Annotated in this window: 52 protein-coding genes, 4 tRNA genes, 1 pseudogene and 1 riboswitch (1 of these 58 cut by a window edge); of the genes and pseudogenes, 26 read left to right on the top strand and 31 right to left on the bottom strand. The window is 74.3% G+C overall.

Features of this window, described 5'->3' with window-relative positions; genetic code table 11:
- Positions 1-8 precede the first annotated feature (8 nt).
- A complete protein-coding gene (locus ACZ6EM_RS13120; RefSeq protein ID WP_465772374.1) occupies positions 9-1,223 on the top strand; it encodes a hypothetical protein in 1,215 nt (404 codons plus the stop codon).
- On the opposite strand, the gene ACZ6EM_RS13115 is transcribed toward ACZ6EM_RS13120, so the two are convergent.
- The 4 genes from ACZ6EM_RS13115 to ACZ6EM_RS13100 form a co-directional block, all read right to left on the bottom strand.
- Positions 1,213-1,674: a GNAT family N-acetyltransferase gene (locus ACZ6EM_RS13115; RefSeq protein ID WP_465772373.1), complete on the bottom strand. Its 462-nt coding sequence runs from the start codon at positions 1,672-1,674 to the stop codon at positions 1,213-1,215. The genes ACZ6EM_RS13120 and ACZ6EM_RS13115 overlap by 11 nt on opposite strands.
- A gap of 36 nt (positions 1,675-1,710) precedes the next feature.
- The gene (locus ACZ6EM_RS13110; RefSeq protein ID WP_465772372.1) at positions 1,711-2,457 is read right to left on the bottom strand and encodes a hypothetical protein; all 747 of its coding nucleotides are present in this window, start codon (positions 2,455-2,457) and stop codon (positions 1,711-1,713) included.
- A 94-nt stretch (positions 2,458-2,551) separates the two neighbouring features.
- Positions 2,552-3,292, bottom strand: coding sequence for a sensor domain-containing protein (locus tag ACZ6EM_RS13105; protein WP_465772371.1), 741 nt, complete (start codon positions 3,290-3,292; stop codon positions 2,552-2,554).
- Positions 3,293-3,483: 191 nt separating this feature from the next.
- The gene (locus ACZ6EM_RS13100; RefSeq protein WP_465772370.1) at positions 3,484-4,074 is read right to left on the bottom strand and encodes a GNAT family N-acetyltransferase; all 591 of its coding nucleotides are present in this window, start codon (positions 4,072-4,074) and stop codon (positions 3,484-3,486) included.
- Between the two features lie 42 nt (positions 4,075-4,116).
- Here ACZ6EM_RS13100 and ACZ6EM_RS13095 point away from each other — a divergent pair, with 42 nt between their 5' ends.
- Complete coding sequence (locus ACZ6EM_RS13095; protein WP_465772369.1) at positions 4,117-4,992, top strand: hypothetical protein; 876 nt, start codon at positions 4,117-4,119, stop codon at positions 4,990-4,992.
- 122 nt (positions 4,993-5,114) lie between these two features.
- Here the strand turns inward: ACZ6EM_RS13095 and ACZ6EM_RS13090 are convergent, their stop codons facing one another.
- Positions 5,115-5,963: a M23 family metallopeptidase gene (locus ACZ6EM_RS13090; RefSeq protein WP_359897907.1), complete on the bottom strand. Its 849-nt coding sequence runs from the start codon at positions 5,961-5,963 to the stop codon at positions 5,115-5,117.
- 12 nt (positions 5,964-5,975) lie between these two features.
- A riboswitch (cyclic di-AMP (ydaO/yuaA leader) is annotated at positions 5,976-6,134 on the bottom strand.
- 209 nt (positions 6,135-6,343) lie between these two features.
- On the opposite strand from ACZ6EM_RS13090, the gene ACZ6EM_RS13085 reads away from it, so the two are divergent.
- The 10 genes from ACZ6EM_RS13085 to ACZ6EM_RS13040 all read left to right on the top strand — a co-directional run bounded on the left by ACZ6EM_RS13085 (position 6,344) and on the right by ACZ6EM_RS13040 (position 16,375).
- The gene (locus tag ACZ6EM_RS13085) at positions 6,344-6,634 is read left to right on the top strand and encodes a YiaA/YiaB family inner membrane protein (RefSeq protein WP_359897908.1); all 291 of its coding nucleotides are present in this window, start codon (positions 6,344-6,346) and stop codon (positions 6,632-6,634) included.
- Between the two features lie 130 nt (positions 6,635-6,764).
- Positions 6,765-7,592 (top strand): alpha/beta fold hydrolase, encoded by an 828-nt coding sequence (locus ACZ6EM_RS13080; protein ID WP_401048834.1) that lies wholly within the window; start codon positions 6,765-6,767, stop codon positions 7,590-7,592.
- Between the two features lie 80 nt (positions 7,593-7,672).
- Positions 7,673-8,239 carry a TetR/AcrR family transcriptional regulator gene (locus tag ACZ6EM_RS13075; protein WP_380547341.1) on the top strand — a complete coding sequence of 189 codons (567 nt, stop codon included), beginning with the start codon at positions 7,673-7,675 and terminating at the stop codon, positions 8,237-8,239.
- A gap of 197 nt (positions 8,240-8,436) precedes the next feature.
- The gene (locus ACZ6EM_RS13070; RefSeq protein WP_465772368.1) at positions 8,437-10,656 is read left to right on the top strand and encodes a SpoIIE family protein phosphatase; all 2,220 of its coding nucleotides are present in this window, start codon (positions 8,437-8,439) and stop codon (positions 10,654-10,656) included.
- A gap of 232 nt (positions 10,657-10,888) precedes the next feature.
- The gene (locus tag ACZ6EM_RS13065; RefSeq protein WP_359898088.1) at positions 10,889-12,154 is read left to right on the top strand and encodes an ATP-binding protein; all 1,266 of its coding nucleotides are present in this window, start codon (positions 10,889-10,891) and stop codon (positions 12,152-12,154) included.
- Positions 12,138-12,551: a roadblock/LC7 domain-containing protein gene (locus tag ACZ6EM_RS13060; RefSeq protein WP_359897914.1), complete on the top strand. Its 414-nt coding sequence runs from the start codon at positions 12,138-12,140 to the stop codon at positions 12,549-12,551. Before ACZ6EM_RS13065 ends, ACZ6EM_RS13060 begins: the two co-directional genes overlap by 17 nt.
- Positions 12,548-12,895 (top strand): DUF742 domain-containing protein, encoded by a 348-nt coding sequence (locus ACZ6EM_RS13055; RefSeq protein WP_359897915.1) that lies wholly within the window; start codon positions 12,548-12,550, stop codon positions 12,893-12,895. The genes ACZ6EM_RS13060 and ACZ6EM_RS13055 overlap by 4 nt, the downstream gene beginning before the upstream one ends.
- Complete coding sequence (locus tag ACZ6EM_RS13050; protein ID WP_380354874.1) at positions 12,873-13,526, top strand: GTP-binding protein; 654 nt, start codon at positions 12,873-12,875, stop codon at positions 13,524-13,526. The genes ACZ6EM_RS13055 and ACZ6EM_RS13050 overlap by 23 nt, the downstream gene beginning before the upstream one ends.
- 1,309 nt (positions 13,527-14,835) lie before the next feature.
- Positions 14,836-16,083 (top strand): cytochrome P450 family protein, encoded by a 1,248-nt coding sequence (locus ACZ6EM_RS13045; protein WP_452179226.1) that lies wholly within the window; start codon positions 14,836-14,838, stop codon positions 16,081-16,083.
- A gap of 31 nt (positions 16,084-16,114) precedes the next feature.
- Positions 16,115-16,375, top strand: coding sequence for a hypothetical protein (locus tag ACZ6EM_RS13040; RefSeq protein ID WP_465772367.1), 261 nt, complete (start codon positions 16,115-16,117; stop codon positions 16,373-16,375).
- Between the two features lie 165 nt (positions 16,376-16,540).
- Here the strand turns inward: ACZ6EM_RS13040 and ACZ6EM_RS13035 are convergent, their stop codons facing one another.
- A complete protein-coding gene (locus ACZ6EM_RS13035) occupies positions 16,541-17,365 on the bottom strand; it encodes an isocitrate lyase/PEP mutase family protein (protein ID WP_380547330.1) in 825 nt (274 codons plus the stop codon).
- Positions 17,362-17,862, bottom strand: a complete 501-nt coding sequence (locus ACZ6EM_RS13030) for a carboxymuconolactone decarboxylase family protein (protein ID WP_401048502.1) — start codon at positions 17,860-17,862, stop codon at positions 17,362-17,364. Before ACZ6EM_RS13030 ends, ACZ6EM_RS13035 begins: the two co-directional genes overlap by 4 nt.
- 176 nt (positions 17,863-18,038) lie before the next feature.
- Between ACZ6EM_RS13030 and ACZ6EM_RS13025 the strand changes: the two genes are divergently transcribed.
- The 4 genes from ACZ6EM_RS13025 to ACZ6EM_RS13010 all read left to right on the top strand — a co-directional run bounded on the left by ACZ6EM_RS13025 (position 18,039) and on the right by ACZ6EM_RS13010 (position 21,156).
- Complete coding sequence (locus ACZ6EM_RS13025; RefSeq protein ID WP_401048504.1) at positions 18,039-18,821, top strand: NRDE family protein; 783 nt, start codon at positions 18,039-18,041, stop codon at positions 18,819-18,821.
- Positions 18,822-18,929: 108 nt separating this feature from the next.
- Positions 18,930-19,148 (top strand): hypothetical protein, encoded by a 219-nt coding sequence (locus ACZ6EM_RS13020; RefSeq protein ID WP_380547324.1) that lies wholly within the window; start codon positions 18,930-18,932, stop codon positions 19,146-19,148.
- Positions 19,149-19,246: 98 nt separating this feature from the next.
- Complete coding sequence (locus ACZ6EM_RS13015; protein ID WP_465772366.1) at positions 19,247-20,167, top strand: undecaprenyl-diphosphate phosphatase; 921 nt, start codon at positions 19,247-19,249, stop codon at positions 20,165-20,167.
- A 224-nt stretch (positions 20,168-20,391) separates the two neighbouring features.
- Positions 20,392-21,156: a glucose 1-dehydrogenase gene (locus ACZ6EM_RS13010; protein ID WP_401048508.1), complete on the top strand. Its 765-nt coding sequence runs from the start codon at positions 20,392-20,394 to the stop codon at positions 21,154-21,156.
- A gap of 45 nt (positions 21,157-21,201) precedes the next feature.
- Here ACZ6EM_RS13010 and ACZ6EM_RS13005 read toward each other — a convergent pair whose 3' ends face one another.
- Entirely contained in the window at positions 21,202-22,077 is an 876-nt protein-coding gene (locus ACZ6EM_RS13005) for a sigma-70 family RNA polymerase sigma factor (protein ID WP_401048510.1), read from the bottom strand.
- A gap of 247 nt (positions 22,078-22,324) precedes the next feature.
- Here ACZ6EM_RS13005 and pdxR point away from each other — a divergent pair, with 247 nt between their 5' ends.
- On the top strand, positions 22,325-23,767 hold the full coding sequence (gene pdxR, locus ACZ6EM_RS13000; protein WP_465772365.1) for a MocR-like pyridoxine biosynthesis transcription factor PdxR: 1,443 nt from the start codon (positions 22,325-22,327) through the stop codon (positions 23,765-23,767).
- A 145-nt stretch (positions 23,768-23,912) separates the two neighbouring features.
- Here the strand turns inward: pdxR and ACZ6EM_RS12995 are convergent, their stop codons facing one another.
- The 8 genes from ACZ6EM_RS12995 to ACZ6EM_RS12960 all read right to left on the bottom strand — a co-directional run bounded on the left by ACZ6EM_RS12995 (position 23,913) and on the right by ACZ6EM_RS12960 (position 33,470).
- Entirely contained in the window at positions 23,913-24,101 is a 189-nt protein-coding gene (locus tag ACZ6EM_RS12995) for a DUF6126 family protein (protein ID WP_401049889.1), read from the bottom strand.
- 32 nt (positions 24,102-24,133) lie between these two features.
- Positions 24,134-24,769: a helix-turn-helix domain-containing protein gene (locus ACZ6EM_RS12990; RefSeq protein WP_359897928.1), complete on the bottom strand. Its 636-nt coding sequence runs from the start codon at positions 24,767-24,769 to the stop codon at positions 24,134-24,136.
- Between the two features lie 84 nt (positions 24,770-24,853).
- Entirely contained in the window at positions 24,854-26,566 is a 1,713-nt protein-coding gene (locus tag ACZ6EM_RS12985) for a pyruvate dehydrogenase (RefSeq protein ID WP_465772379.1), read from the bottom strand.
- A gap of 117 nt (positions 26,567-26,683) precedes the next feature.
- Positions 26,684-29,089 (bottom strand): glycoside hydrolase family 65 protein, encoded by a 2,406-nt coding sequence (locus ACZ6EM_RS12980; protein ID WP_401049886.1) that lies wholly within the window; start codon positions 29,087-29,089, stop codon positions 26,684-26,686.
- 73 nt (positions 29,090-29,162) lie between these two features.
- On the bottom strand, positions 29,163-29,912 hold the full coding sequence (locus ACZ6EM_RS12975) for an HAD family hydrolase (RefSeq protein ID WP_465772364.1): 750 nt from the start codon (positions 29,910-29,912) through the stop codon (positions 29,163-29,165).
- A 137-nt stretch (positions 29,913-30,049) separates the two neighbouring features.
- Complete coding sequence (locus tag ACZ6EM_RS12970) at positions 30,050-30,850, bottom strand: VOC family protein (protein WP_401049881.1); 801 nt, start codon at positions 30,848-30,850, stop codon at positions 30,050-30,052.
- Positions 30,851-31,066: 216 nt separating this feature from the next.
- A complete protein-coding gene (locus ACZ6EM_RS12965) occupies positions 31,067-31,588 on the bottom strand; it encodes an SRPBCC family protein (RefSeq protein WP_465772363.1) in 522 nt (173 codons plus the stop codon).
- A gap of 154 nt (positions 31,589-31,742) precedes the next feature.
- Positions 31,743-33,470 carry an LCP family protein gene (locus ACZ6EM_RS12960; protein ID WP_401055290.1) on the bottom strand — a complete coding sequence of 576 codons (1,728 nt, stop codon included), beginning with the start codon at positions 33,468-33,470 and terminating at the stop codon, positions 31,743-31,745.
- Positions 33,471-34,075: 605 nt separating this feature from the next.
- Here ACZ6EM_RS12960 and ACZ6EM_RS12955 point away from each other — a divergent pair.
- A complete protein-coding gene (locus ACZ6EM_RS12955; RefSeq protein WP_465772362.1) occupies positions 34,076-35,602 on the top strand; it encodes an MFS transporter in 1,527 nt (508 codons plus the stop codon).
- A gap of 89 nt (positions 35,603-35,691) precedes the next feature.
- Here ACZ6EM_RS12955 and ACZ6EM_RS12950 read toward each other — a convergent pair whose 3' ends face one another.
- From ACZ6EM_RS12950 to ACZ6EM_RS12920, 7 genes are all read right to left on the bottom strand, one after another.
- Positions 35,692-36,639, bottom strand: a complete 948-nt coding sequence (locus ACZ6EM_RS12950; protein WP_452180335.1) for an ATP-grasp domain-containing protein — start codon at positions 36,637-36,639, stop codon at positions 35,692-35,694.
- Positions 36,640-36,728: 89 nt separating this feature from the next.
- A complete protein-coding gene (locus ACZ6EM_RS12945) occupies positions 36,729-37,376 on the bottom strand; it encodes a methyltransferase (RefSeq protein WP_380547010.1) in 648 nt (215 codons plus the stop codon).
- A gap of 28 nt (positions 37,377-37,404) precedes the next feature.
- Positions 37,405-38,739 (bottom strand): hypothetical protein, encoded by a 1,335-nt coding sequence (locus ACZ6EM_RS12940; protein WP_465772361.1) that lies wholly within the window; start codon positions 38,737-38,739, stop codon positions 37,405-37,407.
- Positions 38,736-39,917, bottom strand: a complete 1,182-nt coding sequence (locus ACZ6EM_RS12935; RefSeq protein WP_401044386.1) for a hypothetical protein — start codon at positions 39,915-39,917, stop codon at positions 38,736-38,738. The genes ACZ6EM_RS12940 and ACZ6EM_RS12935 overlap by 4 nt, the downstream gene beginning before the upstream one ends.
- A gap of 103 nt (positions 39,918-40,020) precedes the next feature.
- Positions 40,021-41,379: a DUF6002 family protein gene (locus ACZ6EM_RS12930; protein WP_401044383.1), complete on the bottom strand. Its 1,359-nt coding sequence runs from the start codon at positions 41,377-41,379 to the stop codon at positions 40,021-40,023.
- Between the two features lie 834 nt (positions 41,380-42,213).
- A tRNA-Lys gene (locus tag ACZ6EM_RS12925) sits at positions 42,214-42,286 on the bottom strand.
- Positions 42,287-42,333: 47 nt separating this feature from the next.
- On the bottom strand, positions 42,334-43,131 hold the full coding sequence (locus tag ACZ6EM_RS12920) for a nucleotidyltransferase domain-containing protein (protein WP_380547004.1): 798 nt from the start codon (positions 43,129-43,131) through the stop codon (positions 42,334-42,336).
- 125 nt (positions 43,132-43,256) lie between these two features.
- Here ACZ6EM_RS12920 and ACZ6EM_RS12915 point away from each other — a divergent pair, with 125 nt between their 5' ends.
- Entirely contained in the window at positions 43,257-44,018 is a 762-nt protein-coding gene (locus ACZ6EM_RS12915) for an SDR family oxidoreductase (protein ID WP_465772360.1), read from the top strand.
- 111 nt (positions 44,019-44,129) lie between these two features.
- Entirely contained in the window at positions 44,130-44,825 is a 696-nt protein-coding gene (locus ACZ6EM_RS12910; RefSeq protein ID WP_380547001.1) for a tyrosine-protein phosphatase, read from the top strand.
- Positions 44,826-44,832: 7 nt separating this feature from the next.
- On the opposite strand, the pseudogene ACZ6EM_RS12905 reads toward ACZ6EM_RS12910, so the two are convergent.
- Positions 44,833-45,291: pseudogene (locus ACZ6EM_RS12905) on the bottom strand (RICIN domain-containing protein); the annotation flags it as partial.
- A gap of 101 nt (positions 45,292-45,392) precedes the next feature.
- Between ACZ6EM_RS12905 and ACZ6EM_RS12900 the strand changes: the two are divergent.
- A complete protein-coding gene (locus tag ACZ6EM_RS12900) occupies positions 45,393-46,487 on the top strand; it encodes a hypothetical protein (protein WP_465772359.1) in 1,095 nt (364 codons plus the stop codon).
- 131 nt (positions 46,488-46,618) lie between these two features.
- On the top strand, positions 46,619-46,954 hold the full coding sequence (locus ACZ6EM_RS12895; RefSeq protein WP_359897948.1) for a hypothetical protein: 336 nt from the start codon (positions 46,619-46,621) through the stop codon (positions 46,952-46,954).
- A 15-nt stretch (positions 46,955-46,969) separates the two neighbouring features.
- Here ACZ6EM_RS12895 and ACZ6EM_RS12890 read toward each other — a convergent pair whose 3' ends face one another.
- The 5 genes from ACZ6EM_RS12890 to crcB (ACZ6EM_RS12870) form a co-directional block, all read right to left on the bottom strand.
- Positions 46,970-47,797 carry a TIGR02452 family protein gene (locus tag ACZ6EM_RS12890; RefSeq protein WP_465772358.1) on the bottom strand — a complete coding sequence of 276 codons (828 nt, stop codon included), beginning with the start codon at positions 47,795-47,797 and terminating at the stop codon, positions 46,970-46,972.
- Positions 47,798-47,984: 187 nt separating this feature from the next.
- Positions 47,985-50,267: a DEAD/DEAH box helicase gene (locus ACZ6EM_RS12885; RefSeq protein ID WP_465772357.1), complete on the bottom strand. Its 2,283-nt coding sequence runs from the start codon at positions 50,265-50,267 to the stop codon at positions 47,985-47,987.
- A gap of 1,149 nt (positions 50,268-51,416) precedes the next feature.
- Complete coding sequence (gene crcB, locus ACZ6EM_RS12880; protein WP_465772356.1) at positions 51,417-51,791, bottom strand: fluoride efflux transporter CrcB; 375 nt, start codon at positions 51,789-51,791, stop codon at positions 51,417-51,419.
- Positions 51,788-52,186, bottom strand: a complete 399-nt coding sequence (locus ACZ6EM_RS12875; RefSeq protein ID WP_465772355.1) for a DUF190 domain-containing protein — start codon at positions 52,184-52,186, stop codon at positions 51,788-51,790. The genes crcB (ACZ6EM_RS12880) and ACZ6EM_RS12875 overlap by 4 nt, the downstream gene beginning before the upstream one ends.
- Positions 52,183-52,722 (bottom strand): fluoride efflux transporter CrcB, encoded by a 540-nt coding sequence (gene crcB, locus ACZ6EM_RS12870; RefSeq protein ID WP_401056323.1) that lies wholly within the window; start codon positions 52,720-52,722, stop codon positions 52,183-52,185. The genes ACZ6EM_RS12875 and crcB (ACZ6EM_RS12870) overlap by 4 nt, the downstream gene beginning before the upstream one ends.
- A 70-nt stretch (positions 52,723-52,792) precedes the next feature.
- On the opposite strand from crcB (ACZ6EM_RS12870), the gene ACZ6EM_RS12865 reads away from it, so the two are divergent.
- The 4 genes from ACZ6EM_RS12865 (at position 52,793) to ACZ6EM_RS12850 (ending at position 53,570) form a co-directional block, all read left to right on the top strand.
- Positions 52,793-53,134 carry a metallopeptidase family protein gene (locus ACZ6EM_RS12865; RefSeq protein ID WP_359897958.1) on the top strand — a complete coding sequence of 114 codons (342 nt, stop codon included), beginning with the start codon at positions 52,793-52,795 and terminating at the stop codon, positions 53,132-53,134.
- Positions 53,135-53,259: 125 nt separating this feature from the next.
- Positions 53,260-53,332: transfer RNA gene (locus ACZ6EM_RS12860), tRNA-Glu, on the top strand.
- A 63-nt stretch (positions 53,333-53,395) separates the two neighbouring features.
- Positions 53,396-53,469, top strand: a tRNA-Asp gene (locus ACZ6EM_RS12855).
- Positions 53,470-53,496: 27 nt separating this feature from the next.
- Positions 53,497-53,570, top strand: a tRNA-Phe gene (locus ACZ6EM_RS12850).
- Positions 53,571-53,730: 160 nt separating this feature from the next.
- Here the strand turns inward: ACZ6EM_RS12850 and ACZ6EM_RS12845 are convergent.
- Both ACZ6EM_RS12845 and ACZ6EM_RS12840 read right to left on the bottom strand, forming a co-directional pair.
- Entirely contained in the window at positions 53,731-55,089 is a 1,359-nt protein-coding gene (locus ACZ6EM_RS12845) for a tyrosine-type recombinase/integrase (protein WP_465772354.1), read from the bottom strand.
- Positions 55,049-55,110, bottom strand: partial view of a damage-control phosphatase ARMT1 family protein gene (locus tag ACZ6EM_RS12840; RefSeq protein ID WP_465772353.1) — the final stretch only. The gene runs 1,102 nt beyond the window's last position; the window shows 62 of its 1,164 coding nt (coding positions 1,103-1,164); its start codon lies beyond the right edge, outside the window; its stop codon occupies positions 55,049-55,051. Before ACZ6EM_RS12840 ends, ACZ6EM_RS12845 begins: the two co-directional genes overlap by 41 nt.

The following is a 55,110-nucleotide window of genomic DNA, read 5'->3' as shown; positions in this document are numbered from 1 at the left end:
GGTGGGCGATGGCGAAGGCACGACGGCCGGGCGGCGGCGGGGCGACGCTACGGACGGCGCAGTGGGGCGCCACCGGGGTGCTGGCCGGGACGGGACTGCTCGGACTGCTGCTGTTCGCGCTCGGCCGGGAGCACGCCTGGCAGGTGCTCGGCGGCGGGCTGGTGGTGATCGGGGCCTCGGTGGTGCTCGGCGGCGGGCTGGGCTTCCTGTTCGGGGTGCCCCGGGTGCGCGGCGGGGCCGCTGCCGGCGAGCCGCAGGGCTCGTACGCGCCGAACACCAATCTGGAGCAGGTCTCGGACTGGCTGACCAAGGTGCTGCTGGGCGTCGGGCTGACCCAGCTCGGCTCGCTCGGCGAGCGGCTGCACGACCTCGGCGCGGCGCTGGCGCCCGCGCTCGGCGGCGGCCGGGACGTGGCACCGTTCGCGGCGGCGCTGGTGCTGTACTTCCTGGTCTTCGGGTTCCTGGCCGGCTGGCTGGTGACCCGGCTGGCACTGCCGCAGGCGCTGACCGAGACCGACCGGGCGCTGGACCTCTTCCTCGCCGGGCAGGACCGCGACCGGCACGGCGACAAGGTGGGCGCGGACGACCTGCGGGTCCGCGCGATGCAGCAGCTCGGGCTGCTGGGCGGCAGCGCGGAGCGCCCGGCCGCGCTGGCCGGGCAGCTGCCGCCCTCCTCCGGCGCGCCGGCCGGGCCGGAGGGCGTGGTGGCGGAGGTCCGCTCGACCGCGCGGCGTTCGGCGCTGACCGCCGACCAGGTGCGGGCCCTCTTCGCGGACGGCTCCGAGGGGCGGCGGATCCAGGCGCTCGCGCTGATGCAGGGCGATCCGGCGCTGGCGGACCTGCCGAGCGTGCTGGACGCGATCGAGCGCCCGCGCTCGGGCTTCGAGCAGTACCACGCGCTGCTGGCCGCCCGGGGGCTGCTCTCCCGGCTGCCCGCCGCCGGGGAGCAGCGGCTGCGGGACGCGGTGGCGACGCAGCTGGTCGACCCGCGGGGCATTCCGTACGGGTCGGACCGCAGTTGGCTGGCGGAGAAGATCCTCTCCCGGCTCCCGGCGCCGGCTCTCGTGCCGGAGCGGCCGGCACCGGCCGGGCCGCGGGCCGCCCCGGTGGTGCCGGCCCAGCCGGCCCAGCCGGCCCAGCCGGACGGACCGGACGGACCGGGCGGACCGGGCGGACCGGGCGGACAGGGCGGACCGCCGGCCGAGGGGACCTCTAGCCGGTGAACTCCGGGACGGTGAAGCGCAGTTCGGGACGCTCCCAGGTGATCCTCCCGCGCGCGGGGCAGGTGCCGACGCGTTCGGCGCCCACCCGCAGGTAGAAGCGCTCGGCGGGCGGGTTGGAGACGACCCGCACGACGGCGGTCCCGGCTCCGCGGGCGAGTTCCAGCATGTGCGCGATCAGGGCGCGGCCGGTGCCGAGCCCCTGGGCCTCGTCGGAGACGAACATCAGGTCCAGTTCGGCCGGTTCGCGGATCAGCCCGTAGAAGCCCAGCAGCCGGCCGGTGGCCGGGTCGGCGGCGAGGAACACCTCGTGGCGGGCGATGTACTCGGGCGTCACCCGGTAGCCCTCGATCATCGGCGCGTACTCGCCGTGATAGGCGGAGGAGGCCTGGATCAGTTCGGTGAGCCGGTCGGCGTCGGTCTCGTCGGCGCGCCGGATCGTCGTGTCGGTCATGCGGGCGAGTATAGGAGTGGCCCCCGACAGTGACCATTACATGACCGGTGGCCGGAGCGCCCGGCGGCGGTGGTCGGCGGCCCGCAGCACCAGGACCCGCCGGGGTCGGCCGCCCACCGGCCCGGGGTAGCGGCGGACCTCGCTGCCGATCCGGCGCTCGCCGAGCGCGTACCGCAGCGGGCCGAGATGGCCGCAGCGCCGGCCGTACCCGTCGTGCAGCGGCTGGACCCGGACCTCTCCGTCCGGGGAGGTGACCCGGACCAGCTCGGTCAACGCCTCCAACTGGCTTTCGGGGCCGAAGAGTTCGGGGTAGGCGAAGAGCAGGTAGCCGCTCAGGGTGAGGGCGAAGGCGCCGTCCGCGAAGGGCAGCCGGGGCAGCGCGGCGGCCACGTACTGCTGCGGGTGGGCGGCCGAGTCGGCGGCGAACAGCAGGCGGGCGCGGTCCCAGCTGCGCAGGTAGCGCTCGGCGCGGTACGGGCGGGGCGAGGGGTAGAGCTGCGGGCGGGTGGCCATCGCGGCGGCCATCGCCGCCCGGGCGGCCACCGCGGCAGTCGCGACCGCCGGCAGCGGCAGCGCGTACGCCGGATCGACGGCGATCACCCGGCAGCCCAGCCCGCGCGCCTCGGCGGCCAGGCCGGCCGCGCCGCCGGGGCAGTCCAGCACCGGGCCAGGCAGGGCGGCGAGCCGGGCCCGGGTGAGGCCGAACAGGGCGCAGTACTCGTCCAGCGGCCGGGAGGTGACCAGGACGCCCGGGGGAACGGCGGGAATGCCGACGGCGGCCACCCGGCCATCCGAACACGCGGCGGCCCCACCCGCATCCGGAGGCGTCCGGGGTGCGGGCGGGGCGCGGGCGGGGTCCTCGGCCGGGGCCGGCCGGTCAGCGGCCGAGCAGGCCCTGGGCGGCGACCCGGTTGACGTTGGTCAGGCCGCGGACCAGCTGCGTGGTGAGGAGGATCAGCAGCACGCCGAGGAGCGAGAGCCCGGCGATCTGCCAGGGCGACTGGACGTCGTACACGTGCCGGACGCCGTCGCTGTCGTGGAAGTCGAACAACCGGTACCCCTTCCAGGAGGTGTACGTCGGGAAGACCCAGTGGTACACGGGGTAGAGCGCCAGCGCCCAGCCGAGCACCAGGAACACCAGCGTCACCGCGAAGCTGAGCACCGCCCAGGGGAACATCACCACCTGGTACAGCACGGCCTTCCAGCCGGCCCCGTCCGCGAGCCGCGCGGTGACCGCGCCCCAGCTGCCCTGGCGGACCCGGCGCACCGGCGCCGGGCCGGGGACGTCCAGGGCCAGCATGCCGCGCACCCGGGCCCGCTCCAGCCGGCCGAAGCTGCGGGCGACGCTGGTCAGGGCGCCCAGCACGGGCAGGCCGATGACGGTGACGAGGGTGCCGAGGCCGAGGCAGAACAGGGTGATCGACACGACGAAGCCGACGATCGCCACCGGCAGGCCGCTGAGCGCGTAACCGACCTCGCGGTAGTAGTACGCCGAGAACGGCGCCCGCCACACGGCCGGCCGCCGCTCGGTCCGGCGGACCCGGGCCGGGCGCGGGTCGTCACCGTGACCGCCCAGGACGTCCCACTCCCGGTCCTCCATGCTGCGGCTGCTGCTCATGCTCCCGGCCCCCGGCCCCTCGTACTGTCGGTCGTTCGTCCCGCTGACAGGCTCCAGTCTGGTGGACGCGCCGGCCGGCCGGGATCCGGAGGCCTGGCGGATCCGGGGTGGGGTTAACCCCCCTCCACCGGGCGGCCGCTGGAGGGGGGTGAGCCGGTGGGGGGTCGAGCGGTGGTCCGTGGCCCGGGCGGTCAGCCGGTCGTCCGGCCCCGCGCGCCCGCCCCCGGCCACTCGTCGGCGAGCAGCGCGTAGAGGAACGAGTCGGACCAGACGCCGTCCTTGAACGCGTCGTGCCGCAGCCGGCCCTCCAGCCGGAAGCCCAGCCCGGTGAGCACCTTCACGGAGGCGTCGTTGTCCACGGCGACCCGGGCGGCCAGCCGGTGCAGGTCCAGGGCGCCGAAGGCGAAGTCGCAGAGCAGGCCGACGGCCTCGCCCGCGTAGCCGCGGCCCCAGGACCCGCGGGCCAGCACGCACCCGAGCTGAGCGGCGCGGTGCCCGTCCAGGGTGAGCGAGGCCTGCCCGATCGGCGTCGCGTCCGCCGGCTCCTCGGCGTCGGCGAGCCTGGTGACGGCGAGGCGGTAGGTGTCCCGCTCCTCGGCCATCGCCTCCTCCAGGTAGAGCTCGATCTGGTCGGCGCAGTCCTCCCGGCCGCTCGGCCCGAAGGGCAGGTGGCGGGTGACCTCCGGGTCGCCGAACAGCGCGTGCAGCGCGTCCACGTCGTCCTCGGTGAGGTGGTACTCGCGGACGGCCAGTCGCGGGCCGGTGAGTCGTACGGGGACCATGGCTGCCGACCCTATCCCCGCCCGGCGGCTACCGTTCGGACTATGAACGACGAAGACCTGCGGCTCGCCCCCCGCACCAAGGCCGCCGACCTGCTCGCCTGGGCGGCCGGGCAGGACCGCGCGCCGGTGGCCGAGGCGCCGCTGCGCGCGGTGCTGGCGCTGCTGGAGCTGGGCGACGGCAGGATGCACGACGGCTGGCCGGAACTGACCTCCGACGCGGTGGAGCACCTGCTGTACGAGCGGCTCCACCTGTACGTCCAACCCGCTCCCGAGGAGGACCCGCTCGCCTACGGCGACGCCGTCCGGCTGCTGATCGACCACCAGCGGGCGGCCCGGCGGCTGAACGCCAAGCGCCAGGAGCGGCTGCACGAGGAGGCCGAGTGGCAGGGCGAGGTCGCGACCGGGCTGCTGCGCCGCGCCGACCTGGTGACCTGGCCCCGGCTGTACGCGGTGCTGCTGCACGCGTACGGGGTGGACGTCACGGACGGGGCGGCGGTGCGGGACTGGCTGGCCGGCTTCGCGGAGCTCGCGGAGGAGGACCGGCTGGCCGCGTACGAGGCGCTGGTGCCGGCCGGCTGGCTGGACGAGCCGGACGAGCAGGGCTGGGGCCCGGGCCGGGTGCTGTCGGTCGGCATGGCCACGGACGGCGCCCGGCGGCTGCTGGAGCAGGGCCTGATGCGGCGCAGCTACCGCAACCTGGCCGAGCTGACCGCGCAGGGGCGGCCGATGCCGGACGAACTGGCCGGGGACTTCGGGCAGTTCGAGGAGGCGGCGGTCGACGCGGCGCTCGACCTGTTCGGCGGGTGGACGGTACCGGGGCTGCCCCGGCTGCTGGTGACGGAGTTCCCGGAGCTGGCGCCGGAGCCGGGCCAGGAGGAGATCGAGGCGTACCTGGCGCAGCTGCCCGCCGAGGAGTGAGACCTCGCACGAAGGCCCCGGCCCGGAGCCGCTGCTCCGGGCCGGGGCCTTCTCGCGTGCGCGTCGGGTTTCTCGCGCGGGTGCGCGGGCCTCTCGCGGGTGCACCGGGTTTCTCGCGCGGGTCAGGGGTTGAGGCCGCGCTGCTGGAGCCAGGGCTCCGGGTCGACCGGGGCGCCGCCGCCGGGGCGGACCTCCATGTGCAGGTGCGGCCCGGTGACGTTGCCGGTCGCGCCGACCTTGCCGATCTGCTGGCCGGGGGCGACCTTGCCGGAGCCCTTGGTGATCGAGGAGAGGTGGCAGTACCAGATCTCGGTGCCGTCGGGCAGGGTCTCGACGATCCGGTAGCCGTACGAGCCGGCCCAGCCGGCCGAGGTGATGGTGCCCTGGCCGAGCGCGTAGACCGGGGTGCCGGTGTCGGCGGCGAAGTCCAGGCCGGTGTGCAGGTTGGCCCAGTAGCGGGCGCTCTGGCCGTAGTGGGCGGAGAGCCGGTAGTCCTTCACCGGGAGGGTGAGGGCGGCGGCCTTGACCCGCTCGGCCTCCTCGGCGGCGCGCTTGGCCTCGGCCTCCTTGGCGACGGCCTTGGCCTCCGCCTCCTGCGCGGCCTGGAGCCGGGCGGTCTCCTCGGCGGCGGTGCGCTGGCTGTCGGCCTGGTGCTGGATGCGGGCGGCGAGCGCGAGTCCGGGGTCGGCGGAGAGGGCGACCGGGGTCTCGTCCGGGGCCTCGACGGCGGGGGCGGCGGCCGGGGTCGCCGAGGCGAAGCCGGTGGCGCCCAGGGTGGCGGCGACGGCGGTGACGCCGAGCAGTGGGGAGGCTCCGCGGGTCTGACGCGGCATCCGGTGGCGGTTGGTCTCGACCTCCGCGGGGAAGTCCTCCGGGCCGAAGGCCTCGGGGCCGTCCGTGCCGGGGTGGTCGAGGAGCTGGGTACCGGCTGCGAAGCCGGCCGGGTGTGCCGGGGTGTGCGTCGACGCCACGGAGGCGCGCTCCTTTCCTTCCTTCGCGCCTACCGGGTTAGCTGACGGGTTCGGAGCAGGAAGGTCTCCTACGGCTGGGCCGGGGCCCCGCCGATTCACCCCAAGGAACGTGGTTCCCCGGCTCCCTGACCTGCCCGGAGGCGGGTCGGCGGGATTAGGCGACGGCGCACGGTGCCGTCTGGGTACGGCGTTGACAACCGCGCTGCGTTATCAAACGTTAATCCTAGGAGGCTCTGATTCCAAGCCATCCGTTCGGAGCAGCCTAGGGCAAAGTGATCGGACGTCAACGAACGACACCGGCGAACACCCCCCTCGCGCACGGTCCCATCTGAGTACTCCTACTCATGTGCGCCCCGGCCGGGCGGCCACATCCTGGCGCCATGAGCACATCGATGCAGACCCGCACCACGGCCGCGTACCACATCCAGGCCGTCCTCTCCTTCGCCCTGTCGGGCGTCGCCCTCGCCGTCGGGATCGCCTATCTGCCGGTCGGCGGATGGACCAGGGCCTTCCTCGGGATCGGCCTCCTCTACACCGTCACCTCGGCGTTCACGCTGGCGAAGGTGATCCGGGACCGGCAGGAGTCCAACGAGATGGTCACCCGGGTGGACCAGGCCAGGCTGGAGAAGCTGCTCAGCGAGCACGACCCGTTCAAGGTGGAGGGAGTCTGATCATCCCTTCCACTCCTTCCGCTCCACCCCTCACCCGGCCGTTCGCTTGACGGCTAAGGCTATTAGCCTTAGCTTTATGGCTATCGGCCCGCGCGCCGATGTCCCGCACCGGCGGCCCGAGGAGGACCCCATGAACGGCACCATCACCCCGAGCACCCAGTACCTGACCGTTCCCGGCGGCCGGATCGCCTTCGACGACACCCGGCAGGGCGACGGCACCCCCGTCGTCCTGCTCCCGGGCATGCTCGACAGCCGGGCCGCCTACCGGCACCTGCGTCCGCTGCTCGTCGCCGCCGGCCACCGCGTCGTCACCGTGGACCTGCGGGGCTTCGGCGAGTCCTCCGTCGAGTGGGACGACTACGGCCCGGCCGCCATCGCCGGCGACGTCCTCGCCCTGCTCGACCACCTCGGCATCGAGCGCGCCGTCCTCGCCGGGAACTCCTACACCGGGGCGACCGTCGTCAGGGCCGCCGGGGACGCGCCCGAGCGGGTCGCCGGGATCGTCCTGCTCAACGCCTTCGTCGAGAACCCGCCGCCGGGCGCCCTGATGCGCGGCGTCATGGGCCTGATGGGCGCCGCCCTCGTCCACTGGCCGGCCTCCTGGGGCTTCTACCTGCGCCGGATGGCCTTCCCGGGCGCCAAGCCCGCCGACTTCGACGCGTACGTGGACGGACTGGTCGCCGCGCTGCGCACCCCGGGGCGGAAGACCGCCACCCGCGGGTACGTCCACGGCGACTCGGCGCCGGTCGGCTGGACGGCCGCGGTGCGGTGCCCGGCGCTGGTGGTCATGGGCAGCAAGGACCCCGACTTCCCGAAGCCGGAGCTCGTCGCCGACCGGCAGGCCGCCGCGCTCGGCGCGCGCAAGGTGATGATCGAGGGGTCCGGGCACTACCCGATGGCCGACAACCCGACGGCCACCGCCGACGCCCTGCTGCCGTTCCTCGCCGAGCTCGGCTGAGCCCCGCCCGTCCCCACCGCCCGCTCCTGCCCGACCCCGCCCGATCCACCCGACGTCATCCGTACGGAGAGCCCGAACCCATGCCCCGCGTAGGACTGACCCCCGACCAGGTCGTCGACCACGCCCTCGCCCTCATCGACGAGCAGGGCGCCGAGGCCCTCACGCTGGCCTCCGTCGCCGCCCGGGCCGGGGTCGCCACTCCCTCGCTGTACAAGCACGTCAGCGGCGGCCTCGCCGCACTGCGGCTGCTGATCGCCGTACGGGTCACCGGGGACCTGGCCGACCGGCTGGCCGAGGCGGCCGTCGGGCGCAGCGGGGACGACGCCGTCGCCGCCGTGCTGCGCGCCTACCACGCGTACGCCACCGCGCACCCGCACCGCTACAACGCCCTCCCCCAGGCCCCGCAGCCCGACGACGACCTGGCCCGCGCGGGCGCCCGGCTCGTCGGCGTGATCATCGCCGTCCTGCGGGAGTACGGCCTCGAAGGCTCCGAGGCGATCCACGCCGCCCGCACCGTCCGTTCCCTCGCCCACGGCTTCGCCTCCCTGACCACCGCCGGCGGCTTCCGGCTGGCCGAGGACCTCGCCACCACCCACGACCGCCTCATCGCCACCCTCACCACCGGCCTCCGCGCCTGGCCCGCGTAGGAGGCCGGCCCGCACGGACCCGGAGGGCGGCACCGCCCGCGCGCCGGACGTCGGCCGGGCCGACTTCCCGCGCCGGGCCGCGCCCGGACGACCGCCGGTGCGGACGGCCACCTCGCCGGTGCCGGTGCGACGGCCCGGTCCCCGTTCACCCCTTGAGGAACCATTCACCGCTTGGGGAAATGGGGTATTAAGGGTCAGTGCCCCTGGAGCCCGCCGACAGTCCGACCGCGCGCAGTGCGATGCGCTGCGTGCGCCTGCTGCTCGGCTGCACCAGCGCCGCCGAGTTGCTCGGCACCGTACTGGCCGAGGGCCCGAGCTGGATCACCGGCGAGGGGTCCGCGCTGTACCTGCTGGACTCCGCCGGGATGCTCCGGCTGACCGCCTCGCACGGGCTGCCGGACTGGGCGCACGAGCGCTACGGCGTGGTCGATCCGGCCGGGGAGCTGCCCGCCGCGATGGCCCTGCGGCTGCGGCGCCCGTACCTGCTCAGCCCCGAGCACACCAGCGTCGACTACCCGAACGCGAACGCCGGCCTGGGCACCGGGATGGTCGCCGTGATCGCCCTGCCGATGGTCGTGGACGAGCGGCCGATCGGGGTGCTCGCCCTCGCGCTGGCCCACCGGGGCACCGTCCCGCGCCGTGACCTGGACGTCCTGGAGACCGTCGCCGAGGCCTGCGCCCACCGGCTCTCGCACCTGCTGGACCATGCCGACGCCCATCTCCCGCACGGCACCCGCGCACCCTACGGCATCCGGTTGCCCGAGGGTCCGCGGGCGGCGGACGGCCACCCGGCCGGGCCGGCCCACCCGCTGCTGTCGCTGGCGGTGCGGGCCGCCGGGCACGGCGCCTTCGAGCGCGACCTGGTCACCGGCGAGAGCTACTGGGACGCCGAGGCGTTCCGGGTGGCCGGCCGCCCGGCCGCCCCGGACGGCGCCGCCCCCGAGCTGGACCGGCTGGTCCACCCGGAGGACCTGCCGGACGTGCAGGCCGCGCTCGCCGAGGCGCTGGCCACCGGCGGCCGCTACCGGATCGGCTACCGGGTGCTGAGGCCCGGCGGCCGGCCCGCCCGGGTCGAGGAGTCCGGCGAGGTGATGCTGGACGTGCACGGGCGGCCGGTGCGGATCGCCGGGCTGCTGGCCGAGGCCGGGTACCGGGAGCAGCCGCCGGCCGAGGAGCGGAACTCCCCGGCCGCCGCCCGGACGGCACTGCTGCTGACGCTCACCCGGGCGCTGTCCCGGGCGGTGACCGTCCGGGACGTCACCACGGCCGTCACCGACGTCGCCCGTCCGGCGCTCGGCGCCGCCGGCATCGTCCTGGACCTGGTGGACGCGGGCCGGCTGCTGCCCGTCTCGCACACCGTGTACGGGGGCCCGCGCCGCACCGAGCTCACCCGTCTGGCGGACCTGTCCGAGGGCGTGATGCAGCGGTCGCTGGCCCGCTCCGCCCCGCTGTTCAGCGAACCCTCGGCGGCCCGTTCCCGGCGCGATCCGCTCGCCCCGGCCGCCTGGGCGGTGCTGCCGCTGGTCGCCTCCGGGCAGCAGGTCGGCTCCTGCCTGATCACCTTCGCCGCCGAGCGGGTGTTCAGCCGCGAGGACCGGACCCTGTACTCGGCCTTCGCCGGCATCCTGGCGCAGTCCCTGGAGCGGGCCCGGCTGTACGACACCCACCACCACCGGGCCTCCGAGCTGCAGCGGGCGATGCTCCCGCGCACCCTGCCCCGGCTGTCCGGGATCGCCAGTGCCGCCCGCTACCTGCCGAGCACCGAGGGCATGCAGATCGGCGGCGACTGGTACGACCTGCTGCGGCTGCCGGAGGGCCGGATCGGGCTGGTGATCGGCGACGTCCAGGGCCACAACGCCGAGGCCACCGCGGTGATGGGCCAACTGCGCAGCGGGCTGCGGGCGTACGCGACGGACGGGCACGACCCGGCCGCCACCCTGACCCGCACCAGCCGGCTGCTGGCCGAGCTGGACACCGAGCTGTTCGCGACCTGCCTCTACCTGACCCTGGATCCGGCCGACGGCGCGCTGACCGCCGCCCGGGCCGGGCACCCGGCGCCGGTGCGGATCACCGCCGACGCCGCGGCCGTCGAGCTGGAGCTGCCGGGCGGGCCGCCGCTGGGGGTGGATCCGGAGCAGCCGTACCCGCTGGCGCTGGAGCGGCTGGCGGTCGGGGAGACGCTGCTGGCGTACACCGACGGGCTGGTCGAGGACCGCGAGGAGGACTACGACGAGTCGGTGCAGCGGATGCTCGGCGGGCTCGAACTGTGGGCGCGGCAGACGGGTCCGGGGCGGATCGGCCCGGCACCGGCGCTGGAGCGGCTGGCCGATCTGCTCACCCTGAACGTGACCGAGCGGCGGTCCCGGCCGGACGACGTGGCGCTGCTGCTCCTGCACCGGACGACGCCCCTTCCGTAACACCGTGCACACGGGCCCCACACATCGCGGAACGCGATCCGGCCGTCGGGCTCGGTTCCGGCGTTCCCACCGGGGCCGGTCAGGTTGCTCCCCCGGCTCGTCAGGCGCAGGGATCGGGGTCGAACGAGTGCCGATTGGCGCCGAATTGACTCGATATTGACGAGATCCGGTCACTTGGCGAGATCCGTTCACACCTTCGTAGGATCATCACCCTAGAATTCGCGGCGTGACGATGACTCAGTGGTCCGTAACGGCAACCGGCGTACTCGCCGTCCTCGCCCTCGTGGCCGCCGCGCGGTACCGCGCCGTGTCCGTCACCCAGCGCCGCCGCGCCGACCGGCTGCACGGCGAACTCGCCGCCCTCCAGGAGCAACTGGCCGCCGAACTCTCCCGCCGCGGCGAGGACCTCGCCGCCGTCCAGCAGGAGCAGGAGCACACCGCCTCCACCCAGCGGGCCTTCCTCAGCGTCGCCCGCCGGATCCTGGTGATGGCCCACGACCAACAGGCGCTGCTGGACGAGATGGAGCGCACCCACGACGACCCGGCCCTGCTGGAGGGCCTGCTCAAGGCCGACCACGCCGCCGCCCAACAGGCCCGGCTGGCCCAGACCCTGGCCGTGCTGTGCGGCGCGCGGGCCGGCCGGCACTGGCCGGAACCGGTCCCCCTGGAGGACGTCGTCCGCGGCGCCCAGTCGCGCATCCTGCCGTTCCAGCGCGTGGTGGTGCGCAGCCGGACCGAGACCGCGGTGGTCGGCGCCGCCGCCGAGGCGCTGATCCACGCGATCGCCGAACTGCTGGACAACGCCACCCGCTACTCCCCGCCCAGCACCCAGGTGTTCGTCACCCTGATGCCGGTGCACAACGGCGCCGTCATCGAGATCGACGACGGCGGCGTCGGCATGCCGGAACAGGCCGTCGTCAAGGCCGCGGCCGCGCTGGCCGGCGGCAGCACCCTGGAGGTCTCCCGGCTGGGCGAGGTCCCGCAACTGGGCCTGGCCGCGGTCGGCCGGCTCGCCGAGCAGTACGGCTTCCGGGTCACGCTCAGCTCGGCGCCCTCGCCGTACGGCGGCGTGCGCGTGGTCCTGCTGCTGCCCAACGCGCTGCTCACCGAGCCGCTGCCGCCCACCGTCCCCGGCCTCGGGCCGGACGACCGGGCGTTCAACCCCGGCCCCCGACCGGCCTCCCCCGTCGGTCACCCCCTGCTGGAGACCCCGCCGTCCGGCCGGCACGCCGCCACCGGCGACACCCCGCCCCCGCTGCCCCGCCGGAGCCACCGGCGCGGCCGCACGGGCCGCCCCGCCCAGCACGCCGCTCCCCCACCGCAGCCCGCGCCGCCCTACCGCTCGGCCCGGGACGCGCAGGCGTTCATGGCGATGTTCCAGGCCGGGACCGCCAGCGGCCGTACCGCCGCCCGGGCCCAGGCCCAGTCCGACCCTTCCCTTCCCGCTTCCCCCCGACTTCCCCAGCGCTCCGGAGAGTTCCATGACCACCACCCCTGATCTCGGCTGGCTGCTCGCCGACATCATCGCCGTCCCGCAGGTCCAGCACGCCGTCGTCGTCTCCAACGACGGCCTGGAGATCGGCCGCAGCGCCGGCATCGCCCGCGACGACGCCGAACGGCTCGCCGCCGCCTGCTCCGGACTGCAGTCGCTGGCCCGCGGCGTCGCGACGGGCTTCGGCGGGCCGGGCAGCGCCACCCGCCAGATCATCATCGAGTACGGCGGCGGCTACCTCTTCGTCGTCGCCGCCGGGGCCGGCGCGCACCTGGCCGTGGTGACGAGCGAGGCGGTCGACGCCGGCCTGGTCGCCTACCAGATGCAGGTCCTGGTCGAGCGGATCGGCACCCACCTCACCAGCCCGCCGCGCGTCGACCACGCGGCGGGGGGCCACCGGTGAGCGGCCCGGTCCGGCCGTACGTCATCACCGGTGGGCGCAGCCGCTCCACCCGGGCCGAGCTGGCCCTGGAGAGCCTGGTCAGCGCGTTACCCGACCCGCCGGACCTGCCCGAGCACCCGCTGCTGAACCGCGAGCACCGGCGCATCCTCGACCTCTGCCACAGCCTGCTGTCCATCGCCGAGGTGGCGGCCCACCTGGGGCTGCCGCTCGGCGTCGTCAAGGTGCTGGTCGGAGACCTGTGGGACCTCGGCGCCGTGCAGGTGCTCCCGCCCGTCCCGCAGGCCGAACGCCTGCCCGCAACCCTCCTGGAGGAGGTGCTCGTTGGCCTCCGCCAACTCCGCTGAAGCCGTCCCCGACGCCCCGGACGCAACCGACGCGGCCGGTGCCGCCGACGGACCGCAGTACCTGCCCTCCTCGGTGCAGGGCGCGGTCAAGATCCTGGTCACCGGTCCGTTCGGGGTGGGCAAGACCACCCTGGTCGGCTCGCTGAGCGAGATCACCCCGCTGCGCACCGAGGAGACCATGACCGCCGCCAGCGCGGGCATCGACGACCTCACCGGGCGCCCCGGCAAGACCACCACCACGGTCGCGCTGGACTTCGGCCGGATCACGCTCAACTCGCGGCTCGCGCTGTATCTGTTCGGCACGCCCGGGCAGCAGCGGTTCTGGCCGCTCTGGGACGACCTGTCGCGCGGCGCGCTCGGCGCCATCGCCATGGTCGACCTGCGCCGCCCCGACGAGAGCTTCGACGTGCTCGGCCGGCTGGAGGAGCAGCGCATCCCGTTCGCGGTCGCGGTCAACACCTTCCCGGACACGCCGGGTTACCCGGAGGAGGAGCTGCGCTCGGCGCTGGACCTGCTGCCGGAGGTGCCGATCCTGCACTGCGACGCACGCGACCGCCGGCAGTCCTACGACCTGCTGATCGACTTCGTCGACCACCTGCACCGCAGCTCGATCCTGGAGCTCCAGGGATGACCACCCCCGAACCCCCCGGCGCCGCCGGGTGCCCGGTCGCCCACGGCACCGGCCTGCCCGGCGGGCTGCCCGTGGGCGTCCCGCTGACCCCGCTGTACGGCCCGGCCGTCGCCGAGGACCCGCACGGCCTGTACGCCCGGCTGCGCGAGCGCTACGGGCCGGTCGCCCCCATCGAGCTGGAGCCCGGGGTCGAGGCCTGGCTCGTCCTCGGCTACGCCGAGCTGCTCGAACTCACCCGCAACGAGGCGCTGTTCTCCAAGGACTCGCGCCGCTGGCGGGTGCCCGCCGAGGGCCGGCTGGCGGCCGACTCCCGGCTGCTGCCGATGACCTCCTGGCGGCCCACCCTGCTCAACCTGGACGGCGCCGAGCACCAGCGGCTGCGCTGCGCCGTCTCGGACACCCTCGCCCAGATCGACCACCGCCAGCTGCGCGGCACCACCGAGGCCGCCGCCAACGGGCTGATCGACGGCTGGGGCCCGGACGGCACCGCCGACCTGGTCGCCCAGTACGCGCGCCGGCTGCCGCTGCTGGTCTTCACCCAGCTGGTCGGGCTGCCGGTGGAGAGCGGGCCCCGGGTGGTCGAGCTGATCAGCCACTTCGTGGACAGCAGCGCGCAGTCGCAGCGCGCCGGCCTGGAGTTCCAGACGATGCTCGTCGACCTGGTGCGCCGCCGCCGGGCCGCCCCGAGCGCCGACCTCACCTCCTGGCTGCTCGCCCACCCGGCCGGGCTGACCGACGAGGAGGCGGTGCACCACCTGGTGGTGCTGCTGGTCGCGGGCAACGAGACCTCGATCAACTGGACCGGCAACACGCTGCGGCTGCTGCTCACCGACCGGCGCTTCCGGGCCACCCTCACCGGCGGACGGCTGACCGTCTCCGACGCGCTGGAGGAGGTGCTCTGGCGCGACCCGCCGACGCAGAACTTCCCCGGCCGCTGGGCCACCGGCGACACCGTGCTCGGCGGCCAGTACATCAGCGCCGGCGACATGCTCGTCCTCGGCCTGGCCGCGGCCAACGCCGACCCGGCCGCGCAGGGCGTCTCCGCCGCCGCCCAGGGCTCGCTCGGCGGCAACCGGGCGCACCTGGCGTGGGGCGCGGGCCGGCACGTCTGCCCGGCCCAGCACCCGGCCAGGATCATCGTCGAGACCGCCGTCGAGACCCTGCTGCACCGCCTCCCCGACCTCCAACTGGCCGTACCGGCCGGAGAGCTGACCTGGCGCCCGTCCCCGTGGTCCCGGGCCCTGACCGCCCTCCCGGTGCTCTACAGCGCCTTCACCCCGCCCCGCCCGCCAGCCCCCGAGAGGCCCGCATGGACACCACCACCGACGCCGGAACCCGCGCCGAGCCCGTCCGGCTCGACCCCTTCGGCCGCGACCAGCACGGCGAGAACGCCCGACTCCGCGCGGCCGGCCCCGCGGTCCTGGTGGAACTCCCTGGCGGGGTGGTGGTCTGGGCGGTAACCCACCACGACACCCTCCAGTCGCTGCTGGCCGACCCCCGGGTCGGCAAGGACGCCCGGCTCTGGAACACCTTCCGGGAGGGACGGCTGCCGGAGGGCTGGCCGCTGCTCAACTTCATCGCCGTCCCCGGCATGGTCACCGCCGACGGCGAGGACCACCGGCGGCTGCGCGGGCTGGTCTCGCAGGCCTTCACCCCGCGCCGGATCGCCGACCTGGCCCCCGCCGTCGAGGCCCGGACGATCGCACTGCTCGACGAGGTCGCGAAGCTGGAGGGCCCGTTCGACCTGCGGCGGCACTTCGCCTACCCGCTGCCGATGCAGGTGATCGGCGAACTGCTCGGCCTCGCGCTGGAGCAGCAGGACGAACTGCACGAGCTCTCCGACACCATGGTCTCCAGCTCGGCCACCCCGGCGGCGGCCCTGGCCGCGCAGCGGGGCCTGAACGCGCTGCTGGCCTCGGTGGTGGCGGCCAAGCGGGCCGAGCCCGGCAACGACCTGACCAGCGACCTGATCGCCGTCCGCGAGGCCGGCCACCCCCTCGACCGGCAGCGGCTCAGCGAGGCCGAGCTGGTCGGCACCCTGCTGCTGATGCTGGTCGCCGGGCACGAGACCACGCTCAACCTGATCACCAACGCCGTCCGCGCCCTGCTCGCGCACCCGGACCAGCTGCGGCTCGTCCTGGACGGGGAACAGCCGTGGTCGGCGGTGGTCGAGGAGACCCTGCGCTACGACTCCCCGGTCGGGCAGTTCCCGCTGCGCTACGCGACCGAGGACATCGCGGTCGGCGACGTGGTGATCCGGCGCGGCGAGGCGCTGCTGGCCTCGTACGCGGCGGCCGGACGGGACTCCGGGCACCATCCGGACGCGGACCGCTTCGACCTCACCCGGCAGCCCGCCAAGCACCTGTCGCTCGGCCACGGCCCGCACTTCTGCCTCGGCTCCGGGCTCGCCCGGCTGGAGGCCGAGACGGCGCTGCGGCACCTGTTCACCCGCTTCCCCGGGCTGGCCCCGGCGCAGGGGCGGACGAACGAGCCGATCGCCTCGTTCGTCAGCAACAGCGTGCGCACCCTGTGGGTGACGGTCCGAGCCGGCCGGTGACCTGAGGGCGGTCCGGGTCGTTCGCCAGGGCATGAAGAAACTCGCCACCCTGGCCGCCCTCACCATGGCGGGCCTCGCCCTCGCCGCCCCGGCGGCCTGCGCCGCCACCCAGACCGCCTCCTCGCCGGACGCCACCGGCGGGCTCACCGACGGGCTCGAAGTCTCTCCCGCCGACCTCGCCCTGAGGACCGTGGGCACGCTCCCGCTGGTCGGCAAGCCGGCCAACGAGATCGAGGCGATCGGGACCAACCAGCTGGACCACCCGGGGCTCAGCGGACACGTCCTCAACTGATTGATCCGGCGATCAGGTGACCGGGTGGCCGGGTGGCCGGGTGGTCGGGTGACCGGACGGCCCGGTGGCGCACCCGCCCGGCGACCGGCCCGTGGGCGGCCGGCCGACCCCCGAACGGTCGGCCGCCCACGGCACTCGACGCGCGGCACCCGGGCCGCGGGGCGCTCAGCCCGCGGACAGCCGGTTGAGCTCCGGGTAGCTCAGCCCTTCGGCGAACGCGCCGAACGTGCCGCTCCCGTACACCTCCCGCGCGGCCCGGCGGACCGCCGCGTACGCCACCTCGGCCAGACCCGGGCCCAGGCTGATCCGGGCCACGCCGAGCTTCGCGAGTTCGGCGACCGCCGGGGAGCCGGGACCGGCCAGCACGTTCAGCGGCGCCGGGACGGCCGCGACCAGGGCGGCGATGGTCTCCGGGTCGGCCACCCCGGGGACGAACACCCCGTCCGCGCCCGCCGCGACGTACGCCCGCAGCCGGTGCACCGCGTCGTCCAACCGGCCCTCCGGGGCGCCGATCCCGTGCAGGAAGACATCGGTGCGGGCGTTGACGAAGAGCGGCACGCCGGCCGCGTCCGCCGCGGCCCGGGCGGCCGCGATCCGCTCGGCGGCCTCCTCCGGGGGACGGCCCTCGTCCTCCAGGTTCACCCCGACGGCGCCGGTGGCGATCAGCGCGGCGACCGTCCCGCCGACGCCGGCGGCGGTGTCCGCGTAGCCGCCCTCCAGGTCCGCGGTGACCGGCAGGTCGACCGCGCGGACCACCTGGGCGGTCCGGGCCAGCACCTGCTCGGGGTCGGCGCCGCCGCCGTCCGCGCTGCCCAGCGACCAGGACACGCTCGCGCTGGCCGTCGCCACCGCCCGCGCCCCGGCGGCGGCCACCAGCCGGGCGCTCGGCACGTCCCAGGCGTTCGCCAGCACCAGCGGCTCGCCCGGGCGGTGCAGCTCGCGCAGCAGCCGGGCCCGCTCCCGCCGGACGGCGGGGTCCGCGGCACTCACTTGGCGGCCGGGCTCATGCGGGTGGACACGCCGATCCGGTTCCAGGCGTTGATGGTGGCGATCAGCGCGATCAGCTGGGCCAGCTCGGTCTCGTCGAACCGCTCGGCGGCCTCCGCGTACACGGCGTCCGGCACGTGGCCCTGGGTCAGCAGGGTGACCGACTCGGTGAGGGCCAGGGCGGCGCGCTCGCGGGCGGTGAACCACGGGGTCTCGCGCCAGGCCGGCAGGGAGACCAGGCGGTGGTCCTGCTCACCGTGCTTGCGGGCGTCGGTGGAGTGCATGTCGATGCAGAAGGCGCAGCCGTTGATCATCGAGGCGTGCACCTTGACCAGCTCGGCGATCACCGGGTCGAGGCCCTCCCGGGAGGCCCGGTCCACGGCGATCATCGCCTGGTAGTAGGCGGGGGCGAGCTTGTGCATCAGCAGGCGCTGCTCGGGGGCGGGCACCGGGGCTCCGTGCGTGCCGGTCGTCGCGGCCGTCGTCTCGTTCGTCGTCATGGCCGCCAGCCTAGGAGCGCGGTGGCCTGGCGTCCTGGTGCGTTCGGCCACCCGTTCCTTGGGCCACTTCCCGGGCACGTCCCGGCCACTTCCGGCGTACGAACGACCGTGCGAGGATCGCTGGCAGGGGATCGTCGGCAGGAGGTCGCCGAAGGTCGAGGTCAGGGGGCACGGTCGTGTGCACGGCGTTCGTCAGCATCGAGCCCGGAGCGGCCGTCCCGGTGCTGCTGCTGTCCGTCCGGGACGAGTACCTGGGCCGCGCCTGGCTGCCGCCCGGCCACCACTGGCCGGACCGTCCGGAACTGCTCGGCGGACTGGACCTCGCGGCCGGCGGCACCTGGCTGGCCCTCGACCCCGGCCGGCGCACCGCCGCCTGCCTGCTGAACGGCTTCGGCCCGCTCGCCCCCGCCGACGCCCGGCGCACCCGCGGCCGGCTGCCGCTCACCGCCCTCCGGGAGGGCGGGATCGGCCACCTCGACCTCACCCCGTACGACCCGTTCCACCTCGTCCTGGCCCGGGCCGACGGCGCCCGGGTGTTCAGCTGGGCCGGCGGGCGGCTGGAGGAGCGCGAACTGCCGTCCGGCCTGAGCGTGGTGCTCAACGACGGGCTGGAGGGCCTGGCGGCCGGCCGGACCGCCTCCGAGCGGATCCGCGCCCTGATGGCCGCGCGGGCCGCCCACTTCCGGTCCCGCTTCACCGCCGTGCCCCGGCCCGGGCCGACCGCCGACGGACCGGCCGAGGCGGCCTGGGGCGGGTGGCTGCCAATCGTCGCCGGGGACGGGCTCGCCCCGGACGCGGACGCCGCGCTGGTCCAGCGGCGGGACTTCGGCGACGGACGGATCTGGGGGTCCTCCTCGATCTCGCTGCTCGCGCTCGGACCGGACCTGCTGCGCTACGACTTCGCGGCCGCGCCGGTGGCCGCGGACGGGCCGGGGTGGCGGCGGGTGGTGGCGGCCTGACGGCGGGCTGACGGCAGCCGGCCCCACGTCGGCGGCGGCGGAAAAGGACTTGCACCTGACGCTGCGGGAGGCGGAATCGTGGCGCGGGTCGAGCCGAAGGAGACCGCCGTGACCCACCCGGACCCCGCGCCCCGCCCCCGCCCCCGCCTGCTCGCCGCGCTGACCGTCGCCCTGCCGCTGGCGGGCACACCGGCCGCGGTGACCGCCCTCGTGCTGTTCGGCGACGCCGCGCACCGGACCGTCCCGTCCGCCACCGTCCTGGCCTCCGTGGCGGCGGCGCTGATCGGTCATTTCGGCCCCGGTGTCGCGCAGCCGTACGGTCGGTGAACTTCCGACGGCGGGGTTGGCGAACGTCTACATGCCCGTAGTAGCTTCGCGACGGCCCCGGATCCGGGCGGCCACCGACCCCCGAGCGAAGGTGCGCGATGTCGACCCTGACCTACCCGGAAGCGATAGGCGTCGGCCTGCTCCAGGGTGTGACGGAACTCTTCCCGGTCTCCAGCCTCGGCCACAGCATCCTGCTGCCCGCCCTGGTCGGCGGAAGGATCCAGCACGACCTCGACATGACCGCCGAGGGCTCCTCGTACCTCGCCGCCCTGGTCGCCCTGCACCTGGCCACCGCGCTCGCGCTGGTGGTCTACTTCCGCAAGGACTGGGTCCGGGTGGTCGACGGGCTGTTCGGCTCGATCCGGCACCGCCGGGTTCAGACCCGCAACGAGCGGCTCGCCTGGCTGCTCGTCCTCTCCACCATCCCGGTCGGCGTGGCCGGCCTGGTGCTGGAGAAGGCCCTGCGCAACGCGCTCGGCAAGCCCGTCCCGGCCGCGGTCTTCCTCGCCCTCAACGGCCTCGTGCTGCTCGGCGCCGAGCGGCTCAAGCGCGGCGGCACCGGCCGCCGCCGGGCCGGACGCATCACCGCCGCCGCCGACGAGCCGGGCGTGGACCCGGCGATCGCCTCCGACCACCGGCTGACCCGGCTCGGCTACGGGCAGGGCGCCTGGATCGGCGCCGCGCAGATCCTCGCGCTGTTCCCCGGCATCAGCCGCTCCGGCGTCACCATGAGCGCCGGCATCCTGCGCGGACTGCACCACGAGGACGCGGCCCGGTTCTCCTTCCTGCTCGCCACCCCGGTCATCCTGGCCGCCTCGGTGCTGAAGGTGCCGGAGCTGTTCAAGCCGGAGAACTCCGGCGTGCTCGGCCCGGTCCTCGCGGGCAGCCTCGCCGCCTTCGTGGCCGGCTACGTCTCGGTGCGCTTCCTCACCAGGTACTTCGAGACCCGCAGCCTGACGCCGTTCGCGCTCTACTGCTTCCTGGCCGGCGTCGGCAGCGCGGTCTACCTGTCGCTCTGAGCCGCCCGGACCGCCCCGGCCAGGGCCTGCGCGAGCTCGGCCGGCCGGGAGAACATCGGCCCGTGCCCGGCCTCGCGCAGTTGCGCCGCCACCTCGTCCCACGCCCACGCCCACGCCCCGAGTCAGGCGCCCGCCACCAGTACGAAGGTCGCCATGGGCGGCACCCTAGCGCGCGCGTGCGACAGTGGCCCGGGAAACGACGGCGAACAGGACGTGGAGGAAACGTGGTTGAGGAACAGGGCGGGCCGGCCCCGCTCACGGGGAAGGCGGCGGTCGTCACGGGCGGCTCGCGGGGCATCGGGCGGGCCGTCGTCCGGCGGCTGGCCCGCGACGGCGCGCAGGTCGTCCTCGGCTACGCCCACGACGAGCGGGCCGCCGCCGAGGTGGTCCGTGCCGTGGAGGCCGAGGGCGGCCGTGCCTGGGCGCTGCGGGCCGACCTCGGCGAGGCCGGTGCCGCCGAGCGGCTGATGGCCGAGGCCGAGGAGCGGCTCGGCGGGCTGGACGTCCTGGTGAACAACGCCGCCGGCTCCTTCACCCCGACCCCGCTGGCCGAGCTGGCCGACGCGGACCTCGACGCCGTGTTCACGGTCAACACCCGCGCCGCCTTCACCACCGTCCGCTACGCCGCCCGCCGGATGCGCGACGGCGGACGGATCGTCAACATCTCGACGGTGAACACCGTCCGACCCGTCCCCGGCATCGCCGCGTACGCCGCCAGCAAGGGCGCCGTCGAGCAGCTCACCGCCGTGGCCGCCGTCGAACTGGGTCCGCGCGGGATCACCGTCAACACCGTCTCGCCCGGCGCCACCGACACCGACCTGCTGCGCGGCACCAACCCGCCCGAGGCCCTCGACCGCGTGGCCGGCCTCACCCCGCTGCGCCGCCTCGGCCGGCCCGAGGACATCGCCGACGTCGTCGCCTTCCTGGCCGGGCCCGAAGGGCGCTGGCTCACCGGACAGAACCTCCGGGCCGCGGGCGGGCTGGCCTGATCCCCGGCCCGGGCCGCCCGGCAGCCGGCCGGGCGGCCCGACCGGTCACGCCGTGAGGCCCAGGGCGGCCAGGCGGACGGGATCGGTGAGGATGTCCATCGCGGTGACGCGGCCCCCGTGGACGGTGAACGACATGACCGACAGCGGACGGCCCTCGGCGAAGGACACCACCCCGGGCGAGCCGTTGACCAGGACGATCCGGCCCTCGGCGGCGAAGCGGGCGAACGTGATCGCCTGCGAGGCGACGTCCGCCGCACCGCGGCGCAGCGCGCTCGGGACCAGCGTGCCGCCGTCCGACCGGGCCACCACGTCCGGGTCGAGCACGGTCAGCAGGGCGCCGAAGTCGCCGCCCCGGGCGGCGCTCAGGAAGGCCTCCACCACCGTGCGCTTGCGGGCGTTGTCGGAGTCCGCGGCCGGGGTGGCGCCCTGGACCCGGCGGCGGGCGCGGCTGGCCAGCTGCCGGGTGGAGGCGGAGGTGCGGCCCAGCACCTCGGCGATCCCGTCGAAGGGCACCTCGAACATGTCGTGCAGCACGAAGGCCACCCGCTCCGCCGGGGAGAGCGTCTCCAGCACCACCATCAGCGCGATCCCGACCGAGTCCGCGACCAGGACCTCGTGCACCGGGTCCAGCGCCGACAGCCCGCTGACCACCGGGTCCGGCAGCCGCACCCGGTCCTCCTGCTCGGGCATCGGGTCCTCCCGGCGGGAGGCGCGGGAGCGCAACTGGTCCAGGCAGACCCGGCCGACGACCGTGGTGAGCCAGGCCCCGAGGTTGCGCACCCCGCCCGCGTCACTGCGGCCCAGCTTCAGCCAGGCCTCCTGGACGGCGTCCTCGGCCTCGGCGATCGACCCGAGCATCCGGTAGGCCACCGCCCGCAGTTGGGGGCGCTCCGCCTCGAAACGCCGGGCCAGTTCGGCCAGTTCGGCGGGTTCGGCAGGCTTGGCCGGTTCGGCCGGCTCGGCCGGCTCGGCCGGCTCGGTCGACTCGGCCGGGGGGATTTCCTCGCTCACCCTGTCACATCCTCGCGTCGGGATCCGTCGGTCCAGTGACGGACGCTAACCGACCGGGAGGACACCATGACCACCACCCGGATCGCCGACCGCTCGGGCAAGGCCGTCCCCGACGACGTCCGGCATCCCGCCGCCCCGCCACGCGAGAATGGGGGTTGTGAGCACCTCCCGGACCACCTCCTGGACCACCTTCGGCGGCGACCTGCACCTGGACCTCACCGAGCGGCGGGCCGCCGGCGCCGGACTGCGGGCCGCCCTGGAGGACGCGCTGCGCGAGGCCGTCCAGGACGGGCGGCTCGGCCCCGGCACCCGGCTGCCGTCCTCCCGGGCGCTCGGCGAGGACCTCGGGATCGCCCGCAACACCGTGGTCGAGGCGTACGGCCAGCTCACCGCGGAAGGCTGGCTCAGCTCCCGGCAGGGCTCCGGAACCACCGTCGCCCGACGGGCCGCGCCGGAACCACCCCAGGGCCGGCGGCCGGCCCCCCGACCGTCGCCGAGGCGCCCGACCGCCCGGTACGACCTGATGTCCGGACGGCCCGACCTCTCGCTCTTCCCCCGCACCGCCTGGCTCGCCGCCGCCCGCCGCGCCCTCGCCACCGCACCGCACGAGGCCCTCGACTACGGCAGCCCACTCGGCCGGATCGAACTGCGGCAGGCGCTCACCCACTACCTGGCCCGGGTCCGCGGCGTCCGCACCGACCCCGACCACCTGCTCGTCTGCACCGGCGTCACCCAGGGCCTCGGCCTGCTCTGCGCCGCCCTGCGGGAACGCGGCGCCCGCGCTCTGGCCGTCGAGGAGTACGGGCTGCCGCCGCAGCACGCGGTCGCCCGGGCCGCCGGGCTCGCCACCGCCCCGGTGCCGCTGGACGCGGACGGCGCCCTGGTCGACCGGCTCGACAGCCGGGCGGGCGCCGTCCTGCTCACCCCGGCCCACCAGTACCCCACCGGCGCGGCGCTCTCCGCCGACCGGCGGGCGGAGGCGGTGCGGTGGGCGCGGGAGCACGACCGGTACATCGTCGAGGACGACTACGACGGCGAGTTCCGCTACGACCGGCAGCCGCTCGGCGCCATGCAGGCGCTGGACCCGGAGCGGGTGGTGTACGCCGGAACGGCCGCCAAGAGCCTCGCACCGGGCCTGCGGCTGGCCTGGCTGGCCCTGCCGGACGCGCTGGTCGAGCCGGTCGCCCGGCTCAAGGCGCTGGCCGACACGATGTCCCCGGTGCTGGACCAGCTGACGCTGGCGGAACTGATCACCTCCGGCACCTACGACCGCCACGTGCGGCGCTGCCGCCTGCACTACCGGCGCCGGCGCGACCACCTGGTCTCGGCGCTCGCCGAACACGCCCCGCACGTCCGGGTCACCGGCATCGCGGCCGGCCTGCACGCCGTGCTCCAGCTGCCGCCCGGTTCCACCCCGGAAGCCGAACTCGTCGCCCGTGCCCAGCAGGCCGGTCTCTCCCTCGGCGGCCTCGCCCGGCACCGCGTCACCCCGGCCACCGCCGAAGCCCCGCCCGCCCTGGTCATCGGCTACGCCACCCCGCCGGAGCACGCCTTCGCCGGGGCCGTCCGGGCCCTGTGCGAGCTGCTGCGCGGGGCGTGAGCGGGGCGGGCAGGGCGGGCCGGGCCGGGCCGGGCCGGTGAAGCCGGGGCCCCGCCGCCGGGGTCGGCCGGCGGGGCCGGTTCGGGGAGGTGGTCCGCCCGCCTCCCTCGGGGGTGGGGGGCGGGCGGACGGTCAGGGGTTCGAACTACTTGTTGCGGCTGCCCAGTTCGAACAGGAGGATGATGAAGCCGGCGAAGATGTGGATGCCGGCCGTGTAGATCACCAGGCGGTGGTAGACGCGCTTGTTGGCCCACTTGCCGGCGTCCATGGTCTTCGGACCCGCTGCGGTGTCGGCGCCGGCGGCCGGGGTGGCGGTGGTGGTGGGATCGGCCATGGTGATCTCCTCCGGGGTGTTCTGACGGCTGGTCAGTGAACGGCGGCGGGGCCGCCGCCGAGGCAGAGTTCGCCGCCGGGGCTCTGCAGCAGGGTGTGGACGAAGAGCAGTTCGACGCCGCTGTCCGACTCCGCGGCGATGCAGTGCGGCGTGAGCGAGTCATAGTGGGCGGAGTCGCCCACCCCGAGTTGATGGACGCGGTCGCCGAGGGTGACCCGGAGCGCGCCCTTCAGGACGTACAGCCACTCCTCGCCCGGGTGGACCCGGACCACCGAGTCCTGCACGCCCGGCGGGACGTGCACCCGAAGGGCCTGCATGGCGCGGCCGGGGGCGCCGGCCCGCCGGTAGCCCCAGCCGCCGGCCCGGCCGGGCTCGATGGCGCCGCCGCGGACGATCGGGTCCGGCTCGGCGAGGGTCTCGCCGAGCAGGCCGGAGACCGAGGTCCCGTACGCGCGGGCGAGGCCGAGCAGGACGGGCAGCGAGGGCTGCCGTCGGCCGGTCTCCAGCCGGGACAGATAGGCTGGGGAGAGTCCGACCCGTCCGGCGGCCACCTCCAGCGTGAGGCGACTGCTGAGCCGGTGCTCACGGAGGCGGGCGGCGAGGCCGGCGACCTCCTGGTCGTCGAGCTGTTCGCCGGTCGTGGCGGCACCGGTGGAGCTGCTGGTCATGTGTCCAGTGGACACCCGGCATGCCGCAGGGGCAAGAAATTTGCCTCAGAGGCAAGAGCCCGAAAGGGGGCCGCGTCCCCGCGCTCACGGCCGCGGGATGTTCCGCAGATTGCTCCGGGCCAGGTCGATCATGCGCCCGACGCCGCCCGAGAGCACCGTCCGGCCCGCCGCCAGGGCGAAGCCCTTCAGCTGGGCGGCGGTGACGTGCGGCGGGATGGACAGCGCGTTGGGGTCGGTGACCACGTCCACCAGGGCCGGACCCGGCCGCTCCAGCGCCTCCGCCAGCACCTCCCGGACCCGGGCCGGCTCGGTGACCCGCTTGGCCTGGATGCCCATCGCCCGGGCGATCCCGGCGTAGTCCACGTTCCCGTTGTCGATCTCGGACTCCGGGTAGCCGGAGACCAGCATCTCCAGCTTGATCATGCCCAGTGCGCCGTTGTTGAAGACCACCGTCTTCACCGGCAGCCGGTGCTTGGCCACCGTGAGCAGCTCGCCGAGCAGCATGCCGATCCCGCCGTCGCCCGCCATCGCGACCACCTGCCGCCCCGGGCAGGCGAGCTGGGCGCCGATCGCGTGCGGGAGGGCGTTGGCCATCGAGCCGTGCAGGAAGGAGCCGATCACCCGGCGGCGGCCGTTGGGCCGGAGGTAGCGGGCGGCCCAGACGTTGTTCATGCCGGTGTCCACGGTGAACACCGCGTCCTCGGCGGCCACCTCGTCCAGCACCGAGGCGACGTACTCGGGGTGGATCGGCAGGTGCTTCTCGATGTCCCGGGTGTACGCGCCGATCACGTCCTCCAGCGCCCGGCAGTGCTTGCGCAGCATCCCGTCCAGGAAGGCGCGGTCCCGCGTGGCGTCCAGCAGCGGCAGCACGGCCCGCAGGGTGGCGGCCACGTCGCCGTGGACGGCCAGGTCGAGCGGGGTGCGGCGGCCGAGCCGGGTGGCGTCGTGGTCGACCTGGACGGTGTGCGCCTGCGGCAGGAAGGAGTCGTACGGGAAGTCGGTGCCGAGCAGCAGCACCAGGTCGGCGGAGTGCAGCGCCTCGTGGCAGGCGCCGTAGCCGAGCAGTCCGCTCATGCCGACGTCATACGGGTTGTCGAACTGGATCCACTCCTTGCCGCGCAGGGAGTGGCCGATCGGCGCGTTCAGGGCCTGCGCGGCCGCCATCACCTCGGCGTGCGCCGCACGCACCCCGGCGCCGCAGAACAGGACCACCTTGCGGGCCGCGTTGAGCAGCCGGGCCAGCTCCTGCACCTGGGACCAGGGCGGCGCGGCGACGGCCTCCTCGGTGAGGAAGTGGCCGGTGCCGGTGGGTGCGGCAGCGGTCAGCGCGGCGACGTCCCCGGGGAAGGCGAGCACCGAGACGCCGTGCGAGCCGAGCGCGTGCTGGACGGCGACCCGCAGCAGGCGGGGCAGCTGGGCGGGGGTGGAGAGCATCTCGCACCAGTTGCTGCAGTCGGTGAACACCCGCTCGGGATGGGTCTCCTGGAAGAAGCCGGTGCCGATCTGCCCGGACGGGATGTGGGAGGCGAGCGCGAGCACGGGCAGGCCGCTGCGCTGGGCGTCGTACAGGCCCTGGATCAGGTGGGTGTTGCCGGGGCCGCAGGACCCGGCGCAGACCGCGAGCCGGCCGGAGAGTTCGGCCTCGGCGGCGGCCGCGAAGGCGCCGGCCTCCTCGTTGCGCACGTGCACCCAGCTGATGCCGTCGGCCCGGCGGATCGCGTCCACGACGGGGTTGAGGCTGTCGCCGACGACGCCGTAGACCCGCTCCACCCCGGCCTGCCGGAGCACTTCCACCATCTGTTCGGCCACGCTCACCACGGCTGTGCTCCTTCGGTCGCCACGGGACACCTGCACCCTCCGCCGGGGAGGTGGCGGGCGCAGCCGGGGCGGGCCGAAGGAGTGAGCGGGTACGGGCTACTCGGCCGCCAGGTGGTCCTGCTGACCGAGCTTGCCGGCCGCGAGGCCGGCCTGGGGCTGGCGGCGGCCGGGTTCGCGGCCCGGGGGCTGGGCGACCCGCTCCTGCGCGGGCGGGACGGTGGTCGCCAGGGTGACCGGGGAACCGGACTCGACCTGCACCGCCTCGCCGTCGTGCCGCAGGTGGAGGACCTCGCCGCGGCGCAGCGTGTACGTCGTGCGCTCATGGGTGATCTCGACGCCGAGCAGGTGCCCGCGCACCAGCAGCGAGAAGCTCAGCCGCATCAGCCCGGACGGCAGCCGCGGCCGGAACGAGAGCGTCTCGCTGTGGTCGCGCAGCCCGCCGAAGCCGGCCACCAGGGCGATGCAGGCCCCGGCGAGCGAGGCCATGTGCAGGCCGTCCCGGGTGTTGCCGCCGAGGTCGTGCAGGTCCATCAGCGCCGCCTCGGCCGTGTAGTCGTAGGCGAGGTCGAGCTGGCCGACCTCGGCGGCGATGACCGCCTGGGTGCAGGCGGAGAGCGAGGAGTCCCGGACGGTCAGCCGCTCGTAGTAGGCGAAGTTGCGGGCCTTCTGCTCGTCGGTGAAGGCGTCGCCGCGGACCTGCATGGCGAGCACCAGGTCGGCCTGCTTGACCACCTGCTTGCGGTACAGGTCGAAGTACGGGAAGTGCAGCAGCAGCGGGTACTTCTCCGGCGGGGTCCGCTCGAAGTCCCAGACCTGGTGGTGGGTGAAGCCGTCGGCCTGCGGGTGGACGCCGAGGTCCTCGTCGTACGGGATGTACATCGCGGCGGCCGCGTCGCGCCAGGCGGCGGTCTCCTCGGTGTCCACGCCGAGCAGCGAGGCCTCGTGCGGGTGGCGGACGGCGGCCTCGGCGGCGGCCCGCAGGTTGCTCTGCGCCATCAGGTTGGTGAAGACGTTGTTGTCCGCGACGGCGCTGTACTCGTCGGGGCCGGTGACGCCCTCGATGCGGAACCTCCCGGACACGTCGTGGTGGCCGAGCGAGCGCCACATCCGGGCGGTCTCGACGAGCAGTTCGAGCCCGTACTCGCGCTCGAACTCGGCGTCGCCGGTGGCCCGGACGTAGCGGGCGACGGCGGCGGCGATGTCGGCGCCGATGTGGAAGGCCGCGGTGCCGGCCGGCCAGTACCCGGAGCACTCCTCGCCGCGGATCGTCCGCCACGGGAACACCGCGCCGGACAGGCCGAGTTGGACGGCCCGCTCGCGGGCCAGCGGCAGGGTGGTGTGCCGCCAGCGCAGGGCCTGGTTGACGGCGGCGGGCAGGCAGTAGGTGAGCACCGGCAGGACGAAGGTCTCGGTGTCCCAGAAGCTGTGCCCGTCGTAGCCGGGCCCGGTCAGGCCCTTGGCGGGGATGGCCCGCTCCTCGCTGCGGGCGCCCGCCTGCAGGACGTGGAAGACGGCGAACCGGACGGCCTGCTGGAGCTCGACGTCGCCCTCGATCGCGATGTCGCTGGTCTCCCAGAACTCCCTGAGGAACGCGGCCTGTTCGGCGACCAGCCCGTCCCAGCCGGTGTAGCGGGCGGCGGTCAGCGCGGCCTCCACCTGGTCCCGGACGGCGGGCAGCGAGCGGGTGCCGGACCAGCCGTAGGCGATGAACTTGGTCAGCCGCAGCCGCTGGCCGGCCTTGAGCACGGTGGTGGCGCTGATCCGGCAGTGGTCGGCCTCGGACTCGGCGACGGTGTCGGACTTCTCCGGGCCCTCGATGATGTGGTCCATCCCGGCCGCGACCCGGATGCCGCTGTAGCGGGTGCGGTGCACCAGGACGGCCTTGGTGGCGCTGGCGTGGTGCGCCTCGGGCTGCAACGGCGCCTCCATCACGGCGGCGGCCCGCGGGTCGCCCTCGGGGCCGCCGGGCAGCTGCTCGTTGGCGACCAGCTCGGACTGGAGCACGATCCGCACCGGGCCGTCCACCGCCTCGACGCTGTACTCGACGGCGGCGATCGCGCGCTGGGTGAGCGAGACCAGCCGGGAGGAGCGCACCCTGATCGTCCGCCCGGCCGGGGAGGTCCACTCGGCCTCGCGGTGCAGCAGGCCCTCGCGGAAGTCCAACCAGCGCTTGTGGCTGACGAGTTCGCCGTAGCGCAGATCGAAGGGCTCGTCGTCCACCAGCAGCCGGATGATCTTGCCGTTGGTCACGTTGATGACGCTCTGGCTGGACTCCGGGTAGCCGTAGCCGCCCTCGCCGTACGGCAGCGGGCGCAGCTCGAAGACACCGTTGAGATACGTGCCGGGCAGGCCGTGCGGCTCGCCCTCGTCCAGGTTGGCGCGCAGGCCGATGTGCCCGTTGGACAGCGCGAAGACGGACTCGGCGCGGGCCAACGAGCCCAGGTCGAGGCCCTGTTCGGTGATCTGCCAGGGGTCGATCGCGAAGTTGTCCCCGGGACTCATGCGCCCCCCTCGCCGCGCTCGGCAGGGGCGTTCGCCCACACGCGCCTCTCGATGATTCGCTCGCCGCGCTCGCTCACGCGCCCCCCTCCCCCAGGAGCTCGGAGAGGTCCTGGACGACCACGGTCGCGCCGTCCCGGCGCAGTTCGGCGGCCTGGCCGGTGCGGTCCACCCCGACCACCGCGCCGAAGCCGCCGGCCCGGCCGGAGGCGACCCCGGCGAGCGCGTCCTCGAAGACCGCGGCGCGGGCGGGTTCGACGCCGAGGGCGCGGGCGGCGTACAGGTAGGTGTCGGGGGCGGGCTTGCCGGGCAGGCCCTCAGCCTTGGCGACGTTGCCGTCCACGATCACCTCGAACAGCTCCTCGATCCCGGCCGCCCGCAGCACGTCGCGGCAGTTGGCGCTGGAGGAGACCACGGCGCTGGGCAGCCCGGCCGCGCGCAGCCGGTGCACGTAGTCCACCGAGCCCTGGTACGGCTGGACGCCCCGCTCCCGGATCAACCGCAGCACGGTGTCGTTCTTGGCCCGGCTGACCCCTTGCACGGTACGGGAGTTGGGCGGGTCCTCCGGGGTGCCCTCGGGCAGTTCGATGCCCCGGCCGAGCAGGAACGCGCGGGTGCCGTCCAGGCGCGGGCGGCCGTCCACGTAGGTGTCGTAGTCGGTGACGGCGTCGAAGGGGACGAACTGCCCGCCGGTGCGGGCGGCTTCGGCGCGCAGGAAGGCGTCGAAGGTGTCCTTCCAGGCCGCGGCGTGCACCTTCGCGGTCTGGGTGAGCACCCCGTCGAGGTCGAAGAGGAAAGCACGGATGTCGTCCGGTAGCCCCAGCATGGGTGCAGTCTTACCCGGGATCGAGGGGAAGCCGCCCATTTCCCGGCGGCGCGTCGCGGGAAGGGCGGCTTCCGGCGGCCCGGCCGGGCCGCCGGAACGGGACCGGACGGGACGGGACCGGACGGGACCGGACGAGGTTACGGCGAGTCGGGCATCTGCGCCTCGGGCGACTCGACGACCGCGAAGACCGCGCCCTGCGGGTCCTGGACCACCGCCATCCGGCCGGACTGCATGTCGAAGGCCGGCTGGATCACCGAGCCGCCTGCCTTGACCAGGGCGTCCACCGTGGAGTCGGCGCTGTCCACCGAGAAGTAGGTCATCCAGTGCGAGGGCGTGCCGGGCGCCAGGTAGCCGGGCATCGCCTGCATGCCGCCCACCGTGCGGTCGCCGACGTTGAGCGAGAAGTAGCCGTCCATGCCCTGGATGGTGGCCGGGCGCAGCCCGAGGGCCGGCTGGTAGAAGCTGCCGGCCGTCCCGGTGTCGGCGGTGTTGAGCTCGTTCCAGACCAGCGCGCCGGGCTCGTTGACCACGCCGGCGCCGATGAAGTCCATCGCCTGCCAGACCCCGAACACCGCGCCGGTCGGGTCGGCGGCGACCAGCATCCGCCCGATCGTGCCGACGTCCATCGGGTCGTACAGGACGGTGCCGCCGGCCTCCGTGATGGAGGTCCGGGCCGCGTCGGCGTCGTCCGAGGCGAGGTAGGTGGTCCAGGCGACGGGCGGCACCGGCTGGCCCTCGGGCGCCATCTGCGCCATGATCCCGGCGACCGGCCGGCCGTTGAGCAGGCACACGGCGTAGCCGCCGAATTCGGCCGGGCCGACCTCGCCCTGCCAGCCGAACAGGTCGCGGTAGAAGTCGAGCGCGGCCTGCTGGTCGCTCGCCATCAGGTCGACCCAGCACGGGGTGCCGGGCATGTACGGATCGGTGACTACGGGCATTGCTGGGCCTCCCGGAGGCGGTGGTGGCCGGCTGTGGTGGTCGGGACGGTCGGGCCGTCGTCCGGGCCGGGCCGGGTGGGGGTTCGGCCCGGCCCGGACGACGGCGGTACACCGCCACCATCGGCCCGCCGCCGCGATCCCGCCACCGGACGGCGCCCTGGCGGGCGACCGGCCGCCGGGCCGTCACCGGGCGCCCACGGGGTGCTCACGGAGTGCTCACGGGGCGTCGTGGCGGTGCGCGGTGACGAAGTAGGGCTGCACCTTGCCGCTCTGCGCGTAGTCCTTGAGCCGGACCAGCAGTTCGGCCCAGGTGCCGGCCACCGCCGGGACGCCCTCCTCGCTGCCCGGCTGCCAGCCGCCGTGCCGGAACAGCAGCCGGGTGCGCCCGGACGCGGCGGGCCGGTCCGGGGCGGCGGGGGCCTCGGGGGCCGCCGACCGGTCGGGGGCCGCGGGGACGCCGGGGGCCGCGGGCAGCTCGGCCAGTTCCCAGCTGATCCAGGTGCCGGCCCAGTGCGGCGGGAAGGACCCGGCGTTGGTCCACACCACCCGGTCCGGGTCGGTCCGCTCCACCCGCAGCCGGAACGGCTCGGGGACGTCGGGGAAGTCGAACAGCAGGACGTCGCCGTCCCGGTCCACGCCGGTGGTCCACCAGGAGGTCAGCCCGTCGTGCGTGGTGAGCGCGGCGAGCACCACGGCCCGGGGCGCGGCGATGTCGAACTGGAGGGCGATCTCGGGCATGGGTCCGCCTTTCGCGGTGACCGCTGGATCCCCGCCCGGGGGCGTTCGGCCCCGGGACGTACGGCCCCAGGCCCACCATGGCACGACCCCCGGGCCCGCGCGCCCCGGAGGACGCCGGCCCGGGGGTCGTCCCCGTGGTATCCGGTGGGTGCGGTCAGCCGCCGCTGCCGTAGCTGGTGTTCGCGCAGATGTCGTCGTCCGCGGAACGAGCGTCGTTGGTGATGGTGGTCGGCAGCGGCTGCGGGGGCGCCGGGACGCCCGGGGTGGCGGCCGTCGCGCCGCCGCCGGCCGGGGCACCGGTGGCCATCCCCATCGCGGCGGCGAAATCCTGGCCGGCGATCACCGAGATGCCCCGGGCGCTGCTGGGCTCCAGGCCGGCGCCCGGGAACAGCGCGGCGACCTTCTCGGCGTTCGCCTTCTGCCCGGATCCGTACTCGATCGTGGTGGTCCTGTACTTGGTGCTCGCCGCCTGGCCCGCCGTGCTGGCGGCGAACTTGGCGCCCTTCAACTGCTCGGTCGCCTTGCCGGCCAGGCCGTTGACGCTCGTTCCGTTGTAGACCGCCACCCTGATCGCCGAGTTGGCGGTGTCCGCGGCCGGGGCGGCCGGGGTGGTGGGCGGTGCGGGCTGCTGCGGGGCCGGGCTGGTGCCGTCGGCCGGGGCGTCCGGCTGCTGGCCGGTGGCGTTCTGGCCGTCGATGGTCTGGTCGGCCTTGAGGGTCTCCCAGAGCTTGTTGGCGTCCGCCTGGACCAGGTCGAGGTCCTGGTCCTGGGTGCGGTAACGCCACGGAACCGTCACGAACTTGAGGTCGTGCATGTCGATGTTCTTCAGCGACAGGCCGAAGGAGAGCAGCTTGTCGGCGGAGTCCAGGCCGGGGTCGACGACCAGGGACTTGGTCGCGGCGTCGGCCAGCGGCAGAAGGGTGGTGGGGTTCATCCCGTCCTTCTTGATCTTGCTGGCGAGCGATCCGAGGAACGCCTGCTGGCGCTTCATCCGGCCGATGTCCGAGCCGTCGCCGATGCCGTGCCGCAGCCGGACGTAGTCGAGCGCCTTCTGGCCCTCCACGGTCTGCTTGCCCTGCGGAAGGACGAGGTCGCCCTTCTTCTTCAGCTTGGGGTTGATGTCACCCTCGTAGATCGGCTTCGGCAGACAGATGTCCACGCCGTTGACGGCCGAGGTCATCGAGGCGAAGCCGTTGAAGTCGACCACGAGGGTGTGGTCGACGCGGATGCCGGTGAGCTTCTCCACCGTGTTCTGGGTGCAGGCCGGGTTGCCGTCGTCGCTGCCGCCCATCGAGAACGCGGCGTTGAACAGGTCGGTGTTGCCGCCCTTGGTCCACTTGCCGTTGGGCAGCTTGCAGGACGGCAGCTCGACCTTGGCGTTGCGCGGTATCGAGATCCCCACGGCGTGCTTGTGATCGGCGTAGACGTGCAACAGGATCGTGGTGTCCGAACGGGCGCCGCCGTCCTCGCCGCCGCCGAGGTCCGCGTTGTTCTTGCCGCGGCTGTCCGAACCGATCAGCAGGATGTTGACCGGCTTGTTGCCGTCCGCGTCGGCCTTCGCCTCCGGGGGACGGTTGCGGGCTATCGCGTCGCCGTCGAAGGACTTGATGTTGGCGTTCAGCTTGAGGTAGATCGCGCCGCCGACGCCGGCGATGACCACCAGCACGCCCGCCGTCGACCAGGCGACGATCTTCTTCACGTTCTTCTTGGGCTTGGCACTCTTGCGGGCGGCGGCCCGGCCACCACCCGCCGACGCGGCCTCCGCTTTCCCGCCGCCGCCACCGCCGCGTCCGCCCTTGCCCTGGGCGGCGCGACGGGCCTCCGCCCGGCCGCCGGCACGCGGGGAGGGCACGGATCCCGCGGCGTCTTCCGTCGCGGGCACGCCTTCTCCCCGAGCCGGGCTCTCGCCCCTCCGACCTGACATGCGCGTACCTTTCACCGACGGAAGCGACGCCCCTGACGATCCGGCGCACCGCACACAGAGAGACGGTCCGGACCGTTCCCAGGTTGCACATACGACCGTCACCACTAACCGACGATCGTGGCTTCCGATCATATTTAGGCCCGACACGATCACCGACCTCCGGCCCGGAGCAATCCCACCAATCAACGGGCAACATCCAGACAGAACAGCCGAAATCGCCCGGCTCCAGCGTGACTCACGCCACTGCGCGACGTCCCGTCCCCCGGCCGCTCCGGAGCTCGCCGCACTCTCCCGCGGCCCGCGCCGCGTGGAGATCCGCGACGGGCCGCACCCGGGTGTCATGAGCGCAACGAACTGTTACAGTGCCGAATGTTTCGTGATTTCCGAACCGGCCGCCCGAGACACCGCGCTGTGGAGACGTCACCGTCGGCCCGCCCGAGTGCCGGCACCCCCCGCGTCCGCCGACAACGAACGGCCCGGCCCGCACGACCCGCCCTCCCGGGCCCCGCGAAGACCCCCCTCGGCTCCGGTCGACACCCGCCCGGCCACCGGCCCGGTTCCGGGTGTCGACCGTTTTTCTCGGCCGCCCGCCCCACCGAGGCGGCATCGCGGCACACCGGACCGACGACGCCCGGCGTGGACTGTCGAACCGTCAGATCCAGGTCCGGCGCGAGGAGATCACCCGCCGCCCGGGCCGCACCACGCCGCCACCAGCACCACTCACCGTCACCGCCACCGCCACCGCCACCGTCACCGTCACCGCCACCGCCACCGCCACCGCCACCGCCACCGCCACCGCCACCGCCACCGCCACCGCCACCGAAGGAACGGAAACCGATCACGAGATGTCAACCGCGCAGGCGATCCCCCTCCGCCGCATCGAGGGGTTCCGCAACTTCTGGCTCTCCCGCGCCGTTTCCGGCCTCGGGTCCGCCATCACCACCGTGGCGCTCCCCGTCCTGGTCTTCCAGGAGAGCGGGTCGCCGCTGCTGGTCTCCCTGGTCGCGGCCGCCGGAACGCTGCCCTACCTGGCCTTCGGCCTGATCGCGGGCGCCGTCGCGGACCGCGTGGACCGCCGCACCCTGATGATCGCCACCGACTGGCTCAACGCCCTCTGCCTCGCCACCGTGCCCCTGGCCTGGGCCCTGGGGGCGCTGACGGCATGGCACGTCATGCTGGTGGCGTTCCTGTCCGCCGGCCTCGCCCTGTTCTTCGACGCGGGCGTCTACGGCTTCGTCCCCGACATCGTCGGGAAGGAGGGCCTGACCCAGGCCAACAGCGCCCTCTACGGGGCGGAGACCGTCGTCCGGATCGTCGGCAACGCCGTGGCGGGCGGCCTCATCGCGCTGTTCCGCCCGGCCGGCACGCTCGCCCTCGACGCCCTGAGCTTCGCCGTGTCGGCGCTGTTCATCAGGGCGGTCGTCAACGTCGCGCCGCGGACCGCCACCCCGGGCACCGAGCGACCGGGCTTCAAGGAATCCATAGGCCAGGGGCTGCGGTTCCTGGCGGGCCACCCCACGCTGCGGATCATGACCGTGGTCGGCACCCTCCAGTCGTTCTCCGGCGGCGCCATCGTCGGCCAGCTGGTCGTCTTCGCCGACCGCGCGCTGGGCATCCACGGCTCCGACGGACGGATCGGCCTGCTCTACATGGCCTGGAGCGCCGGCGGCATCGGCGGCTCCCTGCTGCTGCCCCGGCTGCGGCGGCGCTTCGAGGCCTTCCCGCTGCTCCTCGGCGTGCTGCCGGTCGGGGCGCTGCTCGGCCTCGTCGTCGTCCTCACCTCCAACTGGCTGGTCGCGCTGGTGGCCCTGGCCGTGTGGGGAACGGCGTACCTCGTCGTCCTGGTGAACACGATGACCTACTCCCAGGAGGTGACGCCGCCCGAGCTCCAGGGCCGCGTCAACACCACCCGCCGGATGCTGTCCTCGGGCCTGGGCGTCCCGCTCGGCGCACTGGTGGCCAGCAGCATCACCGTCTCCGTCGGCATCCAGGCCGGGATGGCCACGGCGGTGGCCTCGATCGCGCTCGCGGCCGCGATCGTCTGGACGGTCCGGCTGCGCCGGGCGTTCGGCCCGGCCACCCGGGCCTGAGAGCCGGTCCGAACGACGGGCAGGGCCCGTACCGCGCCCGCTCTGTCGGGCGGCTGCGGCACGGGCCCGCGGACCGGACCGTCCCGGGCTCAGCGGCCGGGCGGCTTCCCCTCGAAGCGTCGGCCTATCCAGCCGAAGAAGGCGTCGGCGACCCTGCCGAGTTCCGGCTCGGGCATCACCGTGAAGCCGCCGTGAGCGGTGCTCCACTCGTTGAGGACCGGACCGGAGTCCGTCATCAGCCAGTCCACGCAGATCCACTCGGCCCGCAGGTCGCGGGCGATGCGGGCGCACTGGTCCGCGACCTGGTCGTGGTCCCGGTTCACCTCCACGGACCCGCCCTGGCTGACGCTCGCCAGGTAGCCGCCGGGGCGGGGGCGGCGGGTCAGCGAGGAGACGACCTCACCGTCGGCCATGAAGACGCGCATGTCGCCGGAGTGCGGGATCAGCGGCTGCACCAGGTACCCGCCGACGGCCTGGGCGACGAGGTCGATCACCGCGCCGAGCTGCTGCTCGGAGTCGACCCGCAGCACGCCGTAACCGCCGGTCAGTTCACGGGGCTTGACGATGTAGGGGCCGTCGCCGAGCCCGCGCCGCACCTCCCCGAGCACCCGCCGGGCGTACCTGCCGGGCGGCACGGCGACGGTGTCCGCGGTCCGGATGCCCAGGCCGGCGGCGTGCTGGAGCTGCGCGAGTTTGTCGCGCTCCAGGTAGTCGGGGCCGGTGTACGAGCGGTTGAGCAGGACGGAGTCGCTCGCCTCGATGGTGCGGTAGACGGCCCGCAGCGCCTGGAGGCCCTGCGGGTCGGTGGCCATGTCCTCGACGATGAAGCACTGCCGCCGCTCCAGCAGGTCCTCGTCGCCGTGGCGCAGGACCGGCCTGCCACCCACGCAGGACGGCACCAGTTCGGTGGCGCTGATCACCCGGAAGTCGAGGCCGCGGGGCCGGGAGAGCGCCGAGTAGCGCCGGGTGATGCCCCGTTCGAACGCCTCGACCCCCGCGGGGTCGAGGTCCTCGGACTGGTAGATCCAGGTGATCACGGGATTCATCATGGGACGCGGCATGATGCGCTCTCCTCGCGCTGTGGTGTCCGGTGGTCGGCGTGGAACGGGTGCCCGGAGCGGGGGCCTCAGGACGTCCGGGACTCGGGCAGCCGGGACCAGAGGAAGTAGTAGTCCTCGCGGCCCTCGCCGCATCCGAAGGCGCCGACGACCTCCAGGCCGGCCTTCCCGACCATCTCCGTGAAGTCCTCCGGGGCGGAGAACCGGTGGTTCTCCTGGATGAGGACCGAGCCGCCGGGCCGCAGCCGCTCGGCCGCCGCGTCGTAGAAGGCACCGTGGATGGCCCAGTCGGTGTCCTTCCAGATCAGCGGCGAGTGGGAACGCTGGTAGTCCGAGGCGGCCGCGTCCTGGTTGACGTGCGGCGGGTTGCCGACCATCAGGTCCCAGCGGAGGTCCGCCGGCACGTCGTCGAAGCCGTCGGAGAGGTGGAAGCGGGCGCGGCCGCGCAGACCGTTCTCGGCGATGGTCCGCTCGACCGCGTCCCCGGCGGCGGGGTTCACGTCGCCCAGGTCGACCGAATCGCACAGGCCGGCCGCCAGCAGGGAGAAACCGATGAACCCGGGGCCGGCGCACCACTCGAAGACCGATCCGACCCGGCCGAACCGGGACCGGACGAACGGCTCGTACGCCCGGCCGAAGGTGTTGCCGCCGCCGTCGAGTTCGGCCGTGTAGGACACGGACACCGGGCCGTAGTCGGCACGCGAGTAGGTCGTCATGTCGTCCTCCTGGGGAGAGTCGCGGGGGTCAGCGGAGCGCGAACGCCACGTTCGACAGGGCTCCGTGGCCGTGGATGCTGACCACGCCGTCCCGGTCGGGCGGGAGGTAGCGCACCATGCAGCCGGCGGCCCGCCCGTCGAACAGGAAGGGGCTGAAGACCGGCACCACCTCGGCCTGGTGGCTGCCGGATCCGTCCGGACCGGCGAACTCCATCCGGTACGGCACGGGTTCCACCCACTCCTGGACGATGTGGTCCCGCGCCGCGGCGGCCGCGGTCACCGCCGCCCGCCAGGCCCGCGGCGGGCACGAACGGCCCACCAGGACCCGCTGCCCGCTCATCCCGACGGCGGGCTTCAGCACGAACTCCTCCTGGCGCTCCAGGAGCAGTTCCGGGAGCGGCACGGTCCGGCCGTGCCGCTCGACGGGCCGGTCCCCGACCACGCGGGTCCACGGCAGGTAGCGCTCGACGGTCCGCCGGTCCCGGTCCGTCATCCACGGCCGCCCCTCGGACACCCAGCCGAGCACCTTCTTGTTGGCGATCAGGTACGCGGTCTGGCTCGCGATCAACCGCACGCCGGCGTCCAGGGCCGTCCGCACCGGCCCGAGGTCGATGCCGTGGCCGAGCCATTCGAGGATCGTGAAGTGGCGCAGTCCGAGCCGGTAGCGGGGTTCTCCCGGCAGCCCGAGTCCGTCGAGCAGGTCCTCCGGCTCGAACGTCTCGGCCGCCAGGCCGCGGCGGCGCAGCGACTCCTCCTGGATCTCGAAGTAGCGGCTGGGGGGACCGCCGAAGTCCCGGAGCGTGCCGACGATCGCGACCGCGGGCTCGACGCCCAGGGCCCGGACGGCGCGCACGAAGAGCTCGTCGCGCACCGCGAGCGGATCGACCGCGTCGAAGGGCATCCGCTCCGGGCCGCCGAACGCCGCCACCCACGCGGCGGTGTGCAGTGCCGTGTCCACCACCCCGCCGATGCCGGAGCCGATGTTGAACTCCAGGAATTTGGGGCCGGAGGCGCCCACCATGACGTCGGGCCGGGCGATGCAGGTGGCGTAGTCCTCCTCGGCCGGGCCGTCCATGACGAGGGGGTACATCCGCTCGTCGGCACCGAGCGCGGCGATCCGGCCGGCCGCCGTCGGAGCGCGCTCCAGCAGCGTGCGGCGCAGCAGCGCCAGCAGGTCCGCGGTGGCGGTGAACAGCTCGTCGTAGGAGGAACGCGGCAGCATGACGGGCCGTAGGGACGACGCGACCGGCACCACCCGCGCGTACTCGCCGTCCTCCACCCGGGCCAGTTCCCGCTGGACGGCGGGCAGTTCGAGCCGGTTGTCGAGCGGCGGCGGTGCGGTGCCGTACCACGGGGCGGTCATCTGCGGGCCCTTCCGGCGGGCCCGCGCGCCGCGCCGGCGAGGAATTCGTCGAGGTCCACCTCGCGCACCCCCGCCACTCCCGGGGACTTGGCGGAGTAGTCGAGCCGGGGGGCGCGCCGCGCGTCGCGGAAGTAGACCGCCTCCAGGGTCCCGTCCGCCCTCTCGGCCAGGACCGGATTGGCGACCAGGTAGTCCCGCACCTCCGGCGTGTCGGCGCGGACCTGCAGCCAGAGCCGCTTGGCGCCGAAGTGGTTGGGCGGCGGCAGCACGCTGGTGCCGAACCGCCGCTTCCACTGGTAGGTGCCCTTGCTGACGAAGGGTTCGGTGCCCTGGAAGTCGAGGCGGCGCACGCCGTGGCGGGCGCACCAGTCGATGAGGAAGTGGTAGATCGCCTTGAAGGCGCCGCTGTCGTAGTGCTCCCGCGCGCCGTCGACCACGCCCAGCAGGCGCAGGGTCATCGTCCCCGATGCCCGGTCCCAGTGGCAGAGCGCTCCGCCGATCGGTTCGCCGTCCTGCCGCAGGACGAACATCCGGCCGCCGCGGAAGAGGCACTCGTAGGAGACGTCCTTGGTCTCGGTGCGCTCCCGGTCCCCGTGGCGCTGGAACATGGTGGGGCGGTAGAGCCGGTCGTAGAAGTGGTCGAACCACGCCGGGTCGCGGCTGAGCCCCCAGGTCCAGGCGTGGTCGCGCAGGTCGTGCTTGAACTGCTGGCGCTCGCGCTTGGAGATGCGCTGCCGGACGGTGTCGGGGTCCGCGTCGAAGTCGATCACGAAGTGCACCCGCATCGGCACGATGAGGGAGGCCTCGCGCGGCAGCGCGCGGGCCCGCTCGGCGCTCGTACCGACGATGACGATGTCCGCGTCGGGCAGCCGGGCGGGGTCCCGGAGGGCGGCTCCGGTGAGCCGGCCGGTCCGGCGCCGGACGCCGTGGACGTCGGCGTCGCGTCGGAGCTCGGTGAACTCCAGGGTGTACGCGAGGCCTTCGGCGAGGCCCGCGTAGCTCACCGACAGTCCCCCGGCCTCCGAGCGGACGGCCGGGAAGCCGGCCCCGTCCCGGGTGTCCCAGGCGGTCCGTGCGGTGGTCAGGACCCGGTTGCCGCTGTTGCGCCAGTGGTAACCGGTGTGCATGCGCAGCCGCTGGTGCGGCGTGGCGCGCGGGGGCGGGACGGCAGGGACCACGGGGCTATCACCTCGGCGGGTCGTCGGTGGCGAGCGGGGCGGCGGCGGCGAACGGTGCGGTCGCGGAGCGGTGTGGTCGCGGAGCGGGGCCCCGCGCGAGCGGTCAGGCGGAGGGCGTGGCGTCCAGCACCACGCGCCGCAGGTCCTCGGCGGTGCTCACCGGGTGCAGGTCCCGGACGGTGAGGTGGCCGTAGTCCGTCGCCGAGTAGCTGCCGGAGCCGTGCACGAGGATGTCGGTCTCGGGCACCAGCCCCCGGTCGACGGCGTTGAGCAGGCCCGTCATCGCCATCACCAGGGACCACTCGCGCAGCGCGGTGGGGTTCGCGGGCAGCCGCACGCCGGCCTCCCCGAGCAGCGAGCGCACCTGCCCGTAGCGGCCGAGGCACTCCGCGAGCGAGACGACGATGCCGCCGCCGCCCTGGGTGCGGATGAGTTCGTTCATCCGGGGCGAGGTGGGCGGGTTGCGGGTGTAGAAGGTCGGGTCGAGGGTCTCCCGCGGATCGAAGGTCTGCGCGGGGTACCGCGGGTCGGCGCTCTGCGTGAACAGTCCCGTCCCCGCGTCGTAGGAGTACGCCGGGAGGTTCCCGGTGTCGGTGGAGCCCTCGTTGTACAGGCTGAGCACCATGTCGGGAGCGCCCAGGTGCTGTACCAGGAAGTAGTGCGGCGGCAGGGTCCGGGAGCGGACGTCCGCGGGGAGCCGGCTGCGGCCGTGGGCGTGGCCGAGCAGCCCGTAGGCGCTGGAGACCGAGTGCACGTGCAGCCGGGCCTCGCCGGGCGCCGAGGGGAACAGGTCGGCCTCGGCCAGCGCCCTGACCACGTCCGCCGCCAGGTAGTTCTCCAGCTGGAGGGTGTACCAGAGGTTGGTCTCGCACTCCTTCTCCAGAGCGCTCCGGTGTTCGTCGACCAGCCCGAGGGCGATGGCCTTCACGGTGCCGGGATCCTCGCCCCCGTACACCGCGATCGGGTTGCGCGCCCGCAGCCCGGGGTCGGTGAACAGCTCGGAGCTGCGCAGCTTGGCCACCGCCCCCTCGGGGACCACCGTGATGACGTTGAGCCGGTCGGCGTCCACCAGACCGGTCCGGACGGCCCGGAGCACCGCGTCGCGCATGGCGATGGCCTTGTTGGCGGAGGAGGGCGTGACGATGGTGACCCGCCGGCCGGTGTCCTGGACGAAGCGGACCGCCCTGGCCACGATGACCAGCGAGGCGAAGGTCTTGGTCGTCATGGTGGCCGGGTTGCGCGTGAGGTCGAGCAGCGCGAGGTTCCGGCCCCGGTACGACGGCATGGCCTCGTGGCCGAGGCCGGAGACCGCGAGGTACTCGCGCATGGCCTCGGTGAGTTCGGGCAGTTCGACGCCCGGCGTGAAACCTTCGGCGTCGGCCTTCTCCGGGCCGCCCAGGAGGTCCCGCAGGACTGAACGGATCTCTTCGTAGTACCGGACGAGAGCGTTGTCGAGAATCACTTTTCCTGCCTCTTTCCACCGGAGATCGAATCCGCCCGCGCGCCTGCACGGTCGTGCTCGCGCAGGTCGGTGACGGCCGTCAGGGAAACCGAGAAAGTGGGCCGCGACCCTGGTCATGACGAAAGACAAACCCAGTGCACACAACATCGACACACCATGCCGATCGCGGCCCCCGGGCACCGCGCGGAACCCGGCGAATTCCAGGACCGAGAGCGGGTCGGACTCCTCCGCCGGCTCGACCCCACCCGTTGAGCCTTCGCGTCCGCGAAACCTCTCAACCCCGGATGATTCGGTGAAATTTTGTGCGGACGGGTGATACGGCAGCTGCTTGTCGAGAGTATTGATTCATTGACCGTCCCCGGTCAACGACCCTTCGGTGTGACGCAGGTTACATCGCGTCCATTTCGCTACGACATTGCCCCCCGTTCACCCCTCTTGCGGGACAAACGACCATCTGTGGAGCAATTTCCTCCGATCCGGACCTCACCTGGCGCAAGGGATTCAGGGAGCCGGACAGCCCGGGTGAAATTGCCGCACCTTGGGGGCTGTTCGTCCGGATGTCCGAGAATTCATGGTCCGCATGGACACGAACTGTCCTGTGGACTCCTTTCCGCGACGACCTCGCCGATGATCCGGCCCGGCCCTTCGGGACCCGGCCGCCGGAGCCGCCGAGCACCGCCTCCGCCGGGTCGCCGAACGACGGAACTCCCGCCGCGGCCCCGCCGGATGACACGTCGCCCGCGGCGCCCCGCCCTGCACCGCGCCGATACCGTGCCGATCACGACGAAGGGCGCCCTCCCCGAAGGGAGGACGCCCGGACTCGCCTCGACCACGTGGGCCACCAGGGGCTCGAACCCTGAACCTACGGATTAAAAGTCCGCAGCTCTGCCAATTGAGCTAGTGGCCCGCGGCCCCAGCTCGCCCGGATGCCCGGGCGGAAGGACCACGGCGATCCTACCCGGTGGGGCCCAGGGCTCCGCCAGTGGATTGCGCGGGCGTGCCGGGCTCGTGGAGCGGGACTTGAGGCGGGGTGTAGTGAACGGCGCGGACCCGGCGGAGCCAGGCCTCGACGGGGCGCTGGTCGGGGGCGGTGGGCAGGACACCGCGGCCGGCCAGCCGGTCGGCGGCGTCGGCGAGCAGACCCTCCGCGAGGGCGGGGCGGTCGGCGATGCGTTCGCCGAGTTCGCGGATGCGTTCGGGGTCGGGCAGCCGGATCAGGTTGCGGCCGGTCTCGTGCAGGCGGACGGCCTGCTCGACCAGCCGGACCAGGTGCCGGGCGTGCTTGGCGGCCCGGCGGCGGGCGGCCGGGTCGGCGGTGTCGCGGGTCAACAGCTTGCGGAACTGCTGGTCGGCGTAGCCGAGGTAGGCCTTCCGCACGGCCGGAGCGCTGAGGAAGGCCGCGCGCAGGCCGACCAGTTCGTCGCCGAGCGGGGTGCGGACCTCGTACAGCTCGTCCGGCAGCCAGACCAGTTCGGAGGCGGTCGGGTTGCAACCCAGCGCCAGTCGGCACCACTTGGCGGCCTCGTGCAGGGTGACGTCGGGCGCGGTGGTGACGTGGGACTCGGCCGGGCGGTGCAGGCCGTGCAACTCCTCGGTGGGGGTGGCGAACAGGCCCAGCCGGTCGAGGTCGGAGCCGGCGTGGGCGAAGCCGTACGCGGTGGAGCCGACGATGCCCGAGAGCAGCACCGTGCCGGGAACGGAGGCGACGCCGGGAACAGAGGCGACGCCGGGAACGGCGGTCGTGGTGGACATCGGCGGACTCCTCTCGGACGGACGGGCGGGCACCACATCCTCGTCCGGGCATCCTCGCCGAGCGGGCCGCGCCGGGCGAGCGAATTCCGGTCCGGGCCGCCCGGCCGCCGGGTAGCGTTCGGTCCATGTCGACCACTCCCACCGACGAGGTCCTGATCGTCACCGGCGCCGGCCGCGGCATCGGAGCCGCCACCGCCCTGCTGGCCGCCCACCGCGGCTACCGGGTCTGCGTCAACTACCGTACGGACGAGGCCTCGGCGACCGCCGTGGTGGACGCCATCCGGGCCGGCGGCGGCACCGCCCTCGCGGTCCGCGCCGACGTCACCCGCACCGCCGAGGTGGAGCGGCTGTTCACCACCGTGGACGACGAGCTCGGCCCGCTCACCGGGCTGGTGAACAACGCCGGCACGCTGGAGAAGCAGTGCCGGCTGGAGGAGATCGACGAGGACCGGCTGACCCGGATCTGGGCCGCCAACATCACCGGCCCGTTCCTGTGCGCGGCCCAGGCCGTCCGCCGGATGTCCACCCGGCACGGCGGGCGGGGCGGCGCCATCGTCAACGTCGGCTCGGCCGCCTCCCGGATCGGCTCGCCGAACGAGTACGTCGACTACGCGGCCGCCAAGGGCGCGGTGGACTCGATGACCCGCGGCCTCGCCCTGGAGGTCGCCGCCGAGGGCATCCGGGTCAACGCGGTGCGGCCGGGGCTGATCCACACCGACATCCACGCGCTCGGCGGCGAGCCCGGCCGGGTCGACCGGGTCGCGCCCGGCCTGCCGATGGGGCGCGGCGGGCAGCCGGAGGAGGTCGCCGAGGCGATCCTCTTCCTGCTCTCCCCGGCGGCCTCGTACACCACCGGGGCGTTCCTGGAGGTCTCGGGCGGGCGCTGAGCAGCCGGTCGCCCACCGGCGGGGGCCGGTTTCGGACGGTGTCCTCCCGCCGGGCCGCCGACGTCGCACTCCTCCTTCCTCCCGCCCGCGCCCGCCCGTACCGTGGTGGCCATGACCGACGCCTTCATCGACATCCCCGGTGTGCGCAACTTCCGTGACGCGGGCGGGATCGGCGCCCTCCGCCGGGGCGTGCTGTACCGCTCCGGGTCCTTCCACACCCTCACCGAGGAGGGCGCCCGGCGGCTCAAGGCCCTCGGCCTGCGGACGGTCTTCGACCTGCGCAGCGCGTACGAGCTGGAGGCCTGGCCGGACCAGCGGCACTGCCTCGACCACGAGACCCTCGGTCTGCCGACCCTTCCCCCGCACCCCGAGGACGCCGACCGGCCCTGGCCCGAGGACCAGGCCGCCCTCTACCCCTTCATGGCCTCGACGGCCGGCCCTTCGCTCGCCGCCGTCGTCCGCCGCCTCGCCGCTCCGGACGCGCTGGCCGCCGTCGTCCACTGCGCCGTCGGCAAGGACCGCACCGGGCTCACCATCGCCGTCCTCCAGTCCCTGCTGGGCGCCTCCGAGGCCGAGATCACCGCCGACTTCCTGCTCTCCAACATCGGCCTCGGCCTCGACAAGGGCCCCACCCCGTACCTCGACGAGACCGGCACCGAGCGCCTCTCCCGCCCGGTCGACGCCGAGCTCCTGGTCTCCTCCCTGGCCTGGATCCACGACCACCACGGCACGATCCCCGACTACCTCCGCCACCACGGCACGACGGACGCCGAACTCGACGCCGCCCGCGCCAACCTCGCGGACTGACGGGCCTTCAGCCCTCCCGGCGCTCGAAGCGCCACCACTGGGCCGGGGCGTCGACGTCCTCGCTCTGGTGGACGTCGGCCTCCGGGGCGTCACCCGCCGTCAGGGGCTTGCCGCTGATGAAACTGGTGACCGTGTAGGTGCCCGGGGCGTCCACGTGGGCCTCCAGCAGCCACTCCTGGGCACCGAAGGCGTTGGCCGACCACTGCTGGATCCGGACGCCGTCGTCCGTCGAGGCGCCGGTGACGTCCAGGCGCTTGCCGCTGCCGGCGTTCTCGATGTGGAACAGCGCGCCGCCCGGGTGGACGGCGGCGAGGCGCCAGAGCTGGGCGTCACTGCCGTCGTCCGCGCCGAGGACGATCCGGGCACCGCTGCGCCGGGAGGCGTCGGCGACCTGCAGCAGCAGGCCGCTCCCGACGTTGCGGACCAGGTAGTTGCCGTCGGTGATCTCGGAGTCCGTCACGGTCGAAGTCTGCCACCGGGCACCGACAGGGGCCCGCGTACGGCCCGGGCGGGCCGGGGCGCGGAGGAGTTTCCGCCGGACCGGCTCCGCCCCCTATGCTGCGGCGAATGTCCACCGAGCAGATACCGTCGCACCGTCAACAGTCCACCTTCTCCGAAGCCGTGGCCGCCCTGGAGGCCGTGGTCGCGGCCGGGGACGACGAGCGGTTCGGGCCCGCCCTCGGGCTGGTCGGCGGGCTGTTCGGCACGGCCGACCCGGCGGAGCAGGCAGCTGCCGGTCCCCGGCTGGCCGCCCTGCTGCCGGACGCCCCGCCGTTCCCCCGGGCGCACCTGGCCATGGTGGTGGGCGCCTGCGTGGAGCACGGCGCCGACCCGGTCGCCTGCTCCGGCCCGGTGCTGGCCGGACTGCGCGGGGCGCTGACCGGCGCGCAGCTGCTGGTGCGGCGCTGGGTCTCCACCGGCGGTGGCCCGCTGCCCGGCGCGGAGGAGGACGATCCGGCCGAGGCGCACGAGCGGATCGCCGACCCGGCGCACCTGGACGAGTGGCACGCCCACCTGGCCGTGGTCGCCTGGTGGACGCTGCACCTGTGGCAGCAGGCGGCCTGGGCGGTGTACGCGCACCCGGAGGTCCGGGCCGAGGCCCGCGCCTCGGGCGTGACCGAGGTGATCCTGGAGCTGTTCGACCGCTACCAGGGCGAGCAGCACGACTTCAAGGGCCTGGTCCACCTGGCGCTGATGCTGGACGACGAGCCGCTGCTGGTGCTCGACCGCCCCACCGGCACCGGCTACCTGCTGCGGATGAGCGGCCTGAGCGACACCTTCCAGCTGCACACCCTGCTCGCCGACGTGCTGATCGGCGGCGGCCACCTGCCCGGCACCCCGCAGGACCGGGAGGTGGTGGCACTGGCCCGGACGGCGTTCCTGGACGGCCGCCGGGTGGTCGCCACCGGCGCCTTCAACCTGGTCGCCCCGGACGGCTCCTGGGTGTGGAACGAGGGGACGCCGAGCGACATCCCGGTGGTGGACGGCGTGCGCACCCTGGTGCTGGAGCCGCTGCCGTACGAGCGGAGCTGGTCGGCCGGACGGTTCATCCAGGAGGCCCCGGGCGACCTGCGGCTGGAGCGGGTGCTCGACCCGGCGGAGGCCGCCCGCCGGCTGGCCGCCACGGTGCCGGGGCAGACGCCCGCGGAGGCGTTCCGGTAGGAGGCCCGGCGGCGCTCCGGTGGACGGCGCTGCCGGCGCTGCCGGCGCTCCGGCGGGAGGCCCCGGCGGCCCCGCTCGTTCACCGGGTTATGGTCGGAAAACGACACAGCCCCCCACGAGTGGAGTCGACGATGGCGAAGGTCCCGAACGTGTTCACGGCCGCCGCACCCGCCGCGCTGACCGCGGCGAGCGGTCTGGTCGGCGGTTACGGCGTCGCCCGGTGGAGCGGCCGGCGCGAACTGGGCGGCGCGGTGCTGGCGGTGGCCGGTGCCGGGGCCGCCGCGCAGTGGCGCCGCAGCGCGGGTGCGGGCACCGCGGCGGCGCTGACCGGCCTGTACGTGGCGGCCTTCGGCGGCTCGCACCCACTGGCGAAGCGGATCGGCGCCTGGCCGTCCGTCTTCGCCGTCACCGGTGTGGTCGCGGCGGCCTCCACGGCCGCCACGGCGCTCGCCGCCCGCCGGAAGTAGCCGACCACCGGACGGTCACCCCGCGGTGAACCGGGCTTCGAAGGCGGCCCGGTTCGCCGAGACCGGCGAGCGGTCCCAGACCGCGAACACCACCTGATCGAAGGCCGCCCCGTACCGGGCCAGCGCCCCCTCGAAGGCCTCGGCGACCTGCGCCGGGTCGTTGCGGAACACCCCGCAGCCCCAGGCCCCGAGCACCAGCGCGCGCACCTCGTGCCGGGCCGCCGCCGCGAGCACCCGCACGGCCCGCTCGGCGAGCACGCCCCGGACGTCCGCACCGGCCGAACGCCGTTCCAGCTGCCCGGCGTTGGGCGCGGGCGAGGTCAGGAAGGTGACGGGGTACGGCTGCGCCAGCAGCTCTCCGCGCCCGTCCCGGATCACCGGCACCGCCGGCGAGACGATCACCCGGTGGCTGTACCGGAGGTCGGTGGAGGCCCGGTGCGCCTCGTAGTAGTCCGGCGCCTCCAGCAGGCAGCTGTACAGCAGCGCGCTGCGGCACAGGTCCTCCTCCTGGGCGCGGGCGCCGCGCAGGTAGCCGCCGCCGGGGTTGCGCGCGGAGGCGAAGTTCAGCACCCCGACCGGCCCCGCCCCGGCCCCGACCAGTCGGCGGGCGGCCTGGATGCTGCCCTCGGCCGTCACCTCGATCCGTCCGGCCGCCGGCCCCGGCCCGCGGTCGCCCGCCGCCAGCAGCGCGTCCGGCCGCTCCGGCGCGTAGGACACCGTGCCGGCCCGCGCCGCCCCCAACTCCTCCCCCACCTGCACGAGTTCGCCCCCGGCCGTCCGGTAGCTCCCCCGCTCGGCGATCTCCTCGTTCACGCGCGCCACATCGTGCAGTCTGCTGCTCATGGCCGCGACGCTACGGGACCGCGGCGCCCGCGCGCCACAGGTTATTCTCACTCCCAGAACAACATCCCCGGGGCCGGCGCGGGGGAACGCGAGGCAGCCGGGGAAACGCGAAGGGCCCGCTCCGGGGGACGGAGCGGGCCCTTCGTACGTTCAGCCGGGCCGGCGGTCGACTACCGCCGGTGCGGCGTCAGTTCTTCCAGCGCGGCTTGCGGTCGTCGCGGTCGAAACCGCCCGGGCGACGGTCCTCGCGGTCACGGCCGGCACCGAAGCCGCCGCGGTCACGGTTGAAGCCACCGCGGTCGGACTGCGGACGGCCGCCGGAGCGGTGGTCGTCGCGGCGCGCGAACGGACGGCTGCTGCCGCCGCGCTCGTCGCGGTCACGGCCGAAGGCCGGGCGGTCGCCGAAGGAACGGGCCGGACGGTCGCCGAAGGAGCGGCCGCCGCGGTCGTCGCGGTCACGGTTGAAGCCGCCACCACGGTTGTCACGGTCACCGAAGCCACCGGAACGGCCACCGCGGTCGTCACGGTCACGGTTGAAGCCGCCACCACGGTTGTCACGGTCACCGAAGCCACCGGAACGGCCACCACGGTCGTCACGGTTGAAGCCGCCGGAACGGCCACCGCGGTCGTCGCGGTCACGGTTGAAGCCGCCACCACGGTTGTCACGGTCACCGAAGCCACCGGAACGGCCACCGCGGTCGTCACGGTTGAAGCCGCCGGAACGGCCGCCACGGTCGTCGCGGTCACGGTTGAAGCCGCCGCCACGGTTGTCACGGTCACCGAAGCCACCGGAACGGCCACCGCGGTCGTCACGGTTGAAGCCGCCGGAACGGCCGCCGCGGTCGTCACGGTCACGGTCACGGCCGAACGCCGGACGCTCGTTGCGCGCCTCGCGGTACGCCGGGGTGCGCTCCTCGGCCACCGGGGCGGCGGTCTCGACGACGGTCTCCGAAGCCTCGACGGACTCGGCCTCGGCGGCCGGCTCCTCGTCCTCGATGCCCAGCTCGGCCCGCTCGCGCGCCGCACGGGCGGACAGGCGGTCGGCCTCCTCGCGCAGCTCGGTGGCGCGGCGCTGCGCGCGCTCCAGCTGGCGGGTCATGTCGGCGAGCTCGCGCTCGGCGGCACCGGCGATGTTGGCGGCGCTCTCGGCCTGGACCTCGGTCAGCGAACGGGCGCCGGTGATCTTGGCGACCTCCGCGTCGAAGGCGTGGTCCAGGATGTGGCGGCTGGCGTCGACGCCCGCGTCCTCCATCAGGCGGAAGACGCCGCGGCGCTGGTGCGGCAGCACCAGGGTGACGACGGCGCCGGAGCGGCCGGCACGGGCGGTGCGGCCGGAGCGGTGCAGGTAGTCCTTGTGGTCGCCGGCCGGGTCCACGTTGAGGACCAGGTCGATGCCGTCGACGTGGATGCCACGGGCGGCGACGTCGGTGGCGACGACGACGTTGACGTAGCCGTCCTTGAAGTCGCCGAGGACGCGGGTACGGGCGCCCTGGGTCATGCCGCCGTGCAGCGCGTCGGCCTTCACGCCGGCCTCGATGAGCTGCTCGGCGACGCGGTCGGCGCCCATCTGGGTGCGGACGAAGATGATCGTGCGGCCCTTGCGGGCGGCGATCGCGTTGGTGATCGGCGCCTTGTCCTTGGGCTTCACCACGAGGATGTGGTGGGTCATGGTGGTGACCGCACCGGCCGACGGGTCGACCTCGTGGGTGACCGGGTTCTTCAGGTAGCGCTTGACCAGGGTGTCGATCTCGTTCTCCAGGGTGGCGGAGAACAGCAGGCGCTGGCCGCCGCTCGGCACCTGGTCGAGGATCTCGGTGACCTCGGGCAGGAAGCCCATGTCGGCCATCTGGTCGGCCTCGTCGAGCACGACGGTCCGGACGTCGGCCAGCTTGGCGCTGCCACGGTTCAGCAGGTCGCGCAGACGGCCGGGGGTGGCGACCAGGACGTCGACGCCGCGCTCCAGCGCGTAGATCTGGTTCGACATCGAGGTACCGCCGCAGACGACCTTGAGCTTGAGGCCGAGCACCGAGCCGAACGGCTCCAGGGCGTCGGCGACCTGCATGGCCAGCTCGCGGGTCGGGACGAGGATCAGGCCGCGCGGGTGCTTGGGCTTGGTGCGCTCGCCGTCGGCGAGGCGGGTCAGCAGCGGCAGGCCGAAGCTCAGGGTCTTGCCGGAGCCGGTGCGGCCACGGCCCAGCACGTCCTTGCCGGCCAGGGCGTCCGGGATGGTCGCGGCCTGGATCGGGAACGGGGTGGTGACACCGCGCTTGGCGAGGGCACGCACGACGTCGTCGTGCAGGCCCAGGTCGCCGAAGGTGATGGTGGGCTCGGCGGCCGCCTCCTCGGTGGCCTCCTCGGCCTCGGCGATCACCTCGTCCGCGGTGGTGTCGATGGTGTCGTCGGAGTCGGTGACATCGGCGGCGGCCTCGTTCGCGGGCATGGCGAAGCGGGCGTCGTCAACGAGAGACATGCAAAACCTTCCGGAAGTGGCACGCGCCAAAGTCCGGGGTTCTGTTTCACAACCGCCTCTATGCGGTCAGCCACGGATCGCCGGAACGCGCCAAGGGCGCCAGATGGGAATAGGGCGCCAGTCAAATGGATCAAACGAACGATCTACCACCATAGACGAACCTGGGGATCGGAGGCAAATGCCCTGCTCAATCCACTAATGCCCGGCCGCGCGCGGGCTCGGTGCCGAGGAACCGGAGCTGCCGGAGGACGGGTCCGGGGCCGGCGGGACGGTCGCGGCGGGCGAGCTGTGCTCCGGTGCGGGCGTGCCGGACGGGCGGCTGCTCGGGGTGGTCGTGGGCCCCCCGGCCGAGCCCCCGCCGGACCTGCCCTCCCCGGTGCCGCCCGCCCCGCCGGTACCGCCGGAGCCCGCCGCGCCGCCGGAGCCGCCCACTCCACCGCCCGGGTGCGGAACGGGACTTGTGTTCGTACCGCCCGCCGAACCACCGCCCGGACCACCGTCGGGAGCGCCCGCCCCCGGCACCGGGACCACCCCGGCCACCGCGCCGTTCGACCCCGGGACCGCCTCGCCGGGCACCGTCGACGCGGCCCCGTTCGACCCACCGTCGCCCTGGAGGCCCCCCGACCGCTCGGGGTGCCCCGAGGCCCCGCCCGGGTGCCCCGAGCCCGGCGAGGCCGAGGGCCCGCCCGTCGCCCCAGGCCGGACCGCCGGCCCGGCCTGCCCGACCGGCGCCACGCCGTGCTTCTCCTCCGCCGCCGGACCCACCGACATGCACCCGGTCAGCCCGAGCCCGGCCACCGTCAGCAGCGCCGCCGCCCGCACCGCGCGCGAGCGCGGGACCGCCGCCACCCGCCCCGGAGCCGGACGCGCCGCGGCCAGCCGCACCCGCACCGCCCGTACCGCCCGCACCGTCCGCGCCGCCCGCACCGAAGCCACTGAGGTCCCTCTCTACCGCCCCACCCGGGCCGCCCACTCGCGCGCGGCCGCTTTCGGTGCCCAACGCGCGCCCGGCCCGGCGGGACACGGGCAGCGCGCAAGCTCGCCCGGCGGGGCCGGCGCCCAGGGGCCCGCCCCGGGGCCGTCCAGGGCCGTCCCGGGGCCGCTCAGGGCTCGTCCGGCGCCCCTCCGGCGACTCTCCGGTGTCCGCGCTCAGCCCCAGAGCGCCGAGGCCAGCTCCGCGCCCCCGTAGACCGCGGCCAGCCCGGCCAGCACGCTGCCGGCCACGTTGGCCAGCGCGTACCGCCCGGCGCCGGTCCCGGACAGCCGCAGGGTCTCGTACGAGAAGGTCGAATAGGTGGTCAGCGCCCCGCAGAGCCCCGTCCCCAGCAGCAGCTGGACCTTCGAGGAGGCCGCGCCCGCCGCCACCGCGCCGGTCACCAGCCCGAGGACCAGGCAGCCGACCACGTTCACCGTGAACGTCCCCCACGGGAACACCGAGTCGTGCCGGGACTGCACCGCCCGGTCGGTCAGGTACCGCAGCGGCGCGCCGACCACCGCGCCCGCCGCCACCAGCAGCCAGTTCACTCCGCCGCCTCCCCCGGGCCCGCTTCCCGGCCCGGCCCCCGGCCCGAACCCTCCTCCGCCCCGCGCCCCGCGTAGGTGACCACCTCGCAGCGGTCCAGCAGCACCAGCCCCTCCGCCACCATCCCGTCCAGCTGCGGCAGGAACGCCCGCACCCGATCCTCCTCGTCCACGATCACCACCGCCACCGGCAGGTCCTCGCTCAGTGACAGCAGCCGCGTGGTGTGCACCAGCGACGAGGCCCCGAACCCCTCGATGCCCCGGAACACGCTCGCCCCGGCCAGCCCGGCCTCCCGGGCCCGGTGCACGATCTCGCTGTACAGCGGTCGGTGGTGCCAGCGGTCGCTCTCCCCGATCAGCACGGTCAGCCGCAGCGCCGGCCCGCCCAGTCGGCTCATCGCACACCCCCGGCCCGCTCCGCGGCGCCCCGCCCGGCCCCGCGGCGGACGACCCGGTGGATCAGACGCCGGGTCAGCCCGGCCGCCGCCCACACCGCGAGCAGCGCGCCCACCAGGGTCAGCCCCAGGTACGCCAGGGCGGGCCCGGTCCGGCCGCCCTCCAGTAGGCGGCGGATGTCCACCGCGTACGTCGAGAAGGTGGTGAACCCGCCCAGCACGCCGGTGCCGAAGAACGGCCGCACCAGCGGATGCGCCTGGCGCCCCTCGGTGATCACCACCAGGAACACCCCGATCACCGCGCAGCCGACCACGTTGACCAGCAACGTCGTCCAGGGGAAGGCCGTCGGGCCGGTCTGCCAGCCGAGCCCGGCCGCGTACCGCGCGGACGCGCCGATCGCCCCGCCCGCCGCGACCACCGCCACCGCCCGCCCCTGCCCGCGCAGCACCGGCGGCCGGCCGGGCCGGCGGGCCCGCGCCGCGGCGCCGTCCACGGTGCCGCCCGCGGCGTCGTCCACGGCGCCCTCCGAGGTCGTCATAGCCCCATCAAACACCGGGCTCCGCCACCTGGCACACCGTCATCCGACACCGGACAATGATCCGGTGGAGATGACCCGGGAAGAGTTCGAGACGCTGGTCGGCGACGCCCTCGACCAGATCCCCCCGCACCTCGCGGCCATGATGGACAACGTCGCGGTCTTCGTCGAGGACGAGCCCGACCCGAGCGACCCGGAGCTCCTCGGGCTCTACGAGGGCACCCCGCTCACCGAGCGCGGCGAGTGGTACGCGGGCGTCCTGCCCGACCGCATCCTGATCTACCGCGGCCCCACCCTGCGCCACTGCGAGACCCGCGAGCAGGTGGTCGAGGAGGTCCGCACCACCGTCATCCACGAGGTCGCCCACCACTTCGGTTTCGACGACCACGAACTCGACGAACTCGGCTGGTCCTGACCCCCGGCCACCGGCCCCACCCACCCCGCACCCCCACCCGGGCGAAACCCGTTTTGGCGATCCGCCCTGCATCCCATATGCTTCTCGACGTCCCCGAACGCTGGAAACAGCGGGACAGGCCGCAAGCCCTCATCGTCTAGTGGCCCAGGACGCCGCCCTTTCAAGGCGGTAGCACGGGTTCGAATCCCGTTGGGGGCACGCAGTACCGTAGTAAAGTGCAGTGCGCAAGACCGCAAGACCCTGAGTGGTTCGCCACTTCTAGGTCCCGTGGAGCAGTTGGTTAGCTCGCCACCCTGTCAAGGTGGAGGTCGCGGGTTCAAGTCCCGTCGGGATCGCTCGTCTCGCAAGAGACGGTGCAGTACGGCCAGGTAGCTCAGTTGGTACGAGCGTCCGCCTGAAAAGCGGAAGGTCGCCGGTTCGACCCCGGCCCTGGCCACAATCGCCTGAAAAGGCAGAACGGCCCCGGAGAGATCACTCTCCGGGGCCGTTTTCATGTCCCGTACGCCAACCGGTACGCCAACGGCTCCGAATCGCGGCGAACCCGGGCAGCCCAAGCGGACTGCCCGGAGGCAGAGACAGCGTGACGCCAATCACAGTCATTCGGCTTCGGCCATGGCGCCATCGGGGCCGTACGGGAAGAGCCGGGGTGGCCCCATACGGCTGATGATGGCCCTCATTGCGGCTTCCTTCTCCTCCGGAGTCGGCCCGGCTGGATCAGTGAGACGGAAGCCTTGGAGGGCCACCTCGTAGGGATCCATGTCCTCCGCCTCCGGCCTGCCCTCCAGCACGAAGCCGAAGAAGAACCGCAGTGCTTCCTCCCCCAAGTCGAGGGGATGGAACGGCAGCGGGTACGGCCCCTTGGCCGGCCATCCCGTCACCGGCTCCACCGGGTGCTCGCCGGCCCAAAAGGGTGCCTCGAACGGCAGCGGCTCGCCGATGTTCTCCATCACCCCGCTGTCCGGAGAGAGGCTGAGCGAGCGGACCAGCTGCCCGTCCTCCCAGACCGCGAAGGCCAGGAAGTCCACCACGCTGTGCATCCAGTGCACGACCAGGCGGCGTCCCGCGCTCGCATCGATCAGGTGCTGCGGCATCCGCGAGGGGTGGTCGCCCATCCAGTGCCGATCGCAGACGATGTCGACTCCGGGGAAGCTGCCGAGGTAGGCAGTCCCATCGGGCGGGTAGGTCGCGTCGCCAAGCTCGCACCTGGCCGACTTCGTGACCTCCCACCCGGGGTAGAGGCGATCGACCAGCTCAGCAGTCCGCTCCGGATCCGCGTCCGCCGGCAACCTCAGCGGGCCAGACAATGCCGTATCCATGGAGACGAGCAGCCCGGTCTTGGCTCCCACGTGTCGGCCCCTCTCCAGAACGATGACCCCCGGATCGAGGGCAGGGCGCAAGGTACCAACCACGTAAGACAGCGGTGCCCGGCAAGACCTGGGTCTTGCCGGGCACCGGACGAACTGATGGACCAGAGCGCGAGGCCAGGAGAGCGCCTCCCCGAGGCGGCTCAGGGCCTTGAGGCGCTCCGCGAGGGAGGCGTGCGCGTAGACCTTCATGGTCACGCCGACGTCGCTGTGGCCGGCGATCTCCCGGACGATGTGCGGAGGCACACCGAGGTCGAGCAGCAGGGTGATGCACGTGTGGCGGAGGTCGTGGAAGCGGAGGTCGTCCAGGCCGAGGCGCCCGCGGACCGCGTGCCAGCTGCGGCGCAGGTTGTCCGGCTCGTACGGGGTACCGATCCGGGACGGGAAGACGAAGCCGTTCTCCTGCCAGTCCATGCCGGCGGCGGCCCGCTCGACGGCCTGACGCTCCCGGTGGTCCACCAGAGCGGCGAGGACCGGTGCGGGCAGCGGCAGGGTGCGCTCGGGAGACAGCGTCGAGCGAGGACCCTGGGGCACACGGGCGGCGCTTCGGCTACGGGCGGAGGTCGACCTGGATGACCGCGTGGCGGCCATTGGTGCGCCATGGCGTCCCAG

Source organism: Kitasatospora sp. NPDC041917, assembly GCF_055589745.1.
This window is presented reverse-complemented; position numbering and strand designations above follow the sequence as displayed.

What these genes read in the sequence shown, in the direction of transcription:
- ACZ6EM_RS13120 (WP_465772374.1), top strand. Translation starts at nt 9, where the DNA reads ATGGCGAAGGCACGACGGCCGGGCGGCGGCGGGGCGACGCTACGGACG.
- ACZ6EM_RS13115 (WP_465772373.1), bottom strand. Translation starts at nt 1,674, where the DNA reads ATGACCGACACGACGATCCGGCGCGCCGACGAGACCGACGCCGACCGG.
- ACZ6EM_RS13105 (WP_465772371.1), bottom strand. Translation starts at nt 3,292, where the DNA reads ATGAGCAGCAGCCGCAGCATGGAGGACCGGGAGTGGGACGTCCTGGGC.
- ACZ6EM_RS13100 (WP_465772370.1), bottom strand. Translation starts at nt 4,074, where the DNA reads ATGGTCCCCGTACGACTCACCGGCCCGCGACTGGCCGTCCGCGAGTAC.
- ACZ6EM_RS13095 (WP_465772369.1), top strand. Translation starts at nt 4,117, where the DNA reads ATGAACGACGAAGACCTGCGGCTCGCCCCCCGCACCAAGGCCGCCGAC.
- ACZ6EM_RS13085 (WP_359897908.1), top strand. Translation starts at nt 6,344, where the DNA reads ATGAGCACATCGATGCAGACCCGCACCACGGCCGCGTACCACATCCAG.
- ACZ6EM_RS13080 (WP_401048834.1), top strand. Translation starts at nt 6,765, where the DNA reads ATGAACGGCACCATCACCCCGAGCACCCAGTACCTGACCGTTCCCGGC.
- ACZ6EM_RS13075 (WP_380547341.1), top strand. Translation starts at nt 7,673, where the DNA reads ATGCCCCGCGTAGGACTGACCCCCGACCAGGTCGTCGACCACGCCCTC.
- ACZ6EM_RS13065 (WP_359898088.1), top strand. Translation starts at nt 10,889, where the DNA reads ATGACTCAGTGGTCCGTAACGGCAACCGGCGTACTCGCCGTCCTCGCC.
- ACZ6EM_RS13060 (WP_359897914.1), top strand. Translation starts at nt 12,138, where the DNA reads ATGACCACCACCCCTGATCTCGGCTGGCTGCTCGCCGACATCATCGCC.
- ACZ6EM_RS13045 (WP_452179226.1), top strand. Translation starts at nt 14,836, where the DNA reads ATGGACACCACCACCGACGCCGGAACCCGCGCCGAGCCCGTCCGGCTC.
- ACZ6EM_RS13040 (WP_465772367.1), top strand. Translation starts at nt 16,115, where the DNA reads ATGAAGAAACTCGCCACCCTGGCCGCCCTCACCATGGCGGGCCTCGCC.
- ACZ6EM_RS13030 (WP_401048502.1), bottom strand. Translation starts at nt 17,862, where the DNA reads ATGACGACGAACGAGACGACGGCCGCGACGACCGGCACGCACGGAGCC.
- ACZ6EM_RS13015 (WP_465772366.1), top strand. Translation starts at nt 19,247, where the DNA reads ATGTCGACCCTGACCTACCCGGAAGCGATAGGCGTCGGCCTGCTCCAG.
- ACZ6EM_RS12995 (WP_401049889.1), bottom strand. Translation starts at nt 24,101, where the DNA reads ATGGCCGATCCCACCACCACCGCCACCCCGGCCGCCGGCGCCGACACC.
- ACZ6EM_RS12990 (WP_359897928.1), bottom strand. Translation starts at nt 24,769, where the DNA reads ATGACCAGCAGCTCCACCGGTGCCGCCACGACCGGCGAACAGCTCGAC.
- ACZ6EM_RS12985 (WP_465772379.1), bottom strand. Translation starts at nt 26,566, where the DNA reads ATGGTGGAAGTGCTCCGGCAGGCCGGGGTGGAGCGGGTCTACGGCGTC.
- ACZ6EM_RS12980 (WP_401049886.1), bottom strand. Translation starts at nt 29,089, where the DNA reads ATGAGTCCCGGGGACAACTTCGCGATCGACCCCTGGCAGATCACCGAA.
- ACZ6EM_RS12975 (WP_465772364.1), bottom strand. Translation starts at nt 29,912, where the DNA reads ATGCTGGGGCTACCGGACGACATCCGTGCTTTCCTCTTCGACCTCGAC.
- ACZ6EM_RS12970 (WP_401049881.1), bottom strand. Translation starts at nt 30,850, where the DNA reads ATGCCCGTAGTCACCGATCCGTACATGCCCGGCACCCCGTGCTGGGTC.
- ACZ6EM_RS12965 (WP_465772363.1), bottom strand. Translation starts at nt 31,588, where the DNA reads ATGCCCGAGATCGCCCTCCAGTTCGACATCGCCGCGCCCCGGGCCGTG.
- ACZ6EM_RS12945 (WP_380547010.1), bottom strand. Translation starts at nt 37,376, where the DNA reads ATGACGACCTACTCGCGTGCCGACTACGGCCCGGTGTCCGTGTCCTAC.
- ACZ6EM_RS12940 (WP_465772361.1), bottom strand. Translation starts at nt 38,739, where the DNA reads ATGACCGCCCCGTGGTACGGCACCGCACCGCCGCCGCTCGACAACCGG.
- ACZ6EM_RS12920 (WP_380547004.1), bottom strand. Translation starts at nt 43,131, where the DNA reads ATGTCCACCACGACCGCCGTTCCCGGCGTCGCCTCTGTTCCCGGCGTC.
- ACZ6EM_RS12915 (WP_465772360.1), top strand. Translation starts at nt 43,257, where the DNA reads ATGTCGACCACTCCCACCGACGAGGTCCTGATCGTCACCGGCGCCGGC.
- ACZ6EM_RS12910 (WP_380547001.1), top strand. Translation starts at nt 44,130, where the DNA reads ATGACCGACGCCTTCATCGACATCCCCGGTGTGCGCAACTTCCGTGAC.
- ACZ6EM_RS12900 (WP_465772359.1), top strand. Translation starts at nt 45,393, where the DNA reads ATGTCCACCGAGCAGATACCGTCGCACCGTCAACAGTCCACCTTCTCC.
- ACZ6EM_RS12895 (WP_359897948.1), top strand. Translation starts at nt 46,619, where the DNA reads ATGGCGAAGGTCCCGAACGTGTTCACGGCCGCCGCACCCGCCGCGCTG.
- ACZ6EM_RS12890 (WP_465772358.1), bottom strand. Translation starts at nt 47,797, where the DNA reads ATGAGCAGCAGACTGCACGATGTGGCGCGCGTGAACGAGGAGATCGCC.
- ACZ6EM_RS12885 (WP_465772357.1), bottom strand. Translation starts at nt 50,267, where the DNA reads ATGTCTCTCGTTGACGACGCCCGCTTCGCCATGCCCGCGAACGAGGCC.
- ACZ6EM_RS12875 (WP_465772355.1), bottom strand. Translation starts at nt 52,186, where the DNA reads ATGAGCCGACTGGGCGGGCCGGCGCTGCGGCTGACCGTGCTGATCGGG.
- crcB (WP_401056323.1), bottom strand. Translation starts at nt 52,722, where the DNA reads ATGACGACCTCGGAGGGCGCCGTGGACGACGCCGCGGGCGGCACCGTG.
- ACZ6EM_RS12865 (WP_359897958.1), top strand. Translation starts at nt 52,793, where the DNA reads ATGACCCGGGAAGAGTTCGAGACGCTGGTCGGCGACGCCCTCGACCAG.
- ACZ6EM_RS12845 (WP_465772354.1), bottom strand. Translation starts at nt 55,089, where the DNA reads ATGGCCGCCACGCGGTCATCCAGGTCGACCTCCGCCCGTAGCCGAAGC.